Raw genomic sequence first — 54,595 nt, 5'->3', positions numbered from 1 at the left:
TCCTGGCCCAGGTATTTGTAATGCCACTTCCACTGGTAGCCAGTGACCTGGATATCGATATCCGATTCACTGCTGTCGTAGATGTTGATCAGCGTCTTGGTCGCCGGAATGGCCATGGCCACCAGGATCAGCAAGGGCACCACGGTCCAGAGGATTTCCACGGTCGTGCTTTCGTGGAATTTGGCCGCGACCTGGCCCGTAGAGCGGCGGTGGAGGATCATCGACCAGAACATTGCGCCAAACACAACAATGCCGATTACCACACAGATCCAGAAAATGGTCATGTGCAGGTCGAACACAGCGTGACTGACTTCAGTCGCCCCTGGCGCCATATTCGTTGTCCAGGCGGCGTGCGCCTGACCGAATACTGACCACAACAGAAGGCCCATCCAAACGTGTGGATGTCGCGTCATTGCGGGTTCCCCTTATCGTTCTTGTTATCCCGCCGGTTTGCACCTGCGTCGAAGGGAGCGGCTTCCATACTGCTTACAACCGCTTAGCCTCACCTGCTTATGCAGTCTGGCGTCATCAGCTAATTGCGTACAAACCCGAGTATAGACAGGGTCTGCAACCCCGCAATGTGTAGGGGCAAATGAGCGAAAATGAACCGCCAAAGCCAATAAAACCGGAGGCGGAATCGTTTATCCGACAAACGATGGCAATTCGATATAACGTGGACGCATAACCATGAAATAATTATGACAAATGCGTCTTAGGATCTCGTATAAACGAGCTACCTTATGCTCTCCCTATTCCCAACGCCTGCATCACTGGAGCTTTCATGAACACCGCCGCATTGCGCGAGCAGATTTCCCATGCCCATCAACATGAAGCCCGCACTGGCCAGCTTGCCCAGCAGCTGGAAAAACAATTGCCGCACCTGCATTCGGCCATCTCCCTGGCTGACGGCGATCGCAACATTGTCATGACCCGCTTTGTCACGGCTTACATCGAACTTGTCCCCGACTTGCTGGACGCCGCCAACGATGTGGCCCGCGAAGCCGGTATCGAGAGCCAGATCAAGCCAGTATTGAAGATCGCCGAACAATTCTTCCTGCAACCGCCCGCGATCCTGGCTGGCCATGAAGGACTCGACGGCCTGTTGGACGAGGCCTACCTGGCTCATCGCCTGGTTGAAGAAGTCAATGATCTGTATATCAAGCATTTTGGCCAGCCACTGATTCCGGCAGATACCACCGTGGCTAACGTGATTGCCCATCAGTTGATCGGCGAAGCATTCGCCAACCAGCTGGACGAAGCGGTGCACCTGGCAGTGGATGAAATGCTCAACGAAGACAGCTTTGCGCTGGAGTCAGTCGAGGCGTATCGCGAACAGCTGAAAAGCCCATACACGGAAGCCGCGTGGAAACGCTGGCCGTGCCTGTCCCGCAAGCTGGGGGTTGAGTTGGCGTTGGATCAGCCGGCTTAAAGTTTCAGGCTGACGCTAAGCGTACATCGCCTTCTGTAGGAGCGAGGGGGACGCCTAGTTCTTGCTCGCGAAAAACGTCAACGATAACGCGTGTTGCCTGAATGAACGCGGCGCCTGTGAGTTCTTCGCGAGCAAGAACTAGGCGTCCCCCTCGCTCCTACAAAAAAGCCTTAACTGACCGGCATTAGGACTTGCCCCCTCCCACGTTTTGATCCGGTTCCCTCAGCCGATCGATGGCGCCGAACCTATCCCCGTCGTCGTCCTGACCCGGCCTTCCAACCGGCGCTTCAACCCGCGAGCCTCGATCATCAGCTTCGAGCCCTTGGCCGCGTTGGCCCGACCCCATTCCTCCAGCAGCTCCAGGCAGGAATGGTCGATATAGCTGAGGTTACTCAGCGGCACATGCAGCAGGGTCCCGGCAGGCACGGTCGACAGTACCTGGGTCAACGCCGGCACTTTCAGGAAGGTCGCCGCCCCCACCAGGCGCAGTTCCATTTCACCGTCCCGGGGCAGGTCAACCAAGCTGATTTTCAGGCGCGAAGCCTTGAAAGCCAGCTTGACCAACGTCAGCCCGAAGCCCACCAGCACACCAGTCAGCAGGTCGGTGAAGATGATCGCCAACGCCGTGGCCGCATAGGTAAACATCGGCATACGCCCATAACGCCCCAGAGCCCGAAATGCCTTGATATCCACCAGCTTGATCCCGGTGTACACCAGTACGCCCGCGAGGCTCGCCACAGGAATGCTCTGCAGCACGCTCGACAGCAGCAACACGAACCCCAGCAGCCATACGCCATGGAGCATCGCCGACAGGCGTGTGGTGGCACCCGCCTGCACGTTCGCCGAACTGCGCACGATCACGCCAGTCATCGGCAGGGCGCCGACCAGGCCACAGAGCATGTTGCCCACCCCCTGGGCAGACAGCTCCTTATCGAAGTCAGAACGCTGGCCGCTGTGCATGCGGTCGACGGCTGCCGCAGAGAGCAGGGTCTCGGCACTGGCAATAAACGCAACGGCGAACGCAGCAATCAACAACTGCGGATCGGCCAGGTTCAGCAGGTCGCCGGGCCGCAGCCAGTCGATGGCGTCGGCGAGGTTTTCCGGCACTTCCACACGCTTGACCTGCAACGCCAGCACCAGGCTGGCGACCGTGGCCAGCCCCACGCCCAGCAAGGCCCCCGGCACAAACCGCAGCGTGTGCGGGCGGAATTTGTCCCACAGGTACATCACCAGCATGGTGGATAAACCGAGCAGGCCGGCCTGCCAGCCGAGCCCGCCACCCAGGGTTGGAATCGCCTCGCCCAAGGCTGCCGGGAAACCCACCAGGTTATCCAGCCCCGAGGGCTTGGGCGCGCCATCGAGCATCACATGAATCTGCGATAGCACAATCAGCACACCGATCCCCGCCAGCATGCCGTAGACCACCGCCGGCGCCGTGACACGGAACCAGCAGCCCAGGCGCAAGCGCCCGGCCACCAGTTGCAGGAAGCCCGCCAGCAACAGGATCGGCCCAAGCATCGCCATGCCGTGCTGGCGCACCAGTTCGAATACCAGCACCGCCAAGCCCGCTGCCGGGCCGCTGACCTGCAGCGGTGACCCCGCCATCCAGCCCACCACCAGGCCACCGATAATCCCGGTGATCAAGCCCTTGGCCGGTGGCATGCCGGAAGCGATCGCGATCCCCATGCACAAGGGCAGGGCAACCAGAAACACAACCACGGAGGCGAGGAGCTCCCGTGGCAATACAGCTTTCAATTGAGCAGCACGCATGATGACTCTCCCGAGGCATTCGCCGGGCGCGGCAAAGCCTGGCTGCATCCATGGCAGCCACCGCTTTACCCGGCAGGGAAGTGTGTTAGAAGCGCGCTTTAGGCGTCGCGGATGGAATCGGCTCGGTGCCGTTCAAGGGTCGGAATGCCGACTGTTCCGCATCGTAGGCCCGGATTTCGCTGGTCTCGATGTCGTAGATCCAGCCATGGATAAACAAATGACCATTGGCCATGCGCGAAGCCACGGAAGGATGGGTACGCAAATGTTGCAACTGGGCGATGACGTTTTCTTCGGTCAGCACTTTCATGCTCTCGCCTTCATTGGCGCAGTCGCAGTTGTCGTGGACCATGGCCTTGGCGACCTCGGCATGACGCAGCCAGGCCCTGACCGTCGGCATCTTCTCCAGGCTCTGGGGGTTGAGCACCGCGCGCATCGCGCCACAGTCGGAGTGCCCGCATACGATGATGTGCTGCACGCCCAGGGCAAGCACCGCGTACTCGATGGCGGTGGAAACGCCGCCGTTCATCTGCCCGTAGGGGGGCACCACGTTGCCGACGTTACGGGTCACGAACAGGTCGCCGGGGGAGCTTTGGGTGATCAGCTCGGGCACGATGCGCGAGTCGGCGCAGGTAATGAACATCGCCCGTGGGCTCTGGGCCGTGGCGAGTTTCTTGAAGAGTTCTTCCTGCTGGGGGAAGACGTCGTGATGGAAATGCAAAAAGCCGTCAACGATATGCTTTAGCGCTGCATCGGCGGATTCCGCCACCTGAGGGGCTGAAGCCGACGCAGCCAACGGCTGTTTATCCTTGTCACTCATGATTCATCCTCTTGATTAATGCAGGGGAGTTGTCAGGTCAGTTCGACGCGCGTTCAGGGGATTAGTTGAAAAATCCCACAATGATAGGCGCCGACTCATCAGTCACTCGCTGAACAAGGTAACCGCCAAAACTTAACTCAAACTGAATGAACCGCTCTAGATCGCGGGTTTCAGTGATGTCAAAACGCGACTATTCCTACAGAAAGAGTGCATTCTTCTTTATCATTCTACAACAACACCATTTGTCTGCCCGGTGGGCAGAACGCCGTGCAATCGAGATTAAAGCCTTCCCGACGATTGAGGCCCAGGCGCTTGATCGCCTTGGCAAAACGTTGCGCCAGCAGATCGGCGAACGGCCCCTCGCCCCGCATGCGCACGCCGAACCGGCTGTCATACACCTCGCCGCCGCGCACCTGGCGCACCAGGCTCATCACATGGGCCGCGCGCTGCGGGTAATGCGCCGCCAACCATTCCTCGAACAAAGGCGCCACCTCCAACGGCAAGCGCAACATCATGTAGGCCGCACTTTGCGCACCCGCGGCGTGGGCCTCGGCCAACAGGCTTTCGAGCTCGCTGTCATTGATCATCGGGATCATCGGCGAGCACAACACCCCCACCGGGATACCGGCCTCGCGCATCACCCGGATCGCCCGCAACCGCGCCTTGGGCGCCGCCGTGCGCGGCTCCAGGATGCGCTTGAGCTCGTCATCCAGGCTGGTGAGGCTGATCATCACCGCCACCAGCCGCTGCCGGGCCAGTTCGGTCAGCAGGTCAAGATCGCGCAGGATCAGCGAGCCCTTGGTGATGATGGTCACCGGATGCCGATAACGCAGCAGCACTTCAAGGGTTTGCCGGGTGATCTTGTATTCGCGCTCAATGGGTTGGTATGGATCGGTATTGGAGCCCAGGTTGATCGGCGCGCATACGTAACCCGGTTTGGACAGTTGCTGCTCCAGCACCTCGGCCGCGTTGCTCTTGGCAATCAGCTTGGTCTCGAAATCCAGCCCTGGCGACAGGTCCCAATAGGCATGGCTGGGTCGCGCATAGCAGTAGATGCAGCCATGCTCGCAGCCACGATACGGGTTGATCGAGCGATCGAACGGCAGGTCTGGCGAGTTGTTGCGGCTGATGATGGTCTTGGCCGTCTCGATGCGCACTTCGGTGCCCTGGGTCGGCGGCACTTCCTGGTACCAACCGTCGTCCTCGGCCACGCTGGCGGTGGGCGCAAAGCGGTTGTGCAGGTTGGTGGCCGTGCCCCGGCCACGGGGCGGTAGGGGGGAATTCATGGGCATACCTCAATACTGTATCTACATACAGTATTTCAACCCGACGTTTCGCGCCAGCACCGTTGGGCAGGAAGTCGCCAGGCAATTTACTTACATGTGTAAGTGCAAGGTATTACATGTGAGCTTTCAAGTAACAAATCGCCACACTTAGTTCATGGATTAAGCTTTCAGCATGCACTTATGATCCTGTCCCAACTTAATAAACACCAAAAGGATCCAAGTATGTCTCAGGACGAAATACGTTTGACTTGTGAAGACTTTGAGAAAGATAACAGCCCGGAAATCTTACTCGAGCGTTTTACCAATGGGGATCTTTCGTACGCTATGTATGCCTCTTCATCCAAGAAAGATGGGCATTACGACACGACCTCCAGCCCAACGGACCTGGACAATGACGGCGACTTCGATAACGAAGACAAGGCAATTTTCCTGACTATGGCCAATGCCTTCGCGAAGACCTGCCAGCGAAAGTCAAATTAAACGAAGCGTTCCAAAAAATAGAAAACGCCCAACTTATATAAATCACCCTATATAAGTTGGGCGCGCGACACCCGAACTTATTTAGTTCTTATCGCCCTGTTTTTTACGCAACTCCGTAACTTGCGCAGCACTTGTTGCAACACCTTTATTACCCCAGCTACCCCGCACGAAACTGACCACATCCGCCACTTCCTGGTCCGACAGCCTCCAGGCGAACGCCGGCATGGTGAAGGTGGACGGCGCTGTGTGCGTTGCCGGCAAGGTCCCACCGTTCAACACAATGTTGATCAGCGACGTGGCATCCGCCGTCTGCAACACCGGGTTACCCGCCAGCGCCGGGAACACCCGCGTATAACCATGGCCGTCGGTACGGTGGCAGGCCGCACAGTTGTCGATGTACACCGACGCGCCCGGCTTGCTGTCATCACCTTTCCATAGCGCTTCAGCCACCTGCTTGTCGTACTGGTGCGGTGCGTCGTTGGGATCGACCGCGGGCAGGCTCTTGAGATAGCGGGCGATAGCAGTCAGGTCGTCTTGCGACATGTACTGCATGCTGTGGACGACCACATCGCTCATGCCACCAAACACGGCGCTGCGATCACTGCGGCCAGTCTTGAGGAATTGCACCAGTTGCGCCTCGCTCCAGCTGCCGAGGCCGTCCTTGTGGTCGCCGCGCAGGCTCTTGGCGATCCAGCCTTCCAGCGGCGCACTGCCGGACAGGAACGCGTTGCCGTCAGTGGCACTCAGGGCTTTTTCCTGCATGGTCAGGGCACGCGGCGTATGGCACGCGCCGCAGTGGCCAAGCCCTTCCACCAGATAGGCACCCCGGCTGATCACCGGGTCAGCACCCGCCGCCTGGTCGTGCGCCACCTCAGGCGCGAACATCCAACGCCACGCCGCCAGCGGCCAGCGCATGCTCAGCGGCCAAGGAATGTCGCTGTCTTTGTTCTCCTGCGCGACGGGCTCCACGCCTTTCATGAAGTACGCATACAACGCCCGCATATCGCTCTCGCTGACACGGGCGTAAGACGGGTAGGGCATCGCCGGGTAAAGCGTACTACCACTCTTGGCGACGCCATGGCGCACGGCCTTGTCGAAGTCCTCGAAGCTGTAGCCACCCAGGCCGGTCTGGTCCGGGGTGATGTTGGTGGAATAGATCACACCAATGGGGGTCTCCATCGGCAGGCCGCCCGCGAACGGTTTACCACCCTTGGCCGTGTGGCAGGCCACGCAGTCTCCGGCGCGGGCCAGGTATTCGCCCTGCTGGATCAGGTCGGTTTCGGCTGCGCTTACCGAACAGCTGCTGAGCAACGCCAGGGAGGCGATAACAAGTGCTTTCATGGTCATCGCTCCTTATGCCTGAACCAGCGGGCCGGGGTTTTTCAGGTACTGCTCGCGGATCGCCCGGGCCGACCAATAGGTCAGCGCTGCCACCAGGCCTGTGGGGTTGTAACCCAGGCCTTGTGGGAACGCGGACGCACCCGGGACAAATACGTTGTGGACATCCCAGCACTGCAGGTAGCGGTTCAAAGCGCTGGTTTTCGGGTCGGTGCCCATGATCGCGCCACCGTTAAGGTGGGTGGTCTGGTACGACGCGGTATTGAAATGCTCCCCGACCTTCTTGCCCAACACGGCAATGGCCTTGGGGTTCATCGCTTCGGCAATCTTGCCCATTTTCTCGACCATGAAGCGGTTCATCTTGATGTCGTTTTCCTGCCAGTCGAACGTCATGCGCAGCAGCGGCAGGCCGTAGGCATCGCGGTACACCGGGTCCAGATCCAGGTAGTTCCCCCGGTAGGATTGATGGGCGCCGTGGGCGTCCATCGACACCTGGTGGGTGTAGTAATCAGCCGTAGCGCGTTTCCAGGCGCTGCCCCAGGCCGGAGTGCCCGGAGGGTTGGAGGTGCCGGCGATCGGCCGGCTGCCGGCCTGGTTGACCCACATCGGCGAGCCCCCGACAAAGCCATGAGGCCCGTGGTCGAAGTTATCCGCATTGAAGTCGTCGATGGCCACGCCATTGCCACCAGCCCCGATGAAGTTGTTGGTGTGGGTGTCCTTGTCGAAGAACGCCTTGATGGTAGCCATGTTCTGATAGGCGAAGTTGCGACCCACCACGCCTTCGTTGGTCACCGGGTCGTAGGGCTTGCCGATACCGGACAACAGCATCAGGCGCACGTTGTGGAACTGGAACGCGCCGAGGATCACCAGGTCCGCCGGTTGCTCGCATTCCCGGCCCTGGGCGTCGATATAGGTCACGCCGGTGGCCTTGCTCTTGGTGCTGTCGAGGTTGACCTTGAGCACATGGGAGTTGGGCCGCAGTTCGAAGTTAGGCACCTGGCGCAGTGCCGGCAGGATGTTCACGTTCGGTGACGCCTTGGAATACATGTAGCACACGTAGCCACTGCAAAAACCGCAGAAGTTGCACGGGCCCATCTGTGCGCCATAGGGGTTGGTGTAGGGCCCCGAAGTGTTGGCTGACGGCAGGTTGTAGGGTTTATAACCTACGCTGGTGGCGGCCTTCTGGAACAGTTGGGCCGACACGGTATTTTTTTGCGCTTCCAGCGGGAACGGGTTGGAGCGGTCGGGCGCGTAGGGGTTGCCGCCACGGCCTTCGCCGACCAACTGGCCTTTGACGGTCCAGGCCTGGCCAGAGGTGCCGAAGACTTTTTCCGCATAGTCGAAGAACGGTTCCAGCTCTTCGTAGCTGACGCCGAAGTCCTGGATGGTCATGTCCTTGGGAATGAAGTTCTTCCCATAGCGCTCTTCGTAATGGCTGCGCATGCGCAACTCGATAGGGTCGACGCGAAAATGCACGCCTGACCAATGCAGGCCGGCACCGCCCACGCCATTGCCCGGCAGGAATGCCCCCAATTGACGGTTGGGCAGGGCGATGTCGTTCACGCTATGGCGAATCGTCACCGTCTCCTTGGAAATGTCCTGGAAGAGTTTTTTTCGCACGCTGTAGGTCAGTTCATCGATGACCTGGGGATAGTTGCCATCCGGATAGGTGTCCTGCATCGGGCCGCGCTCCAGCGCGACCACATTCAGGCCAGCTTCCGTCAGCTCCTTGGCCATGATCGCGCCGGTCCAGCCGAAGCCGACGATCACCGCATCCACTTTCTTCATGATGGTCGCCACGTTTATGCCCTCTCGCCGCGAATGGAAACAGCCGGGAAGGGGTATTGCTCGTTGCGTTCCACCCAATCCATGAAGTCGGCGCGCGCGCCGGGGAAGCCGATCATGGTCCAGCCGACCATGCCCTTGTTGCCGCCGTGGATCGGGTCGCAGAAGAACCCTTCCTTGGTGTTTTGCAGCAGCAGGTTGAAAAACATCTTCGGCGGTACCGCGTCGAAATGCGCGTTCACTTCGCTGCCGCCGGCTTCCAGACGGTGGAGCATATCGTCCTGGGTAGCGCTGTCTTGCGCGGCAAAAACCTTCCCGTTGAACGCTTTCGACCAGGCATCCGTGGCGGCAATACCCAGCCGGTAGATCTCTTTGGGCACCAATTTGCTTTGCCAGCCCATCTCCGGCGCGGCGTCGGCGTTGAACGGCCCTTGCATGAACCACAGTGCGCCGCTGGCGTAAGGCGTGTTCATCTGACGGTCGATGTATTCCGGCGCACCCGCTTCCAGGGCGCCCGGGCCTTGTGCATCGGCGGGAATCAGGCGCGCGACAGCAGCGTTGATAAACGCCCACTCTTCAGCGGTGAAATAGCTCGGCTCATAGGCCTTGCCGCTGGCCGCAGGCTGGGCCGGCGCGGCCTGGGCAGGCTCGGGCGTAGCCATCAGCATCGAACCGCCAAGGCCGGTGCTGGCAACCGTGACCACCGGGATCAAGGTCAAGGATTTGCGCAGGAAGTCACGCCGGGGGTTGTCTTGATCTTGATCAGACATGGGGCACCTCATCATGGGGTCACGGGTTTATCAGCGGCTTCTAGGGAGCAGCTTGAAGTTAGCGGCAGCAAGTTGGATCCAACCGATCCAAGGAGATAGAACGCAGCGGCAATCAATAGTTACAAATGATAGCAGGCTAAGGATCAGGAGAATCGGTTCATCAAGAAAAGAACATTGCTTCACGATTCTTTGACAGCCGCCTCACGCCCTGTTGACCCCTGTTCATCGACTCTGGGCGCCATCAACCTACTTCCCCCATTCGGTCACGTCGCCCATGTTCAAGCCACAATTACTGCCAGCCCTTGGTCTTGCATTCATGGCCTTGTTCGCCACGGCTCACGCCCACGCCGATGAAAACTCGTCCATCCGTTCGCCGGAGTGGGCGCAACCCGTGGGCGACCAGTACAACCTGCACCAGATGACACCCACGCTCTACCGCAGCGCGCTGCCGGACAGCAACGCGGCGCCCCTGCTGGAAAAACTCAAGATCGGCACCGTGATCAACTTCCTGCCGGAATCCGACGCCAGCTGGCTCAAGGCCCCTGGCATCCGGCAGGTGCAGTTGGCTTATCGCACCAACCATGTCGATGACACCGACGTGCTGGCAGCGCTCCGCGCGATCCAGGAGGCCCAGGCCAATGGCCCGGTGCTCATGCACTGCAAGCACGGCTCGGACCGCACCGGCCTGATGGCGGCGATGTATCGCGTCGTGGTTCAGGGATGGAGCAAGGAAGAGGCGTTGAACGAAATGACCCTGGGCGGGTTCGGTACCAGCAACGGCTTCAAGGATGGCATTCGCTACATGATGAAAGCCGATATCGACAAGTTGCGCACAGCCTTGGCGAAGGGCGATTGCAGCACCAGCGCCTTTGCCCTGTGTTCGATGAAGGATTGGATTACGACCTCCGGCAAGCCAGAGGAAAAACTGTAGGCGCAAGCTCGCGAAGAGCCTCAACGACGCCGCGGGTATCCTGAATGCCCGCGGCGTCCTCGCGTTTTTTCGCGAGCAAGCTCGTTCCTACAGGGGCTTGCGTGGGTGCGTCAGTCTTTCTTCAGCTTCGGATTAGGAAAAAACTGTACCGCCTGCACCTTCGGATCCGGCGCTTTCAACGCCGACGTATTGACCCGCGTGCCCAACTCCTTGGGCACCGACAAACCTTGATCATTCAGCGTATCGGTATACCCGCAAGCCACGCATTCGCGGTGCGGGACGCTGTCCTCGGTCCACATCTTGAGCTTGTCCGGCTCGCTGCACGCCGGGCAGACCGCCCCGGCGATAAATTGCTTCTTGGTGATCACAGGCCCGTCACTCATGCTGCCGCGCCCTCACTCAGGCCGCTGTGGCGCAAGAGTGCGTCAATCGACGGCGCGCGTCCGCGGAAGTCGACGAACAGCACCATCGGCTCCTGGGAGCCGCCACGGGCCAGGATGGCTTCGCGGAATGCGCGGCCGGTCTCGGCATTGAGCACGCCTTCTTCTTCGAACTTGGAGAAGGCGTCGGCCGACAGCACCTCAGCCCACTTGTAGCTGTAGTAACCCGCGGCATAACCGCCAGCAAAAATGTGCGCAAAGCTGTTGGGGAAACGGTTGTAGGCGGGTGGACGCATCACCGAGACCTCGTCGCGCACCCCTTCGAGCACCTGCGCCACACTGCGTCCGTCGCCATGTGTCGCATGCAATTCGAAGTCGAACAACGAGAACTCCAACTGTCGCACCATCATCAGGCCGGACTGGAAGTTCTTTGCCGCCAGCATTTTTTCCAGCAGGTCCTGGGGCAGCGGCTCACCGGTTTCATAGTGGCCGGAGATCAACGCCAAGCCTTCCGGCTCCCAGCACCAGTTTTCCATGAACTGGCTCGGTAACTCCACCGCATCCCAGGCCACGCCGTTGATGCCGGAAACGCCGGCGTGCTCAACGCGGGTCAGCAGGTGATGCAGGCCGTGGCCGAATTCGTGGAACAGGGTGGTCACTTCATCGTGGGTCAGCAGGGCCGGCTTGCCGCTGTCGGCCGGGGTGAAGTTGCACACCAGGTTGGCCACCGGGCTCTGCAGCACACCGTCGATGGTACGACGGCGGTCACGCGCGCCGTCCATCCAGGCACCGCCACGCTTGTTGGCGCGGGCGTACAGGTCGAAGAAGAAGCGACCGACATGCTGGCCGTTCTCCTTGATTTCGAACAGGCGCACGTCCGGGTGCCAGGTGTCGAAGCCTTTCTGTTCGGCGATTTCAATGCCGTACAGGCGCTGCACGATGGCGAACAGGCCGCTGAGCACTTTGTCGATCGGGAAGTAGGCGCGCAGGGCTTCCTGGGACACGCTGTAGCGTTGCTCACGCAGTTTTTCGCCGTAGAACCCGCTGTCCCAGCTTTGCAAGTCAGCGCAGCCTTGTTCGGCGGCGTAGGCCTTGAGCTGTTGCAGGTCCTGGGCGGCAAACGGCTTGCTGCGTTTGGCCAGGTCACGCAGGAAACTCAACACCTGGTCGCTGGACTCGGCCATCTTGGTGGCCAGGCTCAGTTCGGAGAACGAAGCGAAACCCAGCAGCTTGGCCAGTTCCTGGCGCAGGTCGAGGATCTGTTCCATCACCGGGCCGTTATCGTTCTGACCGGCATTCGGGCCTTGGTCCGACGCCCGGGTGCAGTAGGCGGCGTAGACTTCTTCACGCAGGGCGCGGTCCTGGGCGTAGGTCATCACCGCGTAATAGCTGGGGAACTCCAGGGTGATCAACCAGCCGTCGAGGCCTTTGGCCTGGGCAGCGGCGGCCATCTGCGCCTTGGCCGAGTCGGTCAGGCCGGCGAGCGTGGCTTCATCGGTGATGTGCTTGGTCCAGGCCTGGGTGGCATCCAGCAGTTGGTTGGAAAATTTGCTGCCCAGTTCGGAGAGTTTGCTCTGCACTTCGGCGTAACGTTTTTGCTGCTCGGGCGGCAAATCGATACCCGAGAGGCGGAAATCGCGCAGGGAGTGCTCCAGGATAGTTTTTTGCGCCACGTCGAAACCGGCGGCTTCCGGGCTGTTGGCCAGTGCTTCAAAAGCCTGGAACAGTTCACGGTTCTGGCCCATCTCGGTCGAATAGGCACTCAATGCCGGCAGGCATGCCTCGTAGGCTTCACGCAGTTCGGCGCTGTTGCATACGGCATTCAAGTGGCTGACCGGGCTCCAGGCGGCGCCCAGGCGGTCGTTGAGTTCGTCCATGGCCAGGACCAGGCCGGCCCACGTCGGATTTTTCCCCTGGCTTTGCAGGATGCCTTCGATGGCAACACGGTTGTCCGCGAGGATCTGTTCAATGGCCGGCTGCACGTGCTCGGCACGGATCGCCGAGAACGGCGGCAGGTCGTAGGACTGCAAAAGAGGGTTGTTCGCGCTCACGGTTGGCACCTTGGCTGAAGAAACGGGTAAGACAAAGATGGGGCCATCTTAATTACAATCAACGCCCACCGCAGCTATCAGCAGAAGAGAGAGAGGCTATCGTGACCCTTCGCACCTATCAGAACCACACGCCAACCCTGGGCGCCGGGGCTTTTGTCGACGTTTCGGCAGTGGTGATCGGCGATGTCGAAATCGGCACCGACAGCTCCGTTTGGCCGCTGACCGTGATCCGTGGCGACATGCACCGCATCCGCATCGGTGCGCGCACCAGCGTGCAGGATGGTTGCGTACTGCACATCACGCACGCGGGGCCGTTCAACCCGGAGGGTTTCCCACTGCTGATCGGCGACGACGTGACCATCGCCCACAAAGTCATGCTGCATGGCTGCAACGTGGGCAGCCGTATCCTGATCGGCATGGGCAGCATCGTGATGGACGGCGCGGTAGTGGAGGACGATGTGATCATCGGCGCTGGCAGCCTGGTGCCACCGGGCAAAAAACTGGACAGCGGTTTTTTGTATGTCGGCAGCCCGGTCAAGCAAATTCGCCCCCTGACGGACAAGGAGCGCGCCTTTTTTACCTACAGCGCCGCGAACTACGTAAAGCTCAAAGACCTGCACCTGGCAGAGGGGTTCGACCAGTGAACCTGCACTATCCGACCGTTTTATTCGACCTCGACGGCACCCTGACCGACCCACGCGAAGGCATCACCCGTTCGATCCAGTACGCCCTCGGCAGACTGGGGATCGATGAGCCTGACTTGACCAAACTGGAACACTTTATCGGCCCGCCGTTGCTGCAAGCGTTCATGCAGTTCTACGGTTTCGACGAGGCGAAGGCGTGGGAGGCGGTGAATTTCTACCGTGAGCGCTTCAAGGTCACCGGGCTGTATGAAAACCGGGTGTTCGACGGGGTTATGCCGTTGCTGGAAGAATTGAACGGCCAGGGACGCCAACTGTACGTGGCCACGTCCAAACCGTGGGTGTTTGCTCGCGAAATTGCGCGGCATTTCGATTTTGCCAAACATTTCAAGGTGATCTACGGCAGCGAGTTGGACGGCACGCGCACCAACAAGGTCGAGCTGATCGCCCACCTGATCAGCGAGGAGGGGCTGGACCCGGCGACCACCCTGATGATCGGTGATCGCAAGCATGATCTGATCGGCGCACGCAGCAATGGGCTGGATTCGGCGGCTGTCGGTTATGGGTTTGGTAGTTTCGAAGAGTTGAATGCTGAGGCGCCGACCTGGCACTTTGAGACGTTGGCGCAGATGCATCAGGCGTTTTTGCAGCGGCCCTGAGACCGCCATCGGAGGCAAGTTCGCCGATCAAATGTGGGAGGGGGCTTGCCCCCGATGAGCATGGGTATCTACGCAACTTTCAGACCTTGAGAACTCTCCCTGTGGCGAGCGGGCTTGCCCCGCGTTGGGCTGCGCAGCAGCCCTAAAACCTCAGTCCGCGGTCTATCTGAAACAGCGCGGTGATCTTAGTGGGGCTGCTTCGCAGCCCAACGCGGGGCAAGCCCGCTCGCCACAACAGCCCTGTCTGCCGGGAGGGCAGCGTTGAGCCTAAGTTGTGTAGATACCTATGCCCCGATGAGGCCTTACAGATCAACCCCCTTCCAACTGCCTCAACGCAGCCTTGCGCTCCCCCACCGGCAACTCGCCCAGCGTCTCCACCGCCGCATAGAACTTCAGCCAATCCCCGCCTTCCTGCCGAAACAACGCGGCAAACGCCGGCACCCATTGGTCATACAGCCCGAACGGCAACAACCGCGCGTTGTTCATGGGTTGGTTGATCCAGGCGTCATAACGCTTGTCGCCGCCCCACTGGCTGTCGCGCATGCGCTGGTAGTCACTGCGCAAGCGCTCAAATTCCGCCGCTTTGGCCCGCCTCATCAACGCAGCCGACAACGGCTGTGCGTACAAGGCCTCCAGGCGTTTGCGGGTATCAAGAATCAGGCGGATAAACTGATCGCGATGTTGCAATGCTGCATCGCTCAAAGGCGGCAGGCCACGGGCGGCGCGCCATTGTCGCGTGCCTTCCTGCTCGACGAAGTTGGCAAAGGACTCATTGAATTCGGTGTCGTCCTTCACATAGAAGCGCTGGTGCGCGAGCTCATGAAAGATCAACGTGGCCAGGCGCTCGTCCCCCCAATTCATCATTGAACTCATGATCGGGTCATTGAACCAGCCCAAGGTGGAATAGGCCTCGACCCCTCCGATCGATACATCCATGCCCTGTTGCTTGAGCAACGCCGCCTCGCCCCGTGCCGCGCCCTGGCTGTAATAGCCGCGATAGGCCACGCAGCCTGCAATGGGGAAGCAATGGTTCTGGGGGGAGAGGGAAAATTCCTCGGTGGCGAAGACGTTCCACACGACATAGGGCCGGCCGATATCGGCGTACAGGCGGTAACTCTGATTGTCGGGCAGGTGCAGATGCTGGCTGGCGAAGGTGCGGGCCTTCTGCGCTTGTGCAAGGCGGTCACGCAATAATTGCGGGCGAGAGGGATCAGCAATGACCTGCGCCACCGGCTCCCGGGCCTGCAACAACTGCCACTGGCCACTCGCCAACTGGCTGTAATAACTGACACTGGAGCAACCGCTGAGCAGCCCCACCAACAACCCCGGAAGAAAACGCCTGACCATGCCCCGACTGCTCCTGGGTAATTTGCTCGCCAGCCTATCGCGCCAGCACGGAATTTTTCCATGCCTGGGCATGTTTATACTCATGGGGAGTCTGTTGCCATCGGCAGCGGGCTCATACCTTTTCTTTCGTTGAGTGCCTGCCATGCGTCCGCTATTGCTTACCGTCGCCGCCCTGTTTCTCAGCGCCTGTGCCTCGACGCCCATCCCTCCGGTCGACCCCAAACAGGCCTGGGTCGATTTCGCCACGCCGACACCGGGCGCAAAACTGGTGATGGCCCAGCGACTGGACGGCAAGAACCTTCCGGACGGACGCTTCTTCCAGGTGCCGCCGGGCAGTCATGAGTTGATGGTGCGCTTTGATTTCGAGGTGCCGACCGGCGGCAGCCTCAATGGCTTTGGGCAAACGAGCGACCGTACCTGTTTCATCACCCTGCAGTATGACCATTTCGAGGCCGGCCAACGTTATCGCCTGGAAGGGCGCTCATTGGCCTTCACGCCGAATATCCGGCTGTATAACGCCGCTCGCCAATTGCTGGCTGAAGAACGCAGCGTCAACTGCCTGTGATCAGTCGTTATTTTTCTGATAGAGGATGCGCTTGGTGCCGTTTTCGCACGTACCGACAATCATCGCGCTGTCATGATTCTTGGCTTCTTCGGCGGTGATGATTTCCAGGGTGTAGGACGGAATCGCCTTGGCCTGGATATTCACTTCGATCTCTTTCCTGAGCTCTTCACAATCTTTTGGAGCGGCCACGGCCGATGTGGCCAGCACAGCGCAGATGATCGCCAAGGCAAAACGTTTCATGTGTGAAGCTCCCTGAATGCATGCGCACGGGTGTGCGCCTAAGGCTGCATAGGCTATAGGACCACATCGGGGAAACACGAGTTCTGATTTAACGCACAACTGAATGTGGGAGGGGGCTTGCCCCTCTCACATTTTTAAGACGGTGTCAGTTGACCAGCGTGGCATCCAGGCTGATTTTCGCATTCAGCACCTTGGACACCGGGCACCCTTCCTTGGCCTTTTTGCTCAATTCATCGAACTGCGCCTGGCCGGCGCCGGGGATCTTGGCCTTGAGCACCAGGTGCACGGCGGTGATCGCAAAGCCGCCCTCGACCTGGTCCAGGGTCACTTCGGCCTGGGTGTCGATGCTGTCAGCCTTGAGCCCGGCGTCGCCCAGGATCATGGAAAAGGCCATGGAGAAACAGCCGGCGTGGGCCGCACCAATCAGTTCTTCAGGGTTGGTGCCCTTGCCGCCTTCGAAACGGGCCTTGAAGCCGTAGGGCGCTTCGCGCAGTACGCCGGTTTCCGTAGAAATGGAACCCAAGCCAGTCTTCAGATCACCTTCCCAATGCGCGGATGCTTTTTTAACGATACTCATAGCTGTCTCCTCGAACGTGGTTTTGCGTCAGTAAGGGTTCTGAGGATAGTCGCCCCTGCAAAGTTCATCTTGTCGGAGAAACCTAGCAATTTAGTAGGAAATTTCACCCTCGCTATTGAATCTCGGGTATATGCCCTCATTGCATAGAACATGCACATGAAGCGGCAGGTTTTGGTTCGTCTAAAAAGCCTGCGCCCCCCATTTGGAGAAGCAGGCTTATGAAATCGCTGTCCGACGTGAAGTTCTCAACCCTCGACCTGGTGCCCGTACGGGCCAACGGCAGTCCGGCGCAGTCACTGCGCAACTCCCTGGACCTGGCCCAGCACGTGGAAAAATTCGGCTACCACCGTTTCTGGGTGGCGGAACACCACAATATGGACGGTATCGCCAGTTCGGCGACCTCGGTACTGCTGGGCTACCTGGCCGGTGGCACCTCGACCATCCGCGTCGGCTCCGGTGGCGTGATGCTGCCCAACCACGCGCCGCTGGTGATCGCCGAGCAGTTCGGCACCCTGGAAAGCCTCTACCCCGGTCGTATCGACCTGGGCCTGGGCCGCGCTCCCGGCTCCGACCAAATGACCGCCCGCGCCCTGCGCCGTGAGCGCTCCGGCAGCGCCGACGACTTCCCGGAAGATGTGGCCGAACTGATGGCCTACCTGGGCCCACGCACCCCCGACCAACGGGTGATCGCCGTACCGGGCACCGGTACCAACGTGCCGGTCTGGCTGCTGGGTTCCAGCCTGTTCAGCGCGCAACTGGCGGGGGAGCGCGGTTTGCCCTACGCCTTCGCCTCCCATTTCGCACCACGCCTGATGCATGAGGCGATTCGCGTGTACCGCAACCACTTCAAGCCTTCCGCCGTGCTCGACAAGCCCTACGTGATGCTCGGCATTCCGCTGGTGGCCGCGGATACGGATGAGCAAGCCGATTACCTGGCCACTTCGGTGTACCAGCGCATCCTGGCGCTGATGCGCGGGCAGAGCCTGGTGCAGCGCCCACCGGTGAAAACCATGGATGGCCTGTGGCTGCCCCATGAAAAAGACGCGGTCGGCAGCTTCCTCGGCCTGGCGATGGTGGGCAGCCCGGCGAAGATCCGCGCCAAACTGGAGGTGTTGATCGAACAGACCGGCGCCGACGAATTGATCTTCACCTGCGACCTGTACGAGCACGCCGACCGGATTCATTCCTACGAACTGCTGGCGCAGTTGATGAAGGGCTAAACCCCAGGCGAAAAAAAACCGACGCACCTGCGTCGGTTTTTTATGTCCGGAGCACGGGATTAACCGCGCTTGTAGACGATTTCCTTGGTGCCACCTTCGCAGGTGCCGACCACTTTTTCGGACGAGGCGCCTTTATCCACCACTTCCAGCGAATAATGCTGAACGCCTTTCGCATCCAACTTTGCTGCAATCTCGCTTTTCAGCTCTTCACAAGGCTTGCCCGCCGCCAGGGCTGTGCCCGCCATGCTCAACAAACCTACCGCCAACAGGAACTTCTTCATCCGTTACTTTCCTTGCGCTGATCGAAAAGAGCATGCCGATGCTTGTCGCATCGGCCCCCATTGTTTGTAGCGCAGGTTATGGCAATCGGCCAGCCGGCAAGTTCAACCGACTCGATCAACTACTGGCAATTCGGAACCCCACCTTCAGCGTCACCTGGAAGTGCGCGGCCTTGCCGTCCTTGATATGGCCACGGGTTTCCGTCACCTCGAACCACTCCAGGTGCTTGATGCTCTTGCTGGCTTCGGCCAGGGCGTTGTTGATCGCATCTTCAATGCTGGTGGTCGACGAGCCGACCAATTCGACTTTCTTGTAGGTGTGGTGATCAGACATGGGGTTTCTCCTGAGAATGGTCAATAAAGCCTAGCAGTCAATGTTCATACTGCTTCTGGCGACCATTACGGCCTGAAAGTTCAGATTTACTGCACTTTCTGAAACCGGCGCAGTCGGTATCTACACACGCCACTCAATCACTTCAGGAGAGTCCACATGGCCAACACTTCTTTACGCAAAGCGTCGCTGGAAAGCATGGAAGCCGAGATTTCGAGCCTGCTCAAGTCCCTTGAGAGCCTCAAGGATGATGCGTCCGATGAGTCGCGCAAAACCCTGAAGGCCCTGAAAAGCAACGCCGAGAATGCCCTTAAGCACTCGCGCCACCTGATCAGCGACGCCTACGAAGAAAGCAAAGTCAAAATCCGCGAAACCGGTGTCGCCACCCGCGACTACGCACAAGAGCACCCATGGACCACCGCTGGCGTTGCCGTTGGCGCACTGGGCCTGCTGGCGGCTTACCTGCTGTGCAAGCGCGGTGACTGATACGCCGGCTAGCCCGGTTGGCGCAACAGCTCAGCCTTGAGCCACTGTGCCAGCTGCCGAGCGCGCCCGTCTGCGGCGCGCTTGGGCAGCCACAATGCCAGGTGCGCCGGGGTTTCACTGAACCCCCACGGCGCTACCAGGCGACCCGCTCGCAGGTCCTCTGCCACCAGTGGTTGCGGCGCAATCGCCACCCCCAGCCCAGCCACTGCCGCCTCCAGCAAGTAATACAAATGCTCAAACCCTTGCCCGAGCTTCAATGCTCCTGGCTCGATGCCGTGCTGCTGCGCCCAACTCGGCCAGGCTTGCGGGCGCGAGGTGGTGTGCAACAGTGCTTCACCGCACAGCGCCGAGGCGGGCGCTTGGCGCAAGCGCTCGTAACCGGCGAAACGCGGGCTCATTACCGGGCCGATGCGCTCGCTGGCCAGCTCATACACCTGCATATCCGCCGGCCACGGTGGCTCGGCAAATACCAATAGGGCGTCCAGCCCGGGCCGCCGCGGGTCGAGATCGCCTTCGCCGGCCGACAAATGCAGGCGCAAGTCGGGCAGGTCGGCATTCAAACGGCCCAAGCGAGGAATGAACCAGCGCGCCAGCAAACTGCCGGAACAGCCGAGCACGAACGGGGCATCGGCGCTGCTTTGCGTGAGTTCGGCGCACACATCCCGCAACCGCTCGAACGCCTCGGCACTCGCATCCCGCAGGCGAACACCGGCATCTGTGAGTTTGAGTCCGCGTCCATCCTTGACGAACAGGCTGACACCCAAATGTTCCTCCAGCACTTTCAGCTGACGGCTGACCGCACCGTGGGTCACATGCAACTGCTCTGCTGCCTGGCTGACGCTGTTGAGGCGGGCGGTGGCTTCGAATGCGCGCAAGGCATTGAGGGGGGGAAGGTCTCGGCTCATCTGTGAGTTTTCCTGACAGGTTGCGTCGATCTTATCGGTTTTCAGCGTCAGGCGTCAGGGGTAGAGTGGCCGTCATTGTTTCTTACACACCTTCTTTCCAGGAGCGCCCCATGACTCAGTCCCAGACCGATCTGCGCAACGGCCCCGACGCCAATGGCCTGTTCGGCGCATTCGGCGGCCGCTACGTGGCCGAAACCCTGATGCCGTTGATCCTCGACCTGGCCCGCGAATACGAAGCGGCCAAGATTGATCCGGCGTTCAATGAGGAATTGGCCTACTTCCAGCGCGACTACGTGGGCCGTCCAAGCCCGCTGTATTTCGCCGAGCGCCTGACTGAGTTCTGCGGCGGCGCCAAGATCTACCTCAAGCGCGAAGAGCTGAACCACACCGGCGCGCACAAGATCAACAACTGCATTGGCCAGATCCTGCTGGCGCGGCGCATGGGCAAGAAACGCATCATCGCCGAGACCGGCGCCGGCATGCACGGCGTGGCCACCGCCACCGTGGCCGCGCGCTTCGGCCTGCAATGCGTGATCTACATGGGCACCACCGACATCGAGCGCCAGCAGGCCAACGTGTTCCGCATGAAACTGCTGGGCGCTGAGGTGATCCCGGTGGTCGCCGGCACCGGCACCCTGAAAGACGCGATGAACGAAGCCCTGCGCGACTGGGTCACCAACGTCGACGACACCTTCTACCTGATCGGCACCGTGGCCGGCCCGCACCCCTACCCGGCGATGGTGCGTGATTTCCAGGCCGTGATCGGCAAGGAAACCCGCACCCAGCTGCAAGCCCAGGAAGGCCGCCTGCCCGACAGCCTGGTGGCATGCATCGGTGGCGGCTCCAACGCGATGGGCCTGTTCCACCCCTTCCTGGATGACACCAGCGTCGAAATCATCGGCGTCGAAGCGGCCGGCCACGGCATCGAAACCGGCATGCATGCCGCCAGCCTCAACGGTGGCGTACCGGGCGTGCTGCACGGCAACCGCACGTTCCTGTTGCAGGACGACGACGGCCAGATCATCGACGCCCACTCGATTTCCGCCGGCCTCGACTACCCCGGCATCGGCCCTGAACACGCCTGGTTGCACGACATCGGCCGCGTCCAGTACACCTCGGTGACCGACCACGAAGCGCTCGACGCCTTCCACAAATGCTGCCGCCTGGAAGGGATCATCCCCGCCCTGGAAAGCGCCCACGCCCTGGCCGAAGTGTTCAAGCGTGCGCCAACCCTGCCCAAGGATCACCTGATGGTGGTCAACCTGTCCGGCCGTGGCGACAAAGACATGCAGACCGTGATGCACCACATGGAACAGTCCCAGCAGGAGAAACACTAAATGAGCCGCCTGCACACTCGCTTTGCGCAACTCAAGGAACAAAACCGCGCCGCCTTGGTGACCTTCGTCACCGCTGGCGACCCGGGTTATGACACCTCCCTGGCGATTCTCAAGGGTTTGCCGGCTGCCGGTGCCGATGTCATCGAACTGGGCATGCCGTTCACCGACCCGATGGCCGACGGCCCCGCCATCCAACTGGCCAACATCCGTGCGCTTGAGGCCAAGCAGAATCTGGTGAAAACCCTGCAGATGGTGCGTGAGTTCCGTAAAGACAACCACGACACTCCGCTGGTGCTGATGGGTTACTTCAACCCGATCCACAAATATGGGGTGCCGAAGTTTATTGCCGACGCCAAGGAAGCCGGTGTGGACGGCCTGATCGTGGTCGACATGCCGCCTGAGCATAACGGTGAGCTGTGCGACCCGGCTCAGGCAGCAGGCATCGACTTTATCCGCCTGACCACGCCGACCACCGACGACGTGCGCCTGCCCACCGTTCTCAACGGCAGCTCCGGCTTTGTGTACTACGTGTCCGTGGCCGGTGTGACGGGGGCTGGTGCCGCCACCCTGGAACACGTTGAAGAAGCCGTGACCCGCCTGCGTCGGCATACCGACCTGCCGATCAGCATCGGTTTTGGTATCCGTACGCCGGAACAAGCCGCGGCCATCGCGCGCCTGGCCGATGGTGTAGTGGTGGGCTCAGCGCTGATCGATCACATCGCCAACGCCAGCAACGATCAACAAGCGATCGATGGGGTATTGAGCCTGTGCGCGGCGCTGTCGGAAGGTGTCCGTAACGCCCGTAAGTAAACGCCATGTAGCCAGAGGTAAAGTTCCTGATACAGAGGAATCAACGCGCGCAATCACGGCCTAAACAGCAAGACCAAGGGATTTCGAACCTCGTTCGAGATCCCTTTTTTTGTATGTGTGCCCTGAGGAATACCCGATGAAAATGCCTAAATCCGTGATTGCCGGTCTTGGTGTGCTGGTGCTTGGCGCCAGCGCCCTGGTGCACGCCGCACCGCCCGACCAGCGCGATGACGACCGTGGCGGCCCGCAAGGCCAGCACGAGCAGCGTGGCGATGACCATCGGGGCCCACCGGATGATCGACGTGGCGGCCCGCCCCGGGACTTCGGCCCCGTGCGCCAGATCATCCATGACAACCACGGCCAGTTCTCCCGGGGCGCGCCGCCGCCGCCCAACGTGCGCCTGGTACGCGGTCAGCCGCTGCCCCGTGGGTACTACGGCGAACGCCTGGACAACCGCGCCCTGGCACGCCTGCCGGTCTACCCAGGTTATGAATGGCGCCGCTCGGGGCCGGATGTGGTGTTGATTGCCGTAGGGACAGGCATCGTCTACGAGATTCTGGACGGTGTGCTCAACTAAGCCTTTCCACAGCCCACTGTAGGAGCGAGCTTGCTCGCGAAAAACGTCCTGACGACGCGCTCATCCAGAATGCCCGCGTTATCGTTGACGATCTTCGCGAGCAAGCTCGCTCCTACAGTTAAACGGTTGTGTTAAAGCTCGATGCGTTCGACTTTGCCTACGAGCAATATGTAGGAAAGTGCCCCAAGCAACGCCAGCACCGCGATGTAGGTAATCGCCGGTGCAAACGAATCCCCGCTGGCCAGGAAGCCAATCACGATCGGTGTGGCAATCGCCGCCAGGTTGCCGATGAAGTTAAATACCCCACCGGTCAGCCCCAACAAGCGCGCAGGTGCCAGGGTCGACACCAGCGACCAGGTAATCGACGCCAAGCCATTGCCAAAGAACGCCACCGCCAGGAACGCAATCACCCACGCCGTCGAATCCACATAGTTGGCGCCAATGATCGCCGTGGAAATCAGCAGCCCGCCAATGATCGGCAATTTGCGTGCAAACCCTACCGACGCCCCCCGGCGAATCAGCCAGTCGGAGAAAATCCCGGAACACAGCACACCCACGAACGCCGCCAGGAATGGCAACGACGCGAGCAGGCCGGACTTGATGAAGTCCATGCCGCGATATTTCACCAGGTAGGTCGGGAACCAGGTCAGGAAGAACCACAACGTGGAGTTCAGGCAGAACTGGCCGAGGTAGATGCCCCAGAGTTTGCGCTTGCTCAGCACAATCCCCAGGTCGACCCAACTGAACGGTGCCTTGACCGCTTTCGCCTGCATATCCACCAAACCGCCGCCTTCACGGATCAGCTCGATCTCGGCCACGTTGGCGCCTTTAAAATCCTTAGGCTCGCGATACACCGCGTACCAAACCAGCGCCCACAGAATGCCCACGCCACCGGTGGCTACAAACACCATATGCCAGCCGAATGCGTGCTGCAGCCAGGCCAATACCGGCGTGAGGAACGCCAACCCGACAAATTGCCCGGAGGTATAGACGCCAATCGCAGTGGCCCGCTCACGCTCAGGAAACCAGGTAGTGACCACGCGGCTGTTGATGGGATACGCCGGGGCTTCCAGGGCACCCACCGCCATGCGCAGGACGAACAGCGCGATAAAGCTGGCGGCGAAGCCCAGCATCACGGTGGCAATCGACCACAGCAGCAGGGCCGCCGTGTAGAGAATGCGCGGCGGCACGCGGTCGACCAACCAGCCGCCGGGGATCTGCATGGCGGCGTAAGTCCAGCCGAACGCGGAGAAAATCAACCCGACATGCACCGGGTCGATGCCCAGCTCGCTGGTCAACGCCGGGGCGGCAATCGACAGGTTGCTGCGGTCGAGGTAGTTGATCACCACGGTGATAAACAGCAGCACCATGATGAAAAAACGCTTTCTGGTAGGCGTGACTAAAGAAGCCTGCCCGGTGAAGGATTCAGGGTGCATGGGGTTGCCTCTTCTTATGTTTATTGAGGACTGAAACTGAGCTGACTGAAGAAATCGGATCAACATGTGGGAGGGGGCTTGCCCCCGATAGCGGTGTGTCAGCTAGCACATCCATAGCAGGCAGACTGCAATCGGGGGCAAGCCCCCTCCCACATTTTTTGATCGCATTGATTCAGTCAGAGGCTGTTACCACTCGGCAAAGCTGCCATCGGCATGACGCCAGATCGGGTTGCGCCAGCGGTGGCCGATGGCCGCGCGCTCGATCACGTATTCCTCGTTGATCTCGATGCCCAGGCCCGGCCCGTTGGGGATCTTCACGAAGCCCTGGTCATAGTCGAACACGCCCGGATCGCGCACGTAGTCGAGCAGGTCGTTGCTCTCGTTGTAGTGAATGCCCAGGCTCTGCTCTTGGATAAACGCGTTGTAGCAAACCGCGTCCAGTTGCAGGCACGCCGCGAGGGCTATCGGGCCCAACGGGCAGTGCAGGGCCAGGGCCACGTCGTAGGCTTCGGCCATGTTGGCGATCTTGCGGGTTTCGGTAATACCGCCGGCATGGGAAGCGTCCGGCTGGATGATGTCGACATAGCCTTCGCTGAGCACACGCTTGAAGTCCCAACGCGAGAACAGGCGCTCGCCCAGGGCAATCGGCGTGCTGGTCAGCGGTGCGAGTTCTTTCAGCGCTTCATAGTTTTCGCTGAGCACCGGCTCTTCGATAAACATCAGTTTGTACGGATCCAGTTCCTTCATCAGCACCTTGGCCATGGGCTTGTGCACGCGGCCATGGAAGTCGACGCCAATGCCCACGTTAGGGCCGACGGCATCGCGCACGGCGGCGACGTTGGCCAGGGCCAGGTCGACCTTTTCAAAGCTGTCGACGAACTGCAATTCTTCAGTGCCGTTCATTTTCACCGCAGTGAAGCCACGGGCCACGGCTTCTTTGGCGGCGCGGGCGGTGTCGGCGGGGCGATCGCCGCCGATCCATGAATACACGCGGATCTTGTCGCGCACCTGACCGCCCAGCAGGTCGCTGACCGACACTCCCAGGGCTTTGCCCTTGATGTCCCACAGCGCCTGATCGATGCCGGCCAAGGCGCTCATGTGCACGGCGCCGCCGCGATAGAAGCCGCCGCGGTAGAGCACGGTCCAGATGTCTTCGATATTGCGTGGGTCCTTGCCGATCAGGTAATCGGACAGTTCCTCGACCGCCGCCGCCACGGTGTGGGCGCGGCCTTCGACCACAGGTTCGCCCCAGCCGGTCACGCCTTGGTCGGTTTCAATCTTGAGGAAGCACCAGCGCGGTGGAACGATAAAGGTCGTCAGTTTGGTGATTTTCATCTTCTTATCTCTCTTGTCGATGCAGCGCCAAGGCGCAAAGCTTGCGATCAGTTCAGGGCATCAATTCAGCGCGTTCCAGGCTGCGACATAGGCTTGGGCACTGCTCGCCACCTGGTCCACGGACATGCCCGGCTTGAACAACCCCGAGCCGAGGCCAAAGCCCCTGGCGCCTGCGTCGAAATACACCTGCATGTTGTCCGGGGTCACGCCACCTACCGGCAGCAACAGCGTGCCCGCCGGCAAGACCGCCAGCCACGCCTTGATCACCGCCGGCCCCATTTGCTCGGCCGGGAACAGCTTCAACACATCCGCACCTTCGGCCAGCGCGGCGAACGCCTCGGTCGGGGTGGCAACGCCGGGCGACAGGTACAGGCCCGCGGCTTTCGCGGCGCGCAGCACCTTGGCATCGCTGTGCGGCATCACGATCACCTGGCCGCCGGCGGCCTTGACCTGCTCGACCTGCTCGGGCGTCAACACCGTGCCGGCGCCGATCAGGCAATCGTCGGGCAGGCTGTCGCGCAGGGTGCGGATGCTGGTGTAAGGGTCGGGTGAGTTGAGCGGAACTTCGATTACCCGGAACCCGGCCTCGTACAGCACCTGGCCGACCGCCTCGGCTTCGTCTGGGCGCAGGCCGCGCAGGATGGCGATCAAACCGTTGTGTGCAAGTGCTTGCTTGAGCATGTCAGGCCTCCAGGGCAGGTTGAATGAGCCCGGCCGCCAGCGCCAGTTGCCATAGGCCGCGCTCGGTGGCTTCCTGCGCCAGGCTGACGTGGGCGAAGTCGCAGAGCGCGAGGGCGCGTTGATAGCGGGCACAGAGTGGCGCGGCACCGACCAGGATGATCGGCGTGTGTTTGGCGCCAGCCGGCAAGCCAGCGAGTTCATGACCGATCAGCAGGCCGGAGAGGTAATCGGGTTGCTGCTCGGCGCCGAGTTCGGCGGTCAGCCCCAGGGTGCGTGCACTGAACAAGGTCGACAGCACCCCGCGCTGACCGTCCGACGAGCGCGCAACCTGCACGCCTCGGTCGAAGGCGTCGGCCTGGAAATGCTCGGGGGTCTTCTGGGTGCGGCCGAGAATGCTGTGCTTGCTCAGCACCGCGAACAGCTCGCCGGTCATGAAGGTGTCGAAGTGGGTGATGCAGCCGTCGGCGACCTCGACCCATTTGGAATGGCTGCCGGGCAGGCCGATCAATAACTCACCACCGGCCCGCAGGTGTTGCAGCACGCCCAGCACCTGGGTTTCTTCGCCGCGCATCACATTGGGCAAGCCGACCTGTTCGATAACGCCGGGCACGATATACACATCGACACCGCGCAGGCTGCGTACGCGGTGCAATGCCTGGCCCAGGCTGGCGACATCGACAGGGGTATTGCGATAGGCCGCCTCGCTCCAGCCCTGGGCGCTGCCGACCATGCCACAGGCAATGACCGCAAGGGTCGGTTGAGCATCGAGCCAATCACCGCAGGCGGCATCGAACGCCAACTCGAAGCCATTGCTGCAGCGTGTGCCAGCGATGTCCCGTGGCTCAACGGGCAAGTGCATGATCCCGAACGCCAGCGAGCGCTGTTCGAGCACGACGCCAGCCGGGCCAAGTTTATAAGCACGAAGGGAGCTGGTCCCCCAGTCGAGCGCGATCAATTGCGCCTGCATCGCTTCACCTGAAATGAGTGGGTGCTGAAAAAAGCAGATGGGCGAATATAAACCTATGCTGGCGAATATCTCAATATATAAATATCAGTCCCATATAGTGAGACAAGGCAATGTGAATCCCGAGACTTCCGCGCCTGGTAACAAGCAGGAAGAAATCGGTTTATCGGGGAAGGGAAGTTAAAAACCCGACAGATCCAGCTCGCGCATCGCGCCCATCCAGATCGCGTAGTCGGTGTGGTCCTTCAGGTCATTGCCGGTGTCCGGGTGCAGGAACACCACCAGGCCATTGCGATTGAGCGCCAGCCACGGCAGCACCACACCGATGTATTCCGGGTCGAACGCCAGTTGGCAGCTCCAGTCCGGGTGCGGGCCGACCGGCCGCTCATGCACACGGCCCATGTGCAGCGGGAACAGCCTGGCGGCGTCCTCACAGAACTGGCGCGCCTGGTCAAGGGTGCTGGCGTCGAAGTAGACATGGGCGTGGTAGCCCTTGATACGTTGCATGGCGAAATCCGCGTCCAATGTGCGGCAAATCCTAGACCGCAATCGACGGCAGGGCCAGCCCGGTCAACGACTGTGCGCTGCTCGCCTGTTCCGCCAGCAACCAGTCGACAAAACGCTCCACCAATTGGCCCCGACGTTTGCGCTGGGGTTGCACCACGTAATAGCCGAAGCGCGAGATCACCGTGTCGCTGATCGGCCGGCACAGCCACTTCTGTTCCAGCAGGTTATCGACCAGGTGACGCCAGCCGATGGCCACTCCCTGGCCAGCAATCGCCGCCTGGATCAGCAGGGTGTAGTTATCAAAGCGCAATTGGCCAGGGGTCGGAGCCCGGGTAATGCCCAGCTCGCGAAACACGCCGCTCCAGTCGAACCATTGGCTGTTGTTTTCCTGGCGCAGGTGCAGCAGGGGATAGTCCGGCAAATTCTGCACCGTCAATGGCGTGTCCTGGTCCCTGAGCCACTGCGGGCTGCACACGGGGAACACTTCTTCGTTGAACAGCCACAGGCTGTCGCCCTGCTTGAAACGGCCATCGCCGAATAACACTGCCACGTCGATGTCGCTACGCAGGGTCGCATGGTTGCGCTCACTGGTGACCAGGCTCACATCCACCTGGGGGTTGGCCGCGTGGAAGCGATGCAGGCGCGGCATCAGCCAGTAGGCGGCGAAGGCGAAGTCGGTGGCCACTTGCAGCACTTCATGCTGGTCCTGCTGGGTGATCACGCTCAGGCCGTGATTGATGGCTTGCAAACCGCCTTGCACATGCTCGAACAGCAGGGCGCCGGCATCGGTCAGTTCGATGCCACGGTAGATGCGATCAAACAGGCGGATCGTCAGTTGTTCTTCGAGACGCTTGATCTGTTGGCTGATGGCGGGCTGGGTAGTGCCCAGCTCTACCGCGGCAGCAGTAAAGCTGCGATGGCGCGCCGCCGCCTCGAACGCACGCAGCAGGTCGAGGGATACATCGCCGAGGGCTTCATACATAAGCTGTGCTTATCCTAGACATTGCCTTTCATGGGCTTTACCCCATTCTGCATGGGCTGCATGCTCATTCGCATAAACACCGCCTATGGAATGCCGAAGACCCATGAAGCGCAAGAACATTCTTTTCATCATGGCCGATCAAATGGCCGCGCCGCTGCTTCCGTTCTACGGATCTTCCCCGATCAAACTGCCGAACCTGAGCCGCCTCGCGGCGCAAGGCGTGGTGTTCGACGCCGCCTATTGCAACAGCCCGCTGTGTGCACCGTCGCGCTTTACCCTGGTCAGCGGCCAGTTGCCGAGCAAGATTGGCGCCTATGACAACGCGGCCGATTTTCCCGCCGATGTGCCGACCTACGCCCACTACCTGCGTCGCCTGGGCTACCGCACCGCGTTGTCGGGCAAGATGCACTTCTGCGGCCCGGACCAGTTGCACGGCTACGAAGAGCGCCTGACCAGCGACATCTACCCGGCCGACTATGGCTGGGCGGTGAACTGGGACGAACCCGACGTACGACCCACCTGGTACCACAACATGTCATCGGTACTGCAAGCCGGCCCGTGTGTGCGTACCAACCAGCTGGATTTCGATGAAGAGGTGGTGTTCAAGGCCCAGCAGTACCTGTTCGACCATATCCGCGAGGACGGTGACCAGCCGTTCTGCCTGACCGTGTCGATGACCCATCCTCACGACCCGTACACCATTCCCAAGCCGTTCTGGGACCTGTACGACGACAGCGACATCCCTTTACCTGCGACGCCCGCCCAGGCCGATCTCGACCCGCACTCCCAACGCCTGCTCAAGGTCTACGACCTGTGGGACAAGCCGCTGCCGGTAGACAAGATCCGCGACGCGCGCCGTGCTTATTTCGGCGCATGCAGCTACATCGACAGCAATGTCGGCAAGCTCCTGCAAACCCTGGAAGACACCGGCCTGGCCGACGATACGATCATCGTCTTCTCCGGCGACCATGGCGACATGCTCGGCGAGCGCGGCCTCTGGTACAAAATGCACTGGTTTGAAATGGCCGCGCGCGTGCCGTTGCTGGTCAGTGCGCCGGGGCAGTTCGCGGCGGGTCGCGTGACCCAGGCTGTCTCCACCGCCGACCTGCTGCCAACCCTGGTGGAACTGGCCGGTGGCGAACTGGACGCGCGCTTGCCGCTGGATGGCCGCTCACTGGTCCCGCACTTACAGGGCAAGGGCGGGCATGACGAAGTGTTCGGCGAATACATGGCCGAAGGCACCATCAGCCCGCTGATGATGATTCGCCGTGGCGCGTACAAATTCATCTACAGCGAAGACGACCCGTGCTTACTGTTCGATGTGCAAAACGACCCGCACGAGCGGGAAGACCTCAGCCAGTCACCGGAACACCGACCACTGTTCGAGGCGTTTTTGAGTGAAGCGCGGGCCAAATGGGACATCCCGGCGATCCACCAGCAGGTGCTCGCCAGCCAACGCCGTCGTCGCCTGGTGTTCGAGGCGCTGACCCAAGGCAAGCTGAAGAGCTGGGATCACCAGCCACTGGTCGACGCCAGTCAGCAATACATGCGCAACCATATCGACCTCGATGACCTGGAGCGCAAGGCACGTTATCCACAACCCTGCCAAACCAATAAATAGACAGAGGGAAGGCCATGCAAAAGTTGACTGCGGTAGTGGGCATGTTGGTGCTGAGTAGCGCCAATGCGTATGCGGACACCAGCTGTGACACGGTAAAAATGGCCGATCCGGGCTGGAGCGACATTGCCGCCACCAATGCCATCACCGGTTTTCTGTTGAACGGCATGGGCTACAAGGTCAAGGTCGACACCCTGGCGGTGCCGATTACCTTTGGCGGGCTCAAGGACGGCCAGGTGGATGTGTTCCTGGGTAACTGGATGCCGGCGCAGCAAGGCTTCTATGACAAGTTCGTGGCCAATGGCGAGGTGGTGCAACTGGCGAAAAACCTCGACGGTACCGAGTTCACCCTCGCCGTGCCGGACTATGTGTGGGACGCCGGAGTGCATGACTTTGCCGACCTGAACACATTTGCCGACAAGTTCGACAAGAAGATCTACGGGATCGGCTCCGGTGCGCCGGCCAATATCTCGTTGCAGGAAATCATCAAGAAGAATGACTTCGAGCTGGGCCAGTGGAAGCTGATCGAGTCCAGCGAACAGGCAATGCTCGCCGAAGTGTCACGGGCCGTGAAGAAACAACGCTTCGTCACCTTCCTCGGCTGGACACCACACCCGATGAACGTGCAGTTGAAAATGCACTACCTCAAAGGCGGCGAGAAATACTTCGGTGACACCGGCAGCGTGTATACCCTGACCCGTAAAGGGTATGCACAAGCCTGCCCGAATGTTGGAAAGCTGCTGACCAACCTGAGTTTCACCCAGGAGATGGAGAACAGCATCATGGCTGAGGTAGTCAACAACAAGGTCAGCAACGCGGATGCGGCGAAGACGTGGCTCAAGACCAACCCGGCAGTGCTGGAAAAGTGGCTCGATGGCGTGAAAACCGTAGATGGCCAGGATGCGTTGCCAGCGGTAAAAGCCAAACTCTAGATGACACCTCCGCCCTTTGGAGAGGGGTCCCGTGACAGGCTTGCGTGCTCTGACAGGCTGACTTTCTGTGGCAAACGAGCTTGTCGTGGTGATCGGGCTTGTTGTGGTGGTCGGGCTTGTTGTGGTGGTCGGGCTTGTTGTGGCGAGCGGGCTTGCCCCGCGTTGGGCTGCGCAGCAGCCCCAGTGAAGGCCCAATCCTAACCGTGGGATCTGGAGCGTCTGGTTTTGGGGCCGCTTCGCGCCCCAACGCGGGGCAAGCCCGCTCGCCACAGTAAGTCCGCTCGCCACAACCTGATAATCTGCCCCGAACCTTTCTATCCGAGTTTGCGATGCACAGGCCCAACCGCCACACACTCTTCCCCTTCCTGAGCTGGCTGCCGCGTCAAACCCGAGCCAGCGTCGGTCGGGACGCGATGGTCGGGCTCAGCGGCGCCGTCCTCGCCTTGCCGCAGTCGATTGCCTACGCCCTCATTGCCGGTCTTCCCGCCGAATACGGCCTGTACGCCGCAATTATCCCGGTACTGATCGCCTGCCTCTGGGGCTCGTCCTGGCACTTGATCTGTGGCCCCACGGCGGCGATTTCCATTGTGCTGTACGCCAGCGTCAGCCCCTTGGCCGTGCCCGGGTCTCAGGACTACATCACCCTGATCCTGTTGCTGACATTCCTGGCCGGGCTGTTCCAGTGGTTGCTGGGCATGCTGCGCTTTGGCGCGCTGGTGAACTTCGTCTCGCATTCGGTGGTGCTGGGTTTCACCCTGGGCGCCGCCGTGGTGATTGCCCTGGGGCAGTTGCCTAATCTGCTGGGCCTGGATTTGCCGAGCCAGGCCACGGCAATCAATAGCCTGCTCGCACTGATCCACCATAGCGGCGAATGGGACCACGCATCGCTCGCCCTCGGGCTCGGCACTTTGCTGGTGGGTGCGTTGCTCAAATACCTTGTGCCTCGCTGGCCAACGCTGCTGATCGCGCTGGCCTTGGGCAGCCTGGCGGCGTGGCTGTGGCCGGGGATGTTCGGGCATGTGGCGCGGGTCAGCGCGTTCATCGGCAAACTGCCGCCGTTCAGCCCGTTGCCGCTGGATCCGGACATGATCCTGCGCCTGCTGCCCAGCGCCGTTGCGGTGGGCATGCTGGGGCTGGTGACCAGCCTGTCGATTGCCCGTTCGCTGTCAGCTCGCTCGCAACAACTGCTCGATGCCAACCAGGAAGTTCGTGCGCAGGGTTTATCCAATATCGTTGGTGGATTTTTCTCCGGGTATTTGTCAGCCGGTTCCTTCACCCGCTCTGGCCTCAGCTATGAGGCGGGCGCCTGTTCGCCGTTGGCAGGGGTGTTTTCCGCCTTATGGGTGGCCTTGTTTGCGCTGTTCGGCGCCGCACTGATCGCGCATATTCCGATCCCAAGCATGGCCGCCAGCATCTTGCTGATTTCCTGGGGCCTGGTGGATCGTCGGGGTATTCGCGCGTTGTTCCGCGTGAGCCGGGCAGAATTCGTAGTGATGAGCCTGACCTGCGTCGCCACCTTGCTTCTGGAGTTACAAACGGCGATTTATGCGGGGGTGTTGGCGTCGTTGTTTTTCTACCTCAAGCGCACGTCCCAGCCACGGGTTCAACAATGGCGTGAAGGGGACGAAGATGTGTTGCGCGTCGGCGGGTCGATTTTCTTTGGCGCCAGCCATTACCTGCAAGTGCGCTTGCAAAGCTTGCAGGGTGTACGGGTAGTGATCGAGGCGCAGCAGATCAACTTTATCGACTATTCCGGGGTGGAGATGCTGCACCAGGAGGCGCGTCGTTTAAGAGGGCTGGGGCGTAGCCTGACACTGCGCCGCGCCAGGCCGCAGGTGGTGGAGGAGTTGAAAAAACTGGAAGGGGCCGACCAATGCCCCATCCATTTCGAAGACTGAATACGGTTAAACAGGGGGGGGCTTGCCCCCTCCCACAGTTTGTTGAGTGTCAGGCCAACTGGCGGCGCAACTCGGCCAACACCGGCGCCGAATCCGGCCGCACACCACGCCACAGGAAGAACGCTTCCGCCGCCTGCTCCACCAACATGCCCAGGCCATCCATCGCCACTGCCGCGCCCTGTTCGGTGGCCCAGTGGCAGAACGCGGTCGGTTCCTTGGCGTACATCATGTCGTAGCAAAACGTCTTGCCCGGCTCGATCAAACTACTGGCAATCGGCGGTACATCGCCTGACAGGCTGGCGGACGTGGCATTGATGATCACCTCCACCGGCTCACGCAGCCAATCGAAACCACTGGCAGACACCGGGCCCAGGTCGTCGAACAATTCGGCGAGCATTTCAGCTTTTTCCACCGTGCGGTTGGCGATGATCAATGAGGCAGGTCGCTCGGCCAGCAATGGCTCCAATGCGCCACGTACCGCACCACCGGCGCCGAGCAAGAGGATGCGTTTACCTTGCAGGCTCAACCCGGCGTTGACCGTCAGGTCGCGCACCAGGCCGGCGCCATCCGTGTTATCGCCCAGCAAGCTGCCATCGGCCAGCTTGCTCAAGGTGTTCACCGCGCCGGCACGCTCGGCGCGCTCGGTCAGGGTGTCGGCCAGGCGGTAGGCGTCCTCCTTGAACGGTACGGTGACGTTGGCACCACGGCCATGCTGGAAAAACTCACGGGCACAACCGATGAAATCCTCCAGCGGCGCGAGCAAGCTGCTGTAGTCCAGTTGCTCGCCGGTCTGCTCGGCGAACATGCGGTGAATCAACGGCGACTTGCTGTGGCCGATGGGGTTGCCAAACACCACATAGCGATCCATCAAACCGCCGCCTTAGGCGTAGCAACGCCGAGCCAGTCGCGGTCTTGCAGGAAGTAATCGGTAAGGCGCGCTTCTTCGCTGCCGGCCTCGGCTTTCCAGTCGTAGCTCCAGCGCACTTGCGGCGGCAGCGACATCAGGATCGATTCGGTACGCCCGCCCGATTGCAGGCCGAACAGGGTGCCGCGGTCGTAGACCAGGTTGAACTCCACGTAGCGACCACGGCGGAATTCCTGGAATTCACGTTGTTGCGCGGTATAAGCCATGGCTTTGCGACGCTGCACAATGGGCAGGTACGCATCGATGTAGGCGTCGCCGATGGCGCGGATAAAAGCGAAGCAGGTGTCGAAGTCCCATTCGTTCAAGTCATCGAAGAACAGGCCGCCAATGCCGCGCGGTTCGTTGCGATGCTTGATATGGAAGTAGGTGTCACACCAGGCTTTGTAGCGTGAATACACATCCGGGCCAAACGGCGCACAGGCCTGCTCGGCGACGCGGTGCCAGTGGATGCAATCTTCTTCGTTGCCGTAGTAGGGCGTGAGGTCAAAACCGCCACCAAACCACCACACCGGTTCTTCGCCTTCTTTTTCGGCGATGAAGAAACGCACGTTGGCATGGGAAGTCGGCACATGAGGGTTGTGCGGGTGGATCACCAGCGATACGCCCAGGGCCTCAAAACCGCGACCGGCCAGCTCGGGGCGGTGCGCGCTGGCGGACGGTGGCAGGCCGCTGCCAAACACGTGGGAAAAATTGACGCCGCCTTTTTCGATCACCGAACCGTTTTCGATCACACGGGTGCGACCGCCGCCGCCGGCTGGCCGGGTCCAGGCGTCTTCGATAAAACGAGTGTCCGCCTCGAAGGTTTCCAGGGCGCTGCAAATGCGGTCTTGCAGGTCAAGCAGATAGGCTTTTACAGCCTCGGTGCGGGTAGTCATGGCATCACCTTGAATCGGGCAAAGCTACGCGAGGCCATGCGGCGTCGGCGGCAAATGGGCGCACAGGATACCACTGCACCTGCATACCACTGCACTTAGGTGCGTCGCTGTTGACGAAGATCAAGCTTAGGAGTCCGATAGGGGGCTACGCGATTTCGACCTCAGGAGAAGTGCAGATGGCCAAAAGAATCCAGTTCAGCGCCCACGGCGGCCCCGAAGTACTTGAATATGTGGACTACACGCCGGCTGAGCCAGGACCGCAGCAGGTTCGAGTGCTTAACAAAGCCATTGGCCTGAACTTCATCGACACTTACTACCGCAGCGGGTTGTATGCACCGCCGGCCCTGCCATCGGGACTGGGTGCGGAAGGCGCGGGTATCGTCGATGCGGTGGGCAGTGAGGTCACCCAATTCAAGGTCGGTGACCGCGTGGCCTACGGCAGTGGCCCACTCGGCGCCTACAGCGAATTGCACGTGCTGCCCGCCGCCAACCTGGTGCACCTGCCGGACGACATCAGCTTCGAACAGGCCGCCGGCGCCATGCTCAAAGGCCTGACCGTGCAGTATCTGCTGCGCCAGACCTATGAGTTGAAGGGGGGCGAAACCATCTTGTTCCACGCCGCTGCCGGTGGCGTGGGTTCCCTGGCGTGCCAATGGGCCAAGGCCCTGGGTGTGAAGCTGATCGGTACCGTCAGCTCGCCGGAGAAAGCCGCACTGGCCAAATCCCTGGGCGCCTGGGAGACCATCGACTACAGCAAGGAAAACGTCGCACAACGCGTGCTGGAATTGACCGACGGCAAAAAGGTGCCCGTGGTGTACGACGGCGTCGGCAAGGACACATGGCTGACCTCATTGGACAGCGTGGCGCCACGCGGTCTGGTGGTGAGCTTTGGCAATGCCTCGGGCGCGGTGGATGGGGTGAACCTGGGGATACTCGCAGCCAAAGGCTCGCTGTACGTGACGCGGCCAACCCTGGCGACCTACGCCAACAATCCGGCGAACCTGCAGGTGATGGCGGATGATCTGTTTTCGATGATCAAGAGCGGCAAGGTGCGCATTGATATCAACCAGCGCTTCCCGCTGGCGGAGGCGGCGAAGGCCCAGACCGAGTTGTCGGCACGGCGCACCACGGGGTCGACCATTCTGTTGCCTTGAGGGCCTCTTCGAGGGCGAGCCCTCTCCCACATTTGAACCCTGTCCGTCATGACAACACGGTCAAATGTGGGAGGGGGCTTGCTCCCGATGGCCGCGACGAGGTCTCAAGAAGGCCGCACCACCTCACCGGTCGCCAAATCGCGAATCAAGCTGGGGTTCTTGCGCCCACCCAGGGCGCCCCCCAATACCAGGTCGACCTGGCCACGGAAATACTGCTCCACCCGGATCCGCGTACGCGCCGCCGGGCGCCCTTGGGGGTTGGCCGAGGTCGAGATCAGCGGGCCCACCAGCGCGCACAAATCCCGCACCAACGGATGATCGCTGACCCGCAACGCCACGGTGTCATGCACACCCGTGACCCACTCCGGCAGCAAATCCTGGTGGGGTACCAGCCAGGTATTCGGCCCCGGCCAGGTGCTGGCCATGCGGTCGATCCATTCCTGCGGGAAATCTTCGAAGAGAAAATCGAACTGGCGGATAGTGTCCGCCACCAGGATCAGGCCCTTGTCCACCGAACGGTTCTTGATCGCCAGCAATCGGTCCACTGCGTCTTCGTTCCACGGATCACAGCCCAGGCCCCAGACCGCCTCGGTTGGATAGGCAATCACCGCGCCTGCGCGAATTTCTCGTGCGGCTTCCAGCACACGCCACCTGTTGACCATTGCTCACTCTCCGGACTAAAGCTCTGCGCAGTTTACCGATCTTCGTTACAAAACCTAGCAGCGCGCGAGCCAGCGCCCACTTTCACAGATCACCTGACCTTCCAGCTCCAGCTCGGTCAGGGTAGCCAGTAGCTCTGGCAAGGGGCGCCCGCTGGCAATCGCCAAGGCTTCGCTGGTGTGGGGCGCCGCATGCAGCAACGCCACCAGCGGATGAGTGACCGGCATCGGCGCGGGGCGCGACAACGCCTGCCAGCCGCGCAAACCTTCGAGGATGTGCTCGATGGTTTCCACCAGCACCGCGCCATCGCGGATCAACTGGTGACACCCCTTGGCCCCGGGATGGTGAATGGAGCCCGGGATCGCATACACCTCGCGCCCTTGTTCGGCCGCCAGCCGTGCAGTGATCAGCGAACCGCTGGCCATGCTGGCTTCCACCACCAGCACACCGAGGGACAGGCCGCTGATAATGCGGTTGCGCCGAGGGAAATTACCGGCCTGGGGCGCGGCATCGAGTGGAAACTCGGAAACCACGGCACTGCCCTGGGCAATCATCGCCGCCGCGAGCCGTCGGTGGCGCTGTGGATAAAAGTTTTCGAGCCCGGTGCCCAGCACGCCAATTGTCTGCCCACCAACATCCAATGCCGCTTGATGCGCCGCACCGTCAATGCCCAGGGCCAGGCCACTGGTGATGACAAAACCGGCGCTCGCCAGGCTGCGGGAAAAGGCGGCGGCAGTGTCCATTCCAGGGCGCGAAGCGCGGCGGCTGCCGACCACGGCCAGCTGTGGTTTTTCCAGGATAAAAGGGTCGCCAGCAACGAATAGCAGCGGCGGTGCATCGTCGATCTCGGCAAGCAGGGCGGGGTACTCAGGTTGGTCCCACATCAGCAAATGCTGGGCCGGGTGCCCCAGCCACGCCAATGCCGCACTGGCACCATCGCGGACTTCGTGGCTCCGCCGGGCATCGCCACTGATGGCCGGCAACCCCAGGGAACGCCAGGCACTGGCGGGCGCGCTGAGCGCCTTCGAGGCGCAGCCGAATGCCTCGATCAATAGGCGAAAACGCTTTGGACCCAGTTCCGGCAGCCTGTGCAAGCGCAGTCGCGCTTCCAGTTCGGACGGGGAAATTTCACTGCGGTTTATCGGAAACATCGGATCATCCTTGACCGGAACAAGCTGTGGATAACTCTGTTGGTAACTTATTTAGCAGGCTATTTATTGCGTTTGATGGGCAGTCTCGAAACGGTCCATCACAGCCAATGAACGCGAAGCGCTGAGGACCAAGCCATAACTGAGCTTTTCATAGGTGCGAAACACCAGCAGGGTGCCGGCGCGCTCATCGGGAAGTGTCACGGATGCGCCCGTCAAGACGTCGCGTACGCTGGCACCGGCTTTGATCACCGTTAGCAGATGGCCTTCGACCAGACCATCGCGGCGGCCTCTGTTCAAGGTCACGGCGTCCAGCACGCCAATCTGGCTCACGCCCTTGGGAATATCGATGATTTGCCCCTGGATAAAGGGCGTTGCCGTTGGCGTCTCCAGGTTGGCCAGTTCAACGGGTGGCTGGTTGCGCAGCAGGCGGTCGCCGGGGCGCACTTCCTGGGTCACCCGTTGCACAGCCAGGGTGGTGAGGTCGCCGGCCATCATGAAGCGTGCGGTGCCGATATCGTCGGCATTGATACCCAGCCATTCCTGGGTTTGGGGGTCGGTGTAGACCTTGCCCCGGCGAAAGATCCCATAGCTGGGCTGGGTCGGATCCAGGTCGCCCCTGGCATGCACGCGCTCGCCACTGGCGCCCAACACTCGTCCCGCGTCTGCCGCGACAATGTACGGCGCGTTGTCCAGGTCCTGGGGCGAATCGAGAATACGGTTATGTAACAAAAAACGCTGGATGGCCTGTTGCGTGGCGGGGTCCAGGCGCTGGCCGGACGGTGGCAGCAAGGCCATTGCGAAGGGGGCCCACAGCAGTAAGACGAGCAGCGATTTCCTCATGGGGTGAATCTCCTTTATTATGTGCGTTCGCGTGAAATGCCTTGGCCTTCGCGGCTTTCGAACGTTTCACACCGGCTGCCTGGGTCCGTCCCGACGCCGATTTGCCTCTACCTCACATGTGCAGCAATTACGCTTATGGCTATTTTGAACATCCTCGAATTCCCCGACTCGCGCCTGCGCACGATCGCCAAACCGGTGGCCGTAGTGGACGACAAGGTTCGTCAGTTGGTCGATGACATGTTTGAAACAATGTATGAAGCCCCGGGCATTGGCCTCGCCGCCACCCAGGTCAATGTGCATCAGCGTGTCGTGGTCATGGACCTGTCGGAAGATCGCAGCGAGCCACGGGTGTTCATCAACCCCGAATTCGAGCCGCTGACCGACGAGATGGGCGAATACCAGGAAGGCTGCCTGTCGGTGCCGGAGTTCTATGAGAACGTCGAGCGCCTATTGCGCGTGAAGATCAAGGCCCTGGACCGCGACGGCAACCCCTACGAGCTGGTCGCCGAAGGCCTCCTCGCGGTGTGCATCCAGCACGAATGCGACCACCTCAACGGCAAGCTGTTTGTCGATTACCTGTCCACGCTCAAACGTGACCGGATCAAGAAAAAGCTGGAAAAAAAGCATCGCCAGCAAGCTTGATGCCCTTCTTCCAAAGGCTTGCTGCGGCAAGCCTTTTTCTTTTGTGACTGCTTTTAACCGAGAACGCCCATGACCGAGCCACTGCGCATTGTTTTTGCCGGTACCCCTGAATTCGCCGCCGAACACCTCAAGGCGCTGCTCGCCAGCCCTTATGACATCGTTGCGGTGTACACCCAGCCGGATCGCCCGGCCGGGCGCGGGCAAAAACTGATGCCGAGCCCGGTCAAGCAATTGGCGCTCGAGCACAACATCCCCGTGCTGCAACCGCCAACCCTGCGTAACGCCGATGCCCAGGCCGAACTGGCCGCGCTGAAACCGGACCTGCTGGTGGTGGTGGCCTATGGCTTGATCTTGCCGCAGGTGGTGCTGGATATCCCGCGCCTCGGTTGCATCAATAGCCATGCCTCGCTGCTGCCACGCTGGCGCGGCGCCGCGCCGATCCAGCGCGCCGTGGAAGCGGGCGACAGCGAGAGCGGCGTGACCGTGATGCGCATGGAGGCGGGTTTGGACACCGGCCCGATGCTGCTCAAAGTCACCACCCCGATCACGGCCGCAGACACGGGTGGCAGCCTGCACGACCGCCTCGCCGAGATGGGCCCGCCCGCCGTGATCCAGGCCATTGCCGGTCTCGCTGCCGGAACCCTGCAGGGTGAGGTGCAGGACGACAGCTTGGCCACCTACGCCCACAAGCTGAACAAGGACGAAGCCCGCATCGACTGGAACCGCCCGGCTGTAGAGCTGGAGCGCCTGGTGCGTGCGTTCAATCCGTGGCCGATCTGCCACAGCACACTCAATGGCGAAGCCTTGAAAGTCCTGGCCGCCACCCTGGCCAACGGCAAAGGCGCCCCCGGTGAAATCATCGGCGCCAGCAAAGAGGGCTTGTTGGTCGCCTGCGGTGAGCAGGCGCTGTGCCTGACACGCCTGCAATTGCCAGGTGGCAAGGCGCTGAATTTCAGCGATTTGTACAACAGTCGCCGTGAGAAATTTTCCCTGGGCACGATCCTCGGGGCGGTAGCCCAATGAACCCGCGTCTGGCCGCCGCCAAGGCCCTGGCCGCCGTGCTCAACGGCAAGGCTTCGCTGAACAGTTCGCTGCCCACCCAGCTGGATAAGGTCGAAGACCGTGATCGCGGTTTCACCCAGGACCTGGCCTTTGGCACCGCGCGCTGGCAGCCACGCTTGTCGGCGCTGGCGGCCAAGCTGCTGCAAAAGCCCTTCAAGGCGGCCGATGCCGATGTGGAGGCGCTGCTATTGGTGGGCCTCTATCAGTTGCTCTATACCCGCGTGCCGGCCCACGCGGCCATCGGTGAAACCGTTGGTTGCGCCGACAAACTGAAAAAACCCTGGGCCAAGGCCCTGCTCAACGCCGTACTGCGCCGCGCCCAACGCGAAAGCGAAGCGCTGCTGGCCGAGCTGGAGCATGACCCAGTGGTGCGCACCGCACACCCGCGCTGGCTGCAAAAATCCCTGAAAGCCTTCTGGCCTGAGCAATGGGAAGCCATCTGCGCGGCCAACAATGCGCACCCGCCGATGATCCTGCGGGTCAACCGTCGCCATCACAGCCGTGATGCGTATCTGCAATTGCTGACGAACGCAGGCATCAACGCCACGCCATCCGTGTACAGCACCGACGGCATTGTGCTGGAAGCGGCCACCGACGTGCGCAGCCTGCCGGGTTTCGCCGAAGGCTGGATCAGCGTGCAGGACGAAGCCGCGCAACTGGCCGCCGACCTGCTCGACCTGGCTCCCGGCCAACGCGTGCTGGACGCCTGCTGTGCTCCAGGCGGTAAGACATGTCACATCCTCGAAGTTGAAAGGGACCTGGCCGGTGTAGTAGCTGTCGATCTTGAAGCCAAGCGCCTGGTGCGTGTACGCGAAAACCTCGCACGCCTGGGGCTCAGCGCCGAACTGATCGCCGCCGACGGCCGCGACACCGCCGCCTGGTGGGACGGCAAACCGTTCCAGCGCATCCTGCTCGACGCGCCGTGTTCCGCCACCGGTGTGATCCGCCGCCATCCGGACATCAAGCTCACCCGTCAACCCGACGACATCGCCGCCCTGGCCGTGCTGCAAGGCGAACTGCTCGACGCCCTGTGGCCGACCCTGGAGGTCGGCGGCATCCTGCTCTACGCCACCTGCTCTACCTTGCCCACCGAAAACACCGAGGTCATCGAGGCCTTCCTTGCGCGCACCAGCGGTGCGCGCGAACTGGACCTCGCCACGAGCGCCGGCATCAAGCAGCCCCATGGCCGCCAACTGCTTGCACAGCAAGGCGGACACGATGGCTTCTACTACGCCAAACTGATCAAGATTGCCGCCGCACGCGGCTGAATGGGTTTAAGGGAGTGACCGGATGAAAATCATCATCCTCGGGGCAGGGCAGGTCGGCGGCACGTTGGCCGAACATTTGGCCAGCGAAGCCAACGACATCACCGTGGTCGACACCGATGCCGAGCGCCTGCGTAACCTGGGCGACCGCCTGGATATTCGTACTGTGCAGGGCCGTGCATCGTTTCCTACGGTGCTGCGTCAGGCGGGTGCCGACGATGCCGACATGCTGGTCGCCGTCACCAACAGCGACGAGACCAATATGGTCGCCTGCCAGGTCGCCCACACCCTGTTCCATACCCCGACCAAGATCGCCCGTGTTCGCGAAGCTGCGTACCTGACCCGCGCCGGCCTGTTCGACAATGATGCGATCCCGGTGGACGTGTTGATCAGCCCCGAACAAGTGGTGACTCACTACATCAAGCGCCTGATCGAAATTCCTGGCGCCTTGCAGGTGATCGACTTCGCCGACGGCAAGGCGCAACTGGTCGCGGTGAAGGCTTACTACGGTGGCCCGCTGGTGGGCCAGCAACTGCGCCAGCTGCGCGAACACATGCCGAATGTGGAAACCCGCGTGGCGGCGATTTTCCGCCGTGACCGGCCGATCCTGCCCCAAGGCGATACGGTGATCGAAGCCGATGACGAAGTTTTCTTCATCGCCGCCAAAGCCAATATTCGTGCGGTGATGAGCGAAATGCGTCGGCTCGACGAGACGTATAAACGCATCGTCATCGCCGGTGGCGGGCAGATCGGCGAGCGCTTGGCCGAGGCGATCGAGAGCCGCTACCAGGTAAAAATCATCGAGATGAGCCCGGCACGCTGCCGGCATTTGTCCGACACCCTCGACAGCACCGTGGTCCTGCAAGGCAGCGCCTCGGACCGCGACCTGTTGATGGAAGAAAACATTGCCGACGCCGATATCTTCCTGGCCCTGACCAACGATGATGAAGCCAACATCATGTCTTCACTGCTGGCCAAAAGGCTGGGGGCCAAGAAGGTGATGACCATCATCAACAACCCGGCCTACGTCGACCTGATCCAGGGCGGCGATATCGACATCGCTATCAGCCCGCAGCTGGCCACTATCGGCACCTTGCTTGCCCATGTGCGCCGTGGCGATATCGTCAGCGTGCACTCCCTGCGCCGAGGCGCCGCGGAAGCCATCGAGGCGATTGCCCACGGTGATTCGAAGTCGAGCAAAGTGATTGGCAAAGCCATTCGGGATATCGGCCTGCCACCGGGCACGACCATCGGCGCGATCATTCGGGATGAAGAAGTGATCATCGCCCACGACGACACGATGATCGCCACCGGGGACCATGTGATCCTGTTCCTGGTGGATAAGAAACATATCCGCGATGTGGAGAAGCTGTTCCACGTGGGGTTGAGCTTTTTCTGATTAACCGGAGTGACCGACATGCTCGAATCCCTGGAAAAAATGCTCGCCAAGGGTGTGGATAACGCGCTGCTGCGCTTTGGGCTGGGCAAGGGCTATCTGGACTTGAAGGACAACGCCAAGGCGGCGGAGCATTTGCACAAGTGTGTCGAGTTCGATCCGAAGTATTCAGCTGCGTGGAAGCTGCTGGGCAAGTCTTACGCCGGATTGGGCAATCATCCGGCTGCACGACAGGCCTGGGAGAAGGGCATTGAAGCGGCACAGGCCCATGGCGACAAACAGGCCGAAAAAGAGATGGCGGTATTCCTGAAAAAACTCGACCGCCAGGCTTGAGCGGAACTCAAATGTGGGAGGGGGCTTACCCCCTCCCACATTTGGTTTTGTATTGGCCTTGGGTCAGCGCTGGGTCAGTACCACCGCGCCTCACCCGGCGGGCGTTTCTTGAAGCGTTTCATGCTCCACATGTACTGGCTTGGGTAGGCGCCGACGTAACGCTCCACCACCTTGCTCATCGCCGCGCAGGACGTAGCAGTGTCGGTGCTGTACATGTCTTCCGGCGCCGCTTCCAGAATCACTTTGTAGCCCGAGCCATCCGGCAGGCGCAGCGCATGCAGGAACACACCGACGGCCTTATGGCCGGCGAGCATGTTCGGCACGAACTTGCTGGTCAGCGCCTGCGTAGCGAAGAACGGCACGAAGATCCCGGCGGATTCCGCCGGTTCAGGGTCGGCGGGGATGCCCACCTGGCCACCTTTGCGCACTTCCTTGATCACACTGAGGATGCCTTCCTTGGTGGAGGCGGCCACGCGGTTACCCAGTTGCACGCGCTGCTTGCGTAATAAGTCGTCCACGGCCTTGAGCTTGGGCGGGCGGTAGAAAATGATCGGTTTGCACTGGCTGCAATAGAAATGGTTCAACACTTCCCAATTGCCCAGGTGGCTGGTGATACCGACCACGCCTTTGCCTGAGGCCAGGGCTTCATGCAGCACTTCCAGGCCCTCGACCTCGCGCACCAGGTCGATGGAACGCTGCGCCGGCCAGATCCAGGCGCAGGCGCTTTCGGTCAAGGACTTGCCGATGTCCATCAGGCTGCGGCCCACCAGGCGCTCGCGTTCGGCCGGGTCCATGTCCGGGAAGCACTTGGAGAGGTTGATCCGCACCGTGTCGCGGGAGCGGTTGGGGGTTTTCCACATGATCCAGCCAATGGCCGAACCCACGGCTTGCACCGCGCGCCAAGGCAGCAGGGCAAACAACCGAAGAGCGCCTACCAGCAAGGCGCCTTTAAACTTTTCCACAGGTCACTCCTGATCGTGTGTAGTGCGCAAAGCGCGCATTCTAACCGGCGTTGGCCAGGTCCGCGTAACGGTCACAGTCCTGGGTGTGGTCCATGACCATGCCTGAAGCCTGCATGAACGCGTAGCAAATGGTCGGGCCGACAAAGGTGAAACCGGCTTTTTTCAGGGCACGGCTCATGGCTTCAGCCTCCGGCGTAATCGCCGGGACTTCGCTGCGGTCCTTGAAATGATTGATCTTGGGCACGCCGCCGACAAACGACCAGAGCAATCCCACGGGGTCCTCCAGCGCCAGCCAGGCCGCGGCATTTCGGCGGGTCGCGTTGAGCTTCAAGCGATTGCGCACAATGCCTGGGTCGAGCATCAACGCTTCGATCTCAGCGTCGGTCAGGCGCGCCAACCGCTGCGCATCAAAACCGAACAAGACCTTTCGATAATGCTCGCGTTTGCGTAAAACGGTGATCCAGGAAAGGCCCGCCTGGAACCCTTCGAGCAAAAGCAACTCGAACAAACCCTGCGCGTCGCGCAGCGGCGTTCCCCACTCCTGATCGTGATAAGCCATGTACAGCGGATCTTCAGAACACCAAAAGCAGCGTGGCATAAGGCTCCAGGGGATGGTGGCGCGGCCGAATCGGGTATACTCCCGCTCTTTAAATCGCAGCCCAAGTAACAGGTGAATTTCGTGAGCCAGCCTACGCCAGCCGTGCGTACCTTCCAAGACTTGATCCTCGCCCTCCAGCAATACTGGGCCGAGCAAGGTTGTGTGGTACTTCAGCCCTACGATATGGAAGTAGGCGCCGGCACTTTCCACACCGCAACCTTCCTGCGGGCCATCGGCCCGGAAACCTGGAACGCCGCTTATGTGCAGCCCAGTCGTCGCCCGACTGACGGCCGCTACGGCGAGAACCCGAACCGTCTGCAGCACTACTACCAGTTCCAGGTGGTACTGAAGCCGAACCCGGACAACTTCCAGGAGCTGTACCTGGGCTCGCTGAAACATGTCGGCCTGGACCCGCTGGTCCACGACATCCGTTTCGTCGAAGACAACTGGGAGTCGCCAACCCTGGGCGCCTGGGGCCTGGGCTGGGAAGTCTGGCTCAACGGCATGGAAGTGACGCAGTTCACCTACTTCCAGCAAGCGGGCGGCATCGAGTGCTACCCGGTGACCGGCGAGATCACCTACGGTCTTGAACGCCTGGCCATGTACCTGCAAGGCGTGGACTCGGTCTACGACCTGGTGTGGGCTGACGGCCCGTTCGGCAAAGTGACTTACGGCGATGTGTTCCACCAGAACGAAGTGGAGCAGTCGACCTATAACTTCGAACACGCCAACGTCGAGAAGCTGTTCGAACTGTTCGACTTCTATGAAAGCGAAGCCAAGCGCCTGATCGAACTGGATCAGCCGCTGCCGTTGCCGAGTTATGAAATGGTGTTGAAGGCCTCCCATACCTTCAACCTGCTGGACGCCCGCCGTGCCATCTCGGTAACCGCGCGTCAGCAATACATCCTGCGTGTACGCACCCTGGCGCGTTCCGTCGCCCAAGCCTACCTGCTGGCACGCGCCAAGCTGGGCTTCCCGATGGCAACCCCGGACCTGCGTGATGAAGTGTTGGCTAAGCTGGAGGCTGCACAATGAGTGCTCAAGATTTCCTGGTTGAACTGGGCACCGAAGAGCTGCCACCCAAGGCATTGAACACCCTGGCCGATGCGTTCCTGGCCGGTATCGAAAAGGGCCTGCAGACCGCCGGCCTGAAGTTTGCCGCGAAAAAAGTCTACGCCGCGCCACGTCGCCTGGCCGTGTTGCTGACCGCGCTGGAAACCCAGCAGCCGGACCGCAGCATCAACCTCGACGGCCCGCCACGCCAGGCGGCTTTCGACGCCGAAGGCAACCCGACGCAAGCCGCACTGGGCTTCGCCAAGAAGTGTGGCGTCGAGCTGAGCGAGATCGACCAGAGCGGCCCGAAACTGCGTTTCAGCCAGGTCATCAAGGGCAAGCCGACCGCCAGCCTGTTGCCGACGATCGTTGAAGACTCCCTCAACGACCTGCCGATCCCTAAGCGCATGCGCTGGGGGGCACGCAAGGAAGAGTTCGTGCGCCCGACCCAGTGGCTGGTGATGCTGCTCGGTGACCAGGTCATCGACTGCACCATCCTTGCCCAGAAAGCCGGCCGCGATTCCCGTGGTCACCGCTTCCACCACCCGCAAAGCGTACGTATCACCGCGCCGGCCAACTACCTTGATGACCTGCGTGCAGCGTACGTGCTGGCGGATGCCAATGAGCGTCGCGAGCTGATCAGCAAGCGCACCGAAGAGCTGGCCCGCCTGCAGGAAGGTACTGCCATCGTGCCGCCAAACCTGCTCGACGAAGTGACCGCCCTGGTTGAATGGCCGGTGCCGCTGGTGTGCTCGTTCGAGGAACGCTTCCTCGACGTGCCGCAGGAAGCGCTGATCACCACCATGCAGGACAACCAGAAGTACTTCTGCCTGCTGGACGTGGACGGCAAATTGTTGCCGCGCTTTATCACCGTGGCCAACATCGAGAGCAAGGACCCGCAGCAGATCATCGCCGGTAACGAGAAAGTCGTGCGCCCGCGCCTGACCGACGCCGAGTTCTTCTTCAAGCAAGACAAGAAGCAGAAGCTCGAAGACTTCAACCTGCGCCTGCAAAACGTGGTGTTCCAGGAAAAACTCGGCAGCGTCTACGACAAAGCCGTACGGGTTTCCAAGCTGGCGGCCTACATTGCCCCGCGCATTGGGGGTGACGCGGCATGGGCCGCGCGTGCCGGCCTGCTGTCCAAGTGCGACCTGGCCACCGAGATGGTGGGCGAGTTTCCGGAGATGCAAGGCGTTGCCGGTTACTACTACGCCCTCAATGACGGCGAGCCGGACGATGTCGCCCTGGCACTGAACGAGCAGTACATGCCGCGCGGTGCTGGCGCCGAGTTGCCGACCACCCTGACCGGTGCGGCCGTGGCCATCGCCGACAAACTCGACACCCTGGTGGGTATCTTCGGTATCGGCATGCTGCCTACTGGCAGCAAAGACCCCTATGCCTTGCGCCGGGCGGCGCTGGGCGTGCTACGGATCCTGATCGACAAGAAGCTCGACCTCGACCTGACCCAGGCCGTGGTGTTCGCTGTCGGCCAGTTTGGTGGCAAGGTCAAGCAAACCGGCCTGGCTGAACAGGTACTCGAATTCGTATTCGACCGCCTGCGTGCGCGTTACGAAGACGAAGGCGTGGACGTTTCGGTGTATCTGTCGGTACGTGCCCTGCAACCAGGTTCGGCGCTGGACTTCGACCAGCGCGTACAGGCCGTACAAGCGTTCCGCAAGCTGCCGGAAGCCGATGCCCTGGCCGCCGTGAACAAGCGTGTATCGAACCTGCTGAGCAAGGCCGAAGGCCTGGGCAACGCCGATGTCGACCCTGGCCTGTTCGCCGATGCCAAGGAGTTTTCGTTGAACTCGGCTATCGCCAAGGCCGAAAACGCGGTGAAGCCGCTGATCGCCGAACGTAACTACGCCGAAGCCCTGGCACGCCTGGCCACCTTGCGTGAGCCGGTGGACGCGTTCTTCGAAGCGGTGATGATCAATGCCGAAGATGCTGGCGTGCGGAAAAACCGCTACGCCATGCTGGCGCGTCTGCGCGGCCTGTTCATCAACATCGCTGACATTTCCGTACTGGGCTGATCATGTTGAAACTGCTGATTCTCGATCGGGACGGAGTCATCAATTACGACTCCGACGCTTACATCAAGTCGGTGGCGGAATGGATTCCATTGCCCGGTTCGATCGAGGCCATCGCGCAGTTGAGCAAAGCCGGCTGGACGGTGGCCATTGCCACCAACCAGTCCGGCATCGCCCGCGGCTATTACGACATCGCCACACTGGACGCCATGCACGCGCGCTTGCGCACATTGGTGGCCGAGCAGGGCGGTGAGGTGGGGCTGGTGGTGTACTGCCCCCACGGGCCGGATGAGGGCTGCGATTGCCGCAAACCCAAGCCTGGCATGCTGAAAACCATTGCAGAACATTACAACGTGCCCCTGGCTGGGCTATGGTTCGTCGGGGACAGCCTCGGTGACCTGGAGGCGGCCAAAGCCGTCGACTCTCAGCCAGTTTTGGTTAAGACCGGGAAAGGCGAAAAGACCCAGGCGAAAAACCTGCCGGTAGGCACCTTGATTTTTGACGATCTGGCGGCGGTTGCCGCAGAACTTATCAACAACTAGCCGCCCTCGACTTCCTGACCAAGGACTGTTCGGGAGTGCGCTTTTAACAGGCGGGCGTTGTCCCGCAACGGTAAATGCCGCCATGTCGATTTTGCAGGCCATCAGAACCTTCTTCTTTTACCTGCTGTTGGGCACCAGCTCGTTTCTCTGGTGCACCCTGAGCTTTTTTATCGCGCCCTTCCTGCCGTTCAAAGCGCGCTATCGCTTCATCAACGTCTATTGGTGCCGCTGTGCGTTGTGGCTGACCAAGGTGTTCCTGAACATCCGTTTCGAGGTCAAGGGCGCGGAAAACGTCCCGGACCAGCCTTGCGTGATTCTGTCGAACCACCAGAGCACCTGGGAGACGTTCTTCCTGTCGGCGTACTTCTCGCCTTTGAGCCAGGTGCTCAAGCGTGAACTGCTGTACGTGCCGTTCTTCGGCTGGGCCATGGCCATGTTGCGGCCGATCGCCATCGACCGTGACAACCCCAAGGCCGCACTCAAGCACGTGGCCAAGAAGGGTGATGAGTTGCTCAAGGACGGTGTGTGGGTGCTGATCTTTCCGGAAGGTACACGCGTGCCCTACGGTACCGTCGGCAAGTTCTCCCGGGGCGGCACCGCGTTGGCGGTCAATGCCCACCTGCCTGTGTTGCCCATTGCCCACAACGCCGGCAAGTTCTGGCCAAAGACCGGTTGGGCCAAGCGTGCTGGCACTATCACTGTGGTGATTGGCGAACCGATGTACGCCGAGGGGGAAGGGCCGCGGGCCATTGCCGCGCTGAATGACCGCGCTGCCGCGTGGAACGAAGCCCAGCAACGCGCCATGGGTTCGCTGCCACCGGAGCCGGTGGTGGTCGAGACGCCGGTGATTTGAGGTTCTGTGGATAACCTGTGTACGGATTGTTGGCAAATTGGCATTTTTACCGTCTAACAACCTGATTTAATTACATATTTCCCCGCATCATAAAATCCATAAAAACGTGCATAAGTTTTTTGCGCAGTAAAAAACCGGTCCTTGAGACCGGTTTTTTATACACAGCCGAATAGTACGTGGGTCAGTCTTCCAACAAGGGCAGTTGCAGGCTGAATGTGGTGCCTTTGCCTACCACACTTTCACACCTGATAAGGCCACCATGGCGCTCTACAACGGCCTTGACCATGGTCAGCCCCAATCCAAGACCTTCACTGCCTTGAGCGGACTCGAAGCGCCGATACTGGCTGAACAGCTCGGGTAAATCTTCAGCGGCAATCCCCGGGCCCTGGTCGCTGATGCGGCATTCCAACCAGCCTTGTGCGCTGCTGTGTCTCAACCTTACCGTGGTACCGGACGGGGAATACTTGATCGCATTCTCCAGCACGTTGAACAACGAACGCGTGAGCAACGATTGATCGGCTGAAACCATGCCTTCGTCCGCCTCGTCGAGGTCATGGACCAAGTGAATGCCCTTGAGCTGCGCAATCAGCGCCACCTGGTCGAAGGCATCCATCACCAGCATGGCGAACAGCGTCGGCTGGAATTGGTAGCCGTCAGCTTCCGCCTTGGCCAATTGCACGAAGGACTCGGTGAGGCTCAAGGCACGTCGAACCTGTTGCTCGATCTGGGCGAATACGGGCGACTCACCATTGTGCACATCCAACAGCGCGAGGATCGCCGAGTGGGGTGCGCGCAAGTCGTGAGAGAGGAAGCGCAGCATCGTCTCGCGGTGCTGCTGGGCCTCACGTTCCTTACTCAGGTCTGTCAGGCTCAGTAGCCATCCGAGTGCGACGTCACCGTCGGCGGGCAACAGCGGCGCAAGTTCCATTCGCAGGCTGCGTTGATGAATGTCGCGGAACTCGACGAGTTCGAGCGCCGCAAGCGCGGGTCGCACGCCGTTATGCAACGGTGGATACCCCAGGTCAGCGAGTTGTTCGAGAAGGTTTTCGCTGACCAGGTCATTACCGAACACATCGCGGGCGATGCGGTTAGCCAGCAGGATGTTGCCTTTGGGGTCGGTGATCAGCGTCGCCACCGGCAGGCACTCCAGGCCATCGGCCATAAAGCGGCGAGTGTCCCGCGTACGACCGACAGCTTGCTCAAGGGCGAAGATACGCGCCTGCAACACATCCCCCTTGCTGGCCGGCGCGCGACGGCGTTCGGGCAGTACTTTGGGTTCGTTATCCAGCCGCGCCAGTTCCCAGCCGAAATAGGCGAGGATCACACTCAAGCGGCGCCAATTCCAGATCAGGTAACTCAACAGCAGGCCAATCAGGCAGGCCGCCGGCGACCACCAGTGCCCCAGGCGTAACAACGCCCAGGAACCGAGCAGCGCAACCGCCATGCAGCCCAACGTCATCCACAATGCATAGCGCGGCCGGTACAGCAGCAGGCCGAGCAACAACGCCACCAGGAACGTCGCCATCGTTGCCGCCAACCAGCCAGGCAGATCGACAATGCTGCGCCCTTGCAGCAAGCCATTGAGCACGTTGGCCTGGATCTCCACCCCCGCGGTCGTGCCCACGGTGGAGGAGAGGGGTGTAACGAACCGGTCACCCATCCCCGAAGCGGTAGCCCCCACCAGGATCAGGCGATTACGTAGCAGTTCGGAAGGGACTTCACCATGTAATACGCTGACGTAGGACACGCTGGGAAAATGAGTGTGCGGCGCGATGAAAGGGATACGGATGGCGTGCTCGCGATGCCAGGTTTGAGCACTTGAATCCTGGGGCTCCCCCGGCATGGCCTGGGCTTCGCCGCTCAACTGGTACGCCAACCACGCCAACTGCGCGGCGGTGGCTGCAGGCGGTCCTTCACGCATGTACAGGCTGCGCACCACGCCGTCGCTGTCCGCCTCAACATTAATATGCCCAACGCCCTTGGCGCATTTGAGCAGCGGCAGCATCTGCTCCCCTGGCTCGCTGTAGCTGGCGGTGCCCTCGCGCACCAGTGGCAACAGCACATTCCCCGCGTTGCACACTGCCTCGGCCAGGCGTTTGTCGTTGGCAGCGTTGCCGGGCTCGCTGAAGATCACATCAAACAGAATGCCTGCCGGTTGCGCGGCACTCAGGCGATCGATCAAGTCGGCGTGCAAGCTGCGTGGCCAGGGCCATTGGCCGAGCTTTTTCAAGCTCGCGTCATCAATTGTTACCAGCAAGATGCGTGGGTCAACGGGTAAGGGGGTAAGACGGCGCAGGCTGTCATACAACGGATTGTTCAGGGCGAGGCCGGGGCTCAAGGACAGATAGGCCGTGATCGGCAGCAACAGTAAACCGATCCACAACCACTCGCGGACCAACCCGTGGAACAGGCGTTGGGCATGGGTGGGTTGGCGTTTCTCGGCCTTGCGCCAGAACATCATTGGTCAGCCACCGGAAGCCTGCGCCTGCGTGGCGGGCGGGTAGTAGAAGATGTCATAGACCCCGGTTTCTCCTTCCAGGCCATGCTCGTCATACGCCGATACACGAACGTGATAGAACGATGCCTTGAGCCCAGTGAAGCTCATTTTCGGCTCACTGGAAAAGTTTTCCTGCTGGATGTTCATAAAGGCTTTATCAGTCGCCACTTGGGCGCGATACCGCCGGGCACCGGGCAACGGTCGCAGGTACAAACGCCAGACCGGCGCATCACCTTTCTGCCCATCCTGGCCGATAAGCCTGGGCGCGGACAGTAACTCAACGGGGTGAAGATCACCTTGTTGCTTGAACAGCAGGCCTTGCCGGCCATCGACCTTGACCTCTGCTTCGGCAGGCGCGGTTTTCAGGGCGCGATTGACCGCCACCTGACCATCAAGCACCTCCAGCATGGACTGTTCACCGTCATCACGTACTCGAAAGTGCGTGCCTCGCACACCCAACACACCGACAGGGGTGATGATCTGGAACCGGTCGTAATCACTGGCTCGCTTGATCACATACGCTTCAACCTGGCCTTGTTCGAGTATGACCTGCGGAATCGACCGCTTCTCGACCAGGCGCAAGCGCACCTGGGAACTGGAGGGCAGCACCAGCCGCGAGCCATCCCCCAACGACAGGCTGACAAACGCCGACGCCGATGTCTTCACACCCTCCTGCTCATCGATGGTCATGCCTTCCTGCAAAGGCATTGCCTTGCCTCGCGGGTCGAGTTTCCAGGCATCCCCGGTGACATGCTGGACGACGGCCGGCAAAGGTTGCGCACGGCAAAGAAAATCATCATCGAGGTAGGGGGGACGCGTCTTGGCACCGGCGCTGGCCGAAGCTACCAGGATCAACAGGGCGGGGAGGGTACGGCGCGTCGCGCGGGGAGAGAGGGTCATGGTGCTCATTAAGGTATGGGTTCCAGAAGGCATCTGACATCAACGCGCAGGTGTTGGCGGCAGCGTACCTGTCGGCTGATCCTTTTACTTACGATCGGGAGCCGGTATCTTTCCCACCTGGGTATCGAGGACTTTCAATGGCTTAACGGCCCTTTGATATCAGCGTACCGAGAGTTCCAAGGGGGCGTTGAATCTGACCACAATTCTTCAGATTCAGAGGCCGGCAACTGTGCAGTATGTGCCATATATCCAAGGCCGTCGGCTGCCTAATATTAGAAGAAAGGACCTTCGACATGCGTGTCGCAATACTGGATGACGAACCCGCTGAACTGCGGCGGGTGGAACAGACACTGCGACAAATCCCCAGTATCACGGAACAGCCCTGGTCTCTGCATTGCTTCGAACGCGGTGAAGACCTGCTGCGCCAACTGCGCCGCGAAACCTTTGACCTGCTGATACTCGACTGGCAATTGCCTGATATCAGTGGCATCGCGATACTGCGCTGGACACGCGAACACATGGAAGCGCCCCCCGCGGTCATCATGCTGACCAGCCGTGATGCCGAGAGCGATATTGTCACTGCGCTCAACAGCGGCGCCGATGATTACGTCAGCAAACCCTTTCGACCCAATGAGCTCAAAGCGCGAGTCACCGCCGTTTTGCGTCGGCATGGTTTTCAGAAGTCCGCGAACAACGAAGTACAAAGCTTCAACGACCTGACCTTCGATGACGCCGAACTCACTGTTACCCGTGCGGGCAAACCAATCAACCTGACCGAACGCGAGTACCGATTGGCCAGTTGCTTGTTTGCCAATCTGGCACGGCCGCTTTCCCGAGAGTACCTCTATGAGCGGTTCTGGAGCCATGAGGAAATGGTCTCTTCAAGACCGTTGGATACGCATATCTATCGGCTGCGTAACAAGCTTGGCCTGACGGCCGACCGGGGTTGGCAGCTGTTGACCATCTATGGGTATGGGTATCGGTTGGAGAGTGTGGCGCCGGCGACTCAACGCTGAAAATCACGATGTTCCACGTGGAGCATTTTAAAAAACGGCCTGAGCAGTCCAGGCCGTTCTCGGTTCCAACAGGATTGTCGTGTTGATGCCGACCCCGGGATTGACCGATCGGTGAAATCTCGGCAACTGGGTCAACTCGGCATCGGCGCCAACCATCAGTAAGAACGGGCCCCTTCTCGGGTGGGTTTAGCGACGTTGCGCTCGAATAATCTGTGGGAAAACTCCAGTACCGCCAGCAACAGTTGAACGACACCCAGCACCAGCAAGAAAGGCGAAGCGCCACCGCTGACGGCCAATACCTGCAGTACCACTACGATCACGCGCAGCAAGGCGCTGAGACGGGCATGTTCGCGTGTGGGGGCTCGCCAACGCACAAAGCCCCACACAAGGTATGCCCAGGCGCCGATGTTGAGCAGGAACATGGCCGTGGGGTCGAGCGTCGAGAAGCGGCTGTTGAAGCCCAGTTGTTGATCGACCC

The 54,595-nt window shown here is 60.9% G+C and carries 56 protein-coding genes (2 of these 56 only partly in view); 25 read left to right on the top strand and 31 right to left on the bottom strand.

All coding sequences use genetic code 11. From position 1 onward, the window contains the following. On the bottom strand, positions 1-413 hold the 5' end (the start) of the coding sequence (gene coxB / locus AC1Q6I_RS13475; protein WP_069074952.1) for a cytochrome c oxidase subunit II. The gene continues 715 nt to the left of window position 1, outside the view; 413 of the gene's 1,128 nt are visible here — the first part of the coding sequence; its start codon is at positions 411-413; the stop codon falls past the left edge of the window. A 368-nt stretch (positions 414-781) separates the two neighbouring features. On the opposite strand from coxB, the gene AC1Q6I_RS13470 reads away from it, so the two are divergent. After that, positions 782-1,429, top strand: a complete 648-nt coding sequence (locus AC1Q6I_RS13470; RefSeq protein ID WP_069074953.1) for a hypothetical protein — start codon at positions 782-784, stop codon at positions 1,427-1,429. A 222-nt stretch (positions 1,430-1,651) separates the two neighbouring features. Here the strand turns inward: AC1Q6I_RS13470 and AC1Q6I_RS13465 are convergent, their stop codons facing one another. The 3 genes from AC1Q6I_RS13465 to AC1Q6I_RS13455 all read right to left on the bottom strand — a co-directional run bounded on the left by AC1Q6I_RS13465 (position 1,652) and on the right by AC1Q6I_RS13455 (position 5,302). Then, complete coding sequence (locus tag AC1Q6I_RS13465) at positions 1,652-3,199, bottom strand: SulP family inorganic anion transporter (RefSeq protein ID WP_069074954.1); 1,548 nt, start codon at positions 3,197-3,199, stop codon at positions 1,652-1,654. A gap of 85 nt (positions 3,200-3,284) precedes the next feature. Next, the gene (locus AC1Q6I_RS13460) at positions 3,285-4,016 is read right to left on the bottom strand and encodes a carbonic anhydrase (RefSeq protein WP_102623686.1); all 732 of its coding nucleotides are present in this window, start codon (positions 4,014-4,016) and stop codon (positions 3,285-3,287) included. A gap of 227 nt (positions 4,017-4,243) precedes the next feature. Further along, complete coding sequence (locus AC1Q6I_RS13455; RefSeq protein WP_102623685.1) at positions 4,244-5,302, bottom strand: PA0069 family radical SAM protein; 1,059 nt, start codon at positions 5,300-5,302, stop codon at positions 4,244-4,246. A 222-nt stretch (positions 5,303-5,524) separates the two neighbouring features. On the opposite strand from AC1Q6I_RS13455, the gene AC1Q6I_RS13450 reads away from it, so the two are divergent. Next, positions 5,525-5,782, top strand: coding sequence for a hypothetical protein (locus AC1Q6I_RS13450; protein WP_024072603.1), 258 nt, complete (start codon positions 5,525-5,527; stop codon positions 5,780-5,782). 81 nt (positions 5,783-5,863) lie between these two features. Here AC1Q6I_RS13450 and AC1Q6I_RS13445 read toward each other — a convergent pair whose 3' ends face one another. From AC1Q6I_RS13445 to AC1Q6I_RS13435, 3 genes are read right to left on the bottom strand one after another with little or no spacing between them, the layout of a single operon-like run. Beyond that, positions 5,864-7,123 carry a cytochrome c gene (locus AC1Q6I_RS13445; RefSeq protein WP_102623684.1) on the bottom strand — a complete coding sequence of 420 codons (1,260 nt, stop codon included), beginning with the start codon at positions 7,121-7,123 and terminating at the stop codon, positions 5,864-5,866. A gap of 12 nt (positions 7,124-7,135) precedes the next feature. Beyond that, positions 7,136-8,920 (bottom strand): GMC family oxidoreductase, encoded by a 1,785-nt coding sequence (locus AC1Q6I_RS13440; RefSeq protein ID WP_024072601.1) that lies wholly within the window; start codon positions 8,918-8,920, stop codon positions 7,136-7,138. Between the two features lie 2 nt (positions 8,921-8,922). Continuing rightward, positions 8,923-9,675, bottom strand: a complete 753-nt coding sequence (locus AC1Q6I_RS13435; protein ID WP_069074958.1) for a gluconate 2-dehydrogenase subunit 3 family protein — start codon at positions 9,673-9,675, stop codon at positions 8,923-8,925. 274 nt (positions 9,676-9,949) lie between these two features. Between AC1Q6I_RS13435 and AC1Q6I_RS13430 the strand changes: the two genes are divergently transcribed. Next, positions 9,950-10,606 carry a phosphatase domain-containing protein gene (locus tag AC1Q6I_RS13430; protein ID WP_024072599.1) on the top strand — a complete coding sequence of 219 codons (657 nt, stop codon included), beginning with the start codon at positions 9,950-9,952 and terminating at the stop codon, positions 10,604-10,606. A 110-nt stretch (positions 10,607-10,716) separates the two neighbouring features. Here AC1Q6I_RS13430 and AC1Q6I_RS13425 read toward each other — a convergent pair whose 3' ends face one another. Next, positions 10,717-10,989: a YheV family putative zinc ribbon protein gene (locus AC1Q6I_RS13425; protein ID WP_024072598.1), complete on the bottom strand. Its 273-nt coding sequence runs from the start codon at positions 10,987-10,989 to the stop codon at positions 10,717-10,719. Beyond that, the gene (gene prlC, locus AC1Q6I_RS13420; protein ID WP_102623683.1) at positions 10,986-13,037 is read right to left on the bottom strand and encodes an oligopeptidase A; all 2,052 of its coding nucleotides are present in this window, start codon (positions 13,035-13,037) and stop codon (positions 10,986-10,988) included. The genes AC1Q6I_RS13425 and prlC overlap by 4 nt, the downstream gene beginning before the upstream one ends. A gap of 101 nt (positions 13,038-13,138) precedes the next feature. Here prlC and AC1Q6I_RS13415 point away from each other — a divergent pair, with 101 nt between their 5' ends. Together AC1Q6I_RS13415 and AC1Q6I_RS13410 are read left to right on the top strand one after the other, a co-directional pair. Continuing rightward, complete coding sequence (locus AC1Q6I_RS13415; RefSeq protein ID WP_102623682.1) at positions 13,139-13,681, top strand: gamma carbonic anhydrase family protein; 543 nt, start codon at positions 13,139-13,141, stop codon at positions 13,679-13,681. Next, positions 13,678-14,337: an HAD family hydrolase gene (locus tag AC1Q6I_RS13410; protein WP_102623681.1), complete on the top strand. Its 660-nt coding sequence runs from the start codon at positions 13,678-13,680 to the stop codon at positions 14,335-14,337. The genes AC1Q6I_RS13415 and AC1Q6I_RS13410 overlap by 4 nt, the downstream gene beginning before the upstream one ends. 309 nt (positions 14,338-14,646) lie before the next feature. Here AC1Q6I_RS13410 and AC1Q6I_RS13405 read toward each other — a convergent pair whose 3' ends face one another. Continuing rightward, positions 14,647-15,684: an aminopeptidase gene (locus AC1Q6I_RS13405; protein WP_102623680.1), complete on the bottom strand. Its 1,038-nt coding sequence runs from the start codon at positions 15,682-15,684 to the stop codon at positions 14,647-14,649. 142 nt (positions 15,685-15,826) lie between these two features. On the opposite strand from AC1Q6I_RS13405, the gene AC1Q6I_RS13400 reads away from it, so the two are divergent. Continuing rightward, positions 15,827-16,249: a PA0061/PA0062 family lipoprotein gene (locus AC1Q6I_RS13400; protein ID WP_024072593.1), complete on the top strand. Its 423-nt coding sequence runs from the start codon at positions 15,827-15,829 to the stop codon at positions 16,247-16,249. Here the strand turns inward: AC1Q6I_RS13400 and AC1Q6I_RS13395 are convergent, their stop codons facing one another. Continuing rightward, on the bottom strand, positions 16,250-16,489 hold the full coding sequence (locus tag AC1Q6I_RS13395) for a DUF1161 domain-containing protein (RefSeq protein ID WP_024072592.1): 240 nt from the start codon (positions 16,487-16,489) through the stop codon (positions 16,250-16,252). 145 nt (positions 16,490-16,634) lie between these two features. Further along, a complete protein-coding gene (locus AC1Q6I_RS13390; RefSeq protein WP_102623679.1) occupies positions 16,635-17,066 on the bottom strand; it encodes an OsmC family protein in 432 nt (143 codons plus the stop codon). A gap of 218 nt (positions 17,067-17,284) precedes the next feature. Here AC1Q6I_RS13390 and AC1Q6I_RS13385 point away from each other — a divergent pair, with 218 nt between their 5' ends. Then, positions 17,285-18,286: an LLM class flavin-dependent oxidoreductase gene (locus AC1Q6I_RS13385; protein WP_024072590.1), complete on the top strand. Its 1,002-nt coding sequence runs from the start codon at positions 17,285-17,287 to the stop codon at positions 18,284-18,286. Positions 18,287-18,345: 59 nt separating this feature from the next. Here the strand turns inward: AC1Q6I_RS13385 and AC1Q6I_RS13380 are convergent, their stop codons facing one another. Further along, positions 18,346-18,567 carry a DUF1161 domain-containing protein gene (locus AC1Q6I_RS13380; RefSeq protein WP_024072589.1) on the bottom strand — a complete coding sequence of 74 codons (222 nt, stop codon included), beginning with the start codon at positions 18,565-18,567 and terminating at the stop codon, positions 18,346-18,348. A 115-nt stretch (positions 18,568-18,682) separates the two neighbouring features. Continuing rightward, complete coding sequence (locus AC1Q6I_RS13375; RefSeq protein ID WP_003214895.1) at positions 18,683-18,898, bottom strand: dodecin; 216 nt, start codon at positions 18,896-18,898, stop codon at positions 18,683-18,685. A 156-nt stretch (positions 18,899-19,054) separates the two neighbouring features. Here AC1Q6I_RS13375 and AC1Q6I_RS13370 point away from each other — a divergent pair, with 156 nt between their 5' ends. Next, on the top strand, positions 19,055-19,381 hold the full coding sequence (locus AC1Q6I_RS13370; RefSeq protein ID WP_003170746.1) for an ElaB/YgaM/YqjD family protein: 327 nt from the start codon (positions 19,055-19,057) through the stop codon (positions 19,379-19,381). 8 nt (positions 19,382-19,389) lie between these two features. On the opposite strand, the gene AC1Q6I_RS13365 is transcribed toward AC1Q6I_RS13370, so the two are convergent. Beyond that, the gene (locus AC1Q6I_RS13365) at positions 19,390-20,286 is read right to left on the bottom strand and encodes a LysR family transcriptional regulator (protein ID WP_069074934.1); all 897 of its coding nucleotides are present in this window, start codon (positions 20,284-20,286) and stop codon (positions 19,390-19,392) included. Positions 20,287-20,396: 110 nt separating this feature from the next. Here AC1Q6I_RS13365 and trpB point away from each other — a divergent pair, with 110 nt between their 5' ends. The 3 genes from trpB (at position 20,397) to AC1Q6I_RS13350 (ending at position 23,010) form a co-directional block, all read left to right on the top strand. Then, positions 20,397-21,623 carry a tryptophan synthase subunit beta gene (gene trpB / locus AC1Q6I_RS13360; protein ID WP_024072587.1) on the top strand — a complete coding sequence of 409 codons (1,227 nt, stop codon included), beginning with the start codon at positions 20,397-20,399 and terminating at the stop codon, positions 21,621-21,623. Further along, complete coding sequence (gene trpA / locus AC1Q6I_RS13355; RefSeq protein ID WP_024072586.1) at positions 21,624-22,433, top strand: tryptophan synthase subunit alpha; 810 nt, start codon at positions 21,624-21,626, stop codon at positions 22,431-22,433. It begins immediately after the preceding gene. Positions 22,434-22,569: 136 nt separating this feature from the next. Continuing rightward, positions 22,570-23,010 (top strand): anti-virulence regulator CigR family protein, encoded by a 441-nt coding sequence (locus tag AC1Q6I_RS13350; RefSeq protein WP_024072585.1) that lies wholly within the window; start codon positions 22,570-22,572, stop codon positions 23,008-23,010. Between the two features lie 131 nt (positions 23,011-23,141). Here the strand turns inward: AC1Q6I_RS13350 and AC1Q6I_RS13345 are convergent, their stop codons facing one another. From AC1Q6I_RS13345 to AC1Q6I_RS13320, 6 genes are all read right to left on the bottom strand, one after another. Continuing rightward, positions 23,142-24,446 carry an MFS transporter gene (locus AC1Q6I_RS13345; protein ID WP_024072584.1) on the bottom strand — a complete coding sequence of 435 codons (1,305 nt, stop codon included), beginning with the start codon at positions 24,444-24,446 and terminating at the stop codon, positions 23,142-23,144. Between the two features lie 186 nt (positions 24,447-24,632). Next, positions 24,633-25,781 carry a galactonate dehydratase gene (dgoD, locus tag AC1Q6I_RS13340; RefSeq protein ID WP_010565827.1) on the bottom strand — a complete coding sequence of 383 codons (1,149 nt, stop codon included), beginning with the start codon at positions 25,779-25,781 and terminating at the stop codon, positions 24,633-24,635. A gap of 60 nt (positions 25,782-25,841) precedes the next feature. After that, a complete protein-coding gene (locus AC1Q6I_RS13335; RefSeq protein WP_024072583.1) occupies positions 25,842-26,462 on the bottom strand; it encodes a 2-dehydro-3-deoxy-6-phosphogalactonate aldolase in 621 nt (206 codons plus the stop codon). A 1-nt stretch (position 26,463) separates the two neighbouring features. Next, positions 26,464-27,429 carry a 2-dehydro-3-deoxygalactonokinase gene (locus tag AC1Q6I_RS13330; protein ID WP_102623678.1) on the bottom strand — a complete coding sequence of 322 codons (966 nt, stop codon included), beginning with the start codon at positions 27,427-27,429 and terminating at the stop codon, positions 26,464-26,466. Positions 27,430-27,606: 177 nt separating this feature from the next. Next, positions 27,607-27,933: a DOPA 4,5-dioxygenase family protein gene (locus AC1Q6I_RS13325; RefSeq protein WP_041161068.1), complete on the bottom strand. Its 327-nt coding sequence runs from the start codon at positions 27,931-27,933 to the stop codon at positions 27,607-27,609. Positions 27,934-27,964: 31 nt separating this feature from the next. Continuing rightward, positions 27,965-28,915, bottom strand: coding sequence for a choline sulfate utilization transcriptional regulator (locus AC1Q6I_RS13320; RefSeq protein ID WP_102623677.1), 951 nt, complete (start codon positions 28,913-28,915; stop codon positions 27,965-27,967). A gap of 103 nt (positions 28,916-29,018) precedes the next feature. On the opposite strand from AC1Q6I_RS13320, the gene betC reads away from it, so the two are divergent. The 3 genes from betC to AC1Q6I_RS13305 all read left to right on the top strand — a co-directional run bounded on the left by betC (position 29,019) and on the right by AC1Q6I_RS13305 (position 33,363). Beyond that, positions 29,019-30,536, top strand: coding sequence for a choline-sulfatase (gene betC, locus AC1Q6I_RS13315; protein ID WP_102623676.1), 1,518 nt, complete (start codon positions 29,019-29,021; stop codon positions 30,534-30,536). Between the two features lie 14 nt (positions 30,537-30,550). Next, on the top strand, positions 30,551-31,465 hold the full coding sequence (gene choX / locus AC1Q6I_RS13310; RefSeq protein WP_069077287.1) for a choline ABC transporter substrate-binding protein: 915 nt from the start codon (positions 30,551-30,553) through the stop codon (positions 31,463-31,465). 329 nt (positions 31,466-31,794) lie between these two features. Continuing rightward, the gene (locus AC1Q6I_RS13305; RefSeq protein ID WP_102623675.1) at positions 31,795-33,363 is read left to right on the top strand and encodes a SulP family inorganic anion transporter; all 1,569 of its coding nucleotides are present in this window, start codon (positions 31,795-31,797) and stop codon (positions 33,361-33,363) included. 49 nt (positions 33,364-33,412) lie between these two features. On the opposite strand, the gene aroE is transcribed toward AC1Q6I_RS13305, so the two are convergent. After that, on the bottom strand, positions 33,413-34,231 hold the full coding sequence (gene aroE / locus AC1Q6I_RS13300; protein ID WP_102623674.1) for a shikimate dehydrogenase: 819 nt from the start codon (positions 34,229-34,231) through the stop codon (positions 33,413-33,415). Then, on the bottom strand, positions 34,231-35,163 hold the full coding sequence (gene hemF, locus AC1Q6I_RS13295; protein WP_024072575.1) for an oxygen-dependent coproporphyrinogen oxidase: 933 nt from the start codon (positions 35,161-35,163) through the stop codon (positions 34,231-34,233). The genes aroE and hemF overlap by 1 nt, the downstream gene beginning before the upstream one ends. Before the next feature lie 176 nt (positions 35,164-35,339). On the opposite strand from hemF, the gene AC1Q6I_RS13290 reads away from it, so the two are divergent. After that, positions 35,340-36,317, top strand: a complete 978-nt coding sequence (locus tag AC1Q6I_RS13290; protein WP_024072574.1) for an NADPH:quinone reductase — start codon at positions 35,340-35,342, stop codon at positions 36,315-36,317. Between the two features lie 104 nt (positions 36,318-36,421). On the opposite strand, the gene tsaC is transcribed toward AC1Q6I_RS13290, so the two are convergent. The 3 genes from tsaC to AC1Q6I_RS13275 form a co-directional block, all read right to left on the bottom strand. Continuing rightward, a complete protein-coding gene (tsaC, locus tag AC1Q6I_RS13285) occupies positions 36,422-36,979 on the bottom strand; it encodes an L-threonylcarbamoyladenylate synthase type 1 TsaC (protein ID WP_024072573.1) in 558 nt (185 codons plus the stop codon). 54 nt (positions 36,980-37,033) lie between these two features. Then, on the bottom strand, positions 37,034-38,128 hold the full coding sequence (gene dprA, locus AC1Q6I_RS13280) for a DNA-processing protein DprA (RefSeq protein WP_024072572.1): 1,095 nt from the start codon (positions 38,126-38,128) through the stop codon (positions 37,034-37,036). Positions 38,129-38,191: 63 nt separating this feature from the next. Continuing rightward, complete coding sequence (locus tag AC1Q6I_RS13275; RefSeq protein WP_102623673.1) at positions 38,192-38,968, bottom strand: peptidoglycan-binding protein; 777 nt, start codon at positions 38,966-38,968, stop codon at positions 38,192-38,194. A gap of 135 nt (positions 38,969-39,103) precedes the next feature. Between AC1Q6I_RS13275 and def the strand changes: the two genes are divergently transcribed. The 5 genes from def to AC1Q6I_RS13250 all read left to right on the top strand — a co-directional run bounded on the left by def (position 39,104) and on the right by AC1Q6I_RS13250 (position 43,666). Next, the gene (gene def / locus AC1Q6I_RS13270; RefSeq protein ID WP_102623672.1) at positions 39,104-39,610 is read left to right on the top strand and encodes a peptide deformylase; all 507 of its coding nucleotides are present in this window, start codon (positions 39,104-39,106) and stop codon (positions 39,608-39,610) included. 69 nt (positions 39,611-39,679) lie between these two features. Continuing rightward, positions 39,680-40,633 carry a methionyl-tRNA formyltransferase gene (gene fmt / locus AC1Q6I_RS13265; RefSeq protein WP_102623671.1) on the top strand — a complete coding sequence of 318 codons (954 nt, stop codon included), beginning with the start codon at positions 39,680-39,682 and terminating at the stop codon, positions 40,631-40,633. Beyond that, positions 40,630-41,940, top strand: a complete 1,311-nt coding sequence (gene rsmB, locus AC1Q6I_RS13260; protein WP_102623670.1) for a 16S rRNA (cytosine(967)-C(5))-methyltransferase RsmB — start codon at positions 40,630-40,632, stop codon at positions 41,938-41,940. The genes fmt and rsmB overlap by 4 nt, the downstream gene beginning before the upstream one ends. A gap of 22 nt (positions 41,941-41,962) precedes the next feature. Then, a complete protein-coding gene (gene trkA, locus AC1Q6I_RS13255) occupies positions 41,963-43,336 on the top strand; it encodes a Trk system potassium transporter TrkA (RefSeq protein WP_024072567.1) in 1,374 nt (457 codons plus the stop codon). Positions 43,337-43,354: 18 nt separating this feature from the next. Next, the gene (locus AC1Q6I_RS13250) at positions 43,355-43,666 is read left to right on the top strand and encodes a tetratricopeptide repeat protein (protein ID WP_024072566.1); all 312 of its coding nucleotides are present in this window, start codon (positions 43,355-43,357) and stop codon (positions 43,664-43,666) included. A 74-nt stretch (positions 43,667-43,740) separates the two neighbouring features. Here the strand turns inward: AC1Q6I_RS13250 and AC1Q6I_RS13245 are convergent, their stop codons facing one another. Both AC1Q6I_RS13245 and AC1Q6I_RS13240 read right to left on the bottom strand, forming a co-directional pair. Continuing rightward, complete coding sequence (locus AC1Q6I_RS13245; protein WP_017848962.1) at positions 43,741-44,628, bottom strand: lysophospholipid acyltransferase; 888 nt, start codon at positions 44,626-44,628, stop codon at positions 43,741-43,743. Positions 44,629-44,668: 40 nt separating this feature from the next. Further along, on the bottom strand, positions 44,669-45,226 hold the full coding sequence (locus AC1Q6I_RS13240) for a DNA-3-methyladenine glycosylase I (RefSeq protein ID WP_024072564.1): 558 nt from the start codon (positions 45,224-45,226) through the stop codon (positions 44,669-44,671). A gap of 81 nt (positions 45,227-45,307) precedes the next feature. On the opposite strand from AC1Q6I_RS13240, the gene glyQ reads away from it, so the two are divergent. From glyQ to AC1Q6I_RS13220, 4 genes are all read left to right on the top strand, one after another. Next, positions 45,308-46,261: a glycine--tRNA ligase subunit alpha gene (gene glyQ, locus AC1Q6I_RS13235; protein ID WP_003213601.1), complete on the top strand. Its 954-nt coding sequence runs from the start codon at positions 45,308-45,310 to the stop codon at positions 46,259-46,261. Next, a complete protein-coding gene (glyS, locus tag AC1Q6I_RS13230) occupies positions 46,258-48,312 on the top strand; it encodes a glycine--tRNA ligase subunit beta (RefSeq protein WP_024072563.1) in 2,055 nt (684 codons plus the stop codon). The genes glyQ and glyS overlap by 4 nt, the downstream gene beginning before the upstream one ends. Beyond that, complete coding sequence (gene gmhB / locus AC1Q6I_RS13225; protein WP_172831391.1) at positions 48,312-48,851, top strand: D-glycero-beta-D-manno-heptose 1,7-bisphosphate 7-phosphatase; 540 nt, start codon at positions 48,312-48,314, stop codon at positions 48,849-48,851. The genes glyS and gmhB overlap by 1 nt, the downstream gene beginning before the upstream one ends. A gap of 82 nt (positions 48,852-48,933) precedes the next feature. Continuing rightward, positions 48,934-49,704, top strand: a complete 771-nt coding sequence (locus AC1Q6I_RS13220) for a lysophospholipid acyltransferase family protein (RefSeq protein ID WP_024072561.1) — start codon at positions 48,934-48,936, stop codon at positions 49,702-49,704. A 181-nt stretch (positions 49,705-49,885) separates the two neighbouring features. Here the strand turns inward: AC1Q6I_RS13220 and AC1Q6I_RS13215 are convergent, their stop codons facing one another. Together AC1Q6I_RS13215 and AC1Q6I_RS13210 are read right to left on the bottom strand one after the other, a co-directional pair. Further along, complete coding sequence (locus AC1Q6I_RS13215) at positions 49,886-52,165, bottom strand: CHASE2 domain-containing protein (protein WP_024072560.1); 2,280 nt, start codon at positions 52,163-52,165, stop codon at positions 49,886-49,888. 3 nt (positions 52,166-52,168) lie between these two features. Further along, positions 52,169-53,101, bottom strand: a complete 933-nt coding sequence (locus tag AC1Q6I_RS13210) for a FecR family protein (protein ID WP_223817836.1) — start codon at positions 53,099-53,101, stop codon at positions 52,169-52,171. A 293-nt stretch (positions 53,102-53,394) separates the two neighbouring features. Here AC1Q6I_RS13210 and AC1Q6I_RS13205 point away from each other — a divergent pair, with 293 nt between their 5' ends. Continuing rightward, on the top strand, positions 53,395-54,117 hold the full coding sequence (locus tag AC1Q6I_RS13205) for a response regulator transcription factor (RefSeq protein ID WP_024072558.1): 723 nt from the start codon (positions 53,395-53,397) through the stop codon (positions 54,115-54,117). A 155-nt stretch (positions 54,118-54,272) separates the two neighbouring features. On the opposite strand, the gene AC1Q6I_RS13200 is transcribed toward AC1Q6I_RS13205, so the two are convergent. Then, on the bottom strand, positions 54,273-54,595 hold the 3' portion of the coding sequence (locus AC1Q6I_RS13200) for a hypothetical protein (protein WP_024072557.1). 115 nt of this gene lie beyond the right edge of the window; 323 of the gene's 438 nt are visible here — the last part of the coding sequence; its start codon lies off the right edge, out of view; its stop codon occupies positions 54,273-54,275.

The sequence above is a fragment of the Pseudomonas sp. MPR-R2A5 genome, assembly GCF_058793055.1.
This window is presented reverse-complemented; position numbering and strand designations above follow the sequence as displayed.

What these genes read in the sequence shown, in the direction of transcription:
- AC1Q6I_RS13465 (WP_069074954.1), bottom strand. Translation starts at nt 3,199, where the DNA reads ATGCGTGCTGCTCAATTGAAAGCTGTATTGCCACGGGAGCTCCTCGCC.
- AC1Q6I_RS13240 (WP_024072564.1), bottom strand. Translation starts at nt 45,226, where the DNA reads ATGCCACGCTGCTTTTGGTGTTCTGAAGATCCGCTGTACATGGCTTAT.
- trpA (WP_024072586.1), top strand. Translation starts at nt 21,624, where the DNA reads ATGAGCCGCCTGCACACTCGCTTTGCGCAACTCAAGGAACAAAACCGC.
- AC1Q6I_RS13275 (WP_102623673.1), bottom strand. Translation starts at nt 38,968, where the DNA reads ATGAGGAAATCGCTGCTCGTCTTACTGCTGTGGGCCCCCTTCGCAATG.
- AC1Q6I_RS13290 (WP_024072574.1), top strand. Translation starts at nt 35,340, where the DNA reads ATGGCCAAAAGAATCCAGTTCAGCGCCCACGGCGGCCCCGAAGTACTT.
- AC1Q6I_RS13390 (WP_102623679.1), bottom strand. Translation starts at nt 17,066, where the DNA reads ATGAGTATCGTTAAAAAAGCATCCGCGCATTGGGAAGGTGATCTGAAG.
- aroE (WP_102623674.1), bottom strand. Translation starts at nt 34,231, where the DNA reads ATGGATCGCTATGTGGTGTTTGGCAACCCCATCGGCCACAGCAAGTCG.
- glyS (WP_024072563.1), top strand. Translation starts at nt 46,258, where the DNA reads ATGAGTGCTCAAGATTTCCTGGTTGAACTGGGCACCGAAGAGCTGCCA.
- def (WP_102623672.1), top strand. Translation starts at nt 39,104, where the DNA reads ATGGCTATTTTGAACATCCTCGAATTCCCCGACTCGCGCCTGCGCACG.
- rsmB (WP_102623670.1), top strand. Translation starts at nt 40,630, where the DNA reads ATGAACCCGCGTCTGGCCGCCGCCAAGGCCCTGGCCGCCGTGCTCAAC.
- AC1Q6I_RS13335 (WP_024072583.1), bottom strand. Translation starts at nt 26,462, where the DNA reads ATGCTCAAGCAAGCACTTGCACACAACGGTTTGATCGCCATCCTGCGC.
- AC1Q6I_RS13425 (WP_024072598.1), bottom strand. Translation starts at nt 10,989, where the DNA reads ATGAGTGACGGGCCTGTGATCACCAAGAAGCAATTTATCGCCGGGGCG.
- AC1Q6I_RS13395 (WP_024072592.1), bottom strand. Translation starts at nt 16,489, where the DNA reads ATGAAACGTTTTGCCTTGGCGATCATCTGCGCTGTGCTGGCCACATCG.
- trkA (WP_024072567.1), top strand. Translation starts at nt 41,963, where the DNA reads ATGAAAATCATCATCCTCGGGGCAGGGCAGGTCGGCGGCACGTTGGCC.
- dgoD (WP_010565827.1), bottom strand. Translation starts at nt 25,781, where the DNA reads ATGAAAATCACCAAACTGACGACCTTTATCGTTCCACCGCGCTGGTGC.
- trpB (WP_024072587.1), top strand. Translation starts at nt 20,397, where the DNA reads ATGACTCAGTCCCAGACCGATCTGCGCAACGGCCCCGACGCCAATGGC.
- AC1Q6I_RS13450 (WP_024072603.1), top strand. Translation starts at nt 5,525, where the DNA reads ATGTCTCAGGACGAAATACGTTTGACTTGTGAAGACTTTGAGAAAGAT.
- dprA (WP_024072572.1), bottom strand. Translation starts at nt 38,128, where the DNA reads ATGTTTCCGATAAACCGCAGTGAAATTTCCCCGTCCGAACTGGAAGCG.
- AC1Q6I_RS13320 (WP_102623677.1), bottom strand. Translation starts at nt 28,915, where the DNA reads ATGTATGAAGCCCTCGGCGATGTATCCCTCGACCTGCTGCGTGCGTTC.
- tsaC (WP_024072573.1), bottom strand. Translation starts at nt 36,979, where the DNA reads ATGGTCAACAGGTGGCGTGTGCTGGAAGCCGCACGAGAAATTCGCGCA.
- AC1Q6I_RS13405 (WP_102623680.1), bottom strand. Translation starts at nt 15,684, where the DNA reads ATGGTCAGGCGTTTTCTTCCGGGGTTGTTGGTGGGGCTGCTCAGCGGT.
- AC1Q6I_RS13325 (WP_041161068.1), bottom strand. Translation starts at nt 27,933, where the DNA reads ATGCAACGTATCAAGGGCTACCACGCCCATGTCTACTTCGACGCCAGC.
- AC1Q6I_RS13210 (WP_223817836.1), bottom strand. Translation starts at nt 53,101, where the DNA reads ATGACCCTCTCTCCCCGCGCGACGCGCCGTACCCTCCCCGCCCTGTTG.
- AC1Q6I_RS13305 (WP_102623675.1), top strand. Translation starts at nt 31,795, where the DNA reads ATGCACAGGCCCAACCGCCACACACTCTTCCCCTTCCTGAGCTGGCTG.
- AC1Q6I_RS13205 (WP_024072558.1), top strand. Translation starts at nt 53,395, where the DNA reads ATGCGTGTCGCAATACTGGATGACGAACCCGCTGAACTGCGGCGGGTG.
- AC1Q6I_RS13345 (WP_024072584.1), bottom strand. Translation starts at nt 24,446, where the DNA reads ATGCACCCTGAATCCTTCACCGGGCAGGCTTCTTTAGTCACGCCTACC.
- betC (WP_102623676.1), top strand. Translation starts at nt 29,019, where the DNA reads ATGAAGCGCAAGAACATTCTTTTCATCATGGCCGATCAAATGGCCGCG.
- AC1Q6I_RS13455 (WP_102623685.1), bottom strand. Translation starts at nt 5,302, where the DNA reads ATGAATTCCCCCCTACCGCCCCGTGGCCGGGGCACGGCCACCAACCTG.
- AC1Q6I_RS13380 (WP_024072589.1), bottom strand. Translation starts at nt 18,567, where the DNA reads ATGAAGAAGTTCCTGTTGGCGGTAGGTTTGTTGAGCATGGCGGGCACA.
- AC1Q6I_RS13350 (WP_024072585.1), top strand. Translation starts at nt 22,570, where the DNA reads ATGAAAATGCCTAAATCCGTGATTGCCGGTCTTGGTGTGCTGGTGCTT.
- AC1Q6I_RS13370 (WP_003170746.1), top strand. Translation starts at nt 19,055, where the DNA reads ATGGCCAACACTTCTTTACGCAAAGCGTCGCTGGAAAGCATGGAAGCC.
- AC1Q6I_RS13215 (WP_024072560.1), bottom strand. Translation starts at nt 52,165, where the DNA reads ATGATGTTCTGGCGCAAGGCCGAGAAACGCCAACCCACCCATGCCCAA.
- AC1Q6I_RS13385 (WP_024072590.1), top strand. Translation starts at nt 17,285, where the DNA reads ATGAAATCGCTGTCCGACGTGAAGTTCTCAACCCTCGACCTGGTGCCC.
- AC1Q6I_RS13220 (WP_024072561.1), top strand. Translation starts at nt 48,934, where the DNA reads ATGTCGATTTTGCAGGCCATCAGAACCTTCTTCTTTTACCTGCTGTTG.
- AC1Q6I_RS13330 (WP_102623678.1), bottom strand. Translation starts at nt 27,429, where the DNA reads ATGCAGGCGCAATTGATCGCGCTCGACTGGGGGACCAGCTCCCTTCGT.
- AC1Q6I_RS13445 (WP_102623684.1), bottom strand. Translation starts at nt 7,123, where the DNA reads ATGAAAGCACTTGTTATCGCCTCCCTGGCGTTGCTCAGCAGCTGTTCG.
- AC1Q6I_RS13400 (WP_024072593.1), top strand. Translation starts at nt 15,827, where the DNA reads ATGCGTCCGCTATTGCTTACCGTCGCCGCCCTGTTTCTCAGCGCCTGT.
- AC1Q6I_RS13375 (WP_003214895.1), bottom strand. Translation starts at nt 18,898, where the DNA reads ATGTCTGATCACCACACCTACAAGAAAGTCGAATTGGTCGGCTCGTCG.
- AC1Q6I_RS13470 (WP_069074953.1), top strand. Translation starts at nt 782, where the DNA reads ATGAACACCGCCGCATTGCGCGAGCAGATTTCCCATGCCCATCAACAT.
- hemF (WP_024072575.1), bottom strand. Translation starts at nt 35,163, where the DNA reads ATGACTACCCGCACCGAGGCTGTAAAAGCCTATCTGCTTGACCTGCAA.
- AC1Q6I_RS13430 (WP_024072599.1), top strand. Translation starts at nt 9,950, where the DNA reads ATGTTCAAGCCACAATTACTGCCAGCCCTTGGTCTTGCATTCATGGCC.
- AC1Q6I_RS13435 (WP_069074958.1), bottom strand. Translation starts at nt 9,675, where the DNA reads ATGTCTGATCAAGATCAAGACAACCCCCGGCGTGACTTCCTGCGCAAA.
- choX (WP_069077287.1), top strand. Translation starts at nt 30,551, where the DNA reads ATGCAAAAGTTGACTGCGGTAGTGGGCATGTTGGTGCTGAGTAGCGCC.
- AC1Q6I_RS13250 (WP_024072566.1), top strand. Translation starts at nt 43,355, where the DNA reads ATGCTCGAATCCCTGGAAAAAATGCTCGCCAAGGGTGTGGATAACGCG.
- AC1Q6I_RS13365 (WP_069074934.1), bottom strand. Translation starts at nt 20,286, where the DNA reads ATGAGCCGAGACCTTCCCCCCCTCAATGCCTTGCGCGCATTCGAAGCC.
- AC1Q6I_RS13460 (WP_102623686.1), bottom strand. Translation starts at nt 4,016, where the DNA reads ATGAGTGACAAGGATAAACAGCCGTTGGCTGCGTCGGCTTCAGCCCCT.
- fmt (WP_102623671.1), top strand. Translation starts at nt 39,680, where the DNA reads ATGACCGAGCCACTGCGCATTGTTTTTGCCGGTACCCCTGAATTCGCC.